This is a genomic window from Rhodobacter maritimus, assembly GCF_058747975.1.
In genome coordinates, this window is sequence record NZ_CM179095.1 from 689,472 (window position 1) to 744,731 (window position 55,260).

Genomic DNA, 55,260 nt, shown 5'->3' on the forward strand with positions numbered 1-55,260 from the left:
ACTGGCAGCGCGCCTGCAAGAGCCCGCAAGAGATTGCCTATATGCGCAATGCCGCGCGGATTGTCGAAAAGATGCACGCGCGCATCCTCGACAAGGTCGCGCCCGGCATGCGCAAATGCGACCTCGTGGCCGAGATCTACGATGCGGGCATCCGGGGCACCGACGGGATGGGCGGGGATTACCCCGCGATCGTGCCGCTTCTGCCGTCGGGGCGGGATGCCTCGGCCCCGCATCTGACATGGGACGACAGGCCCATGCAGAAAGGCATGGGCACCTTCTTCGAGATCGCGGGCTGCTATCACCGCTATCATGTGCCGCTGTCGCGCACGGTCTTTCTGGGCAAGCCCACGCAGGAATTCCTGGATGCCGAAAAGGCCACGCTCGAGGGGATGGAGGCCGGCCTTGCCGCCGCGAAGCCGGGCAATACCTGCGAGGATATCGCGCGCGGCTTCTTCGACGTTCTGGCGAAATACGGGATCATCAAGGACAACCGCACCGGCTATGGCATCGGCGTCAGCTATCCGCCGGACTGGGGCGAGCGCACGATGTCGCTGCGGCCGGGCGACAGGACCGTGCTGCAACCGGGCATGACCTTCCATTTCATGACCGGGCTCTGGCTGGAGGAGATGGGCCTCGAGATCACCGAATCCATCCTGATCACCGAGACCGGCGTCGAATGCCTGGCCGATGTGCCGCGCAAGCTGTTCGTGAAGGACTAGACGATGTTGCAGCAACAACTGGTTCCCTCGCCCGTCTCTGCGACGGTCGATTTCGCGGCCGAAGGCATCAGCCACGGTTTCCTGCGCCTGCCCTACAGCCGCGACGATGCGGCATGGGGGTCGGTCATGATCCCGATCACCGTGGTCAAGAACGGCGAGGGGCCGACCGCCCTCGTGACCGGGGCCAATCACGGCGACGAATACGAAGGCCCGATCGCGCTTTTCGATCTGGCCGCCAGCATTCGCGCTGCCGATGTCACCGGGCGCATCATCATCATTCCGGCGATGAACTACCCCGCCTTTCAGGCCGCGACCCGGACCTCTCCGATCGACAGGGGCAACCTGAACCGCAGCTTTCCGGGCCGCCCCGACGGCACGGTGACGGAAAAGATCGCGGATTATTTCCAGCGCGTCCTGCTGCCCATGGCCGATGTCGTGCTTGATTTCCACTCGGGGGGCAAGACGCTCGATTTCCTGCCTTTCTGCGCGGCGCATGTGCTGGCCGACAAGATGCAGGAGGCGCGCGCATTCGATCTGGTGCGGGCCTTCGGCGCGCCCTACTCGGTCAAGATGCTCGAGATCGACGCGGTGGGCATGTATGACACCGCCGCCGAAGAGATGGGCAAGATCTTCGTGACGACCGAACTGGGCGGCGGCGGCACAGCAAGCGCGCGCACCGCGCAGATCGCCGTGCGCGGCGTGCGCAACGTGCTGATCGCGGCGGGCGTTCTGGCAGGCGCGCCCGAGCCGCAGCCGACGCAATGGCTCGATATGCCCGATGGCGATTGCTTCACCTTCGCCGAGGATGCGGGCCTGATCCAGTTCCTTGCCGATCTGGGCGATCTGGTCGAGAAGGATCAGCCCATCGCGCGGATCTTTTCGGTCGCGCGCACCGGGATCGCGCCCGTCACGCTGCGGGCGCGCCGCGCGGGGCTGTTCACCGCGCGGCATTTTCCAGGGCTGGTGAAGCCCGGCGATTGCGTGGCGGTGATCGCGGTCGAGATCGACGAGTGAACCCCGGCGCGCCCCTTTGCCGGGGCGCCCCGGCCTATCCGGGCGGGAAGGTCGCGTGCCAGCGATCAAGGAAGCGCGCGCGCTTTTCCCGGTCGAGGCCAAGCAGCAGCACCGGCGACAGCGGGATCTGGCGCACCACAAGGTCATCCTCGTCCGCGAGGGTCTCGATGATCAGGTTGCTGTCTTGCAGCGCAACCCGGCCGGGCGCGGACAGCAGGAAATCGACAAGCGCCGCGCCGTCCTGCGGATTGGCCGCGTCCTTCGGGATCATCGCGGCGCGCGACAGCACCAGCGTGTAATCCTGCGGCGCCACCACGGCCAGGTCGGGGTTTTGCGCGGCGCGCGACAGCGCGTAGGAGCCAAGGACGTTATAGGCCATGACGAAGCTGCCGTCGGCCACGCCGTCGATGATCTCGGCCGAGCAGCATGTGGCGATCGCGCCCGAGCGTCCGAAGGCCTCCAGCAGGCTGCCGAAGGTGGTGGCCTGCTGCGAATCCACGAACGCGAACAGATAGCCCAGGCCCGACGCCTCGATGTCATAGGTTGCCACCCGGCCGACATAGCGGCTCTCAGCCGGGCGCAGCAGGTCGATCAGGTCGAACCGGGTCTGCGGGGCCTCGGCTGGCGGCACGAAGGTGCGGTTGTAGACGATGACGGCGGGTTCGCGGGTGATGCCGAAGATCTCGTCGCGCCAGTTCAGACCGGCGGGCAGGGCGGCGGTGGCCTCTGACCGGTGGACCTGCGCGCAGCCGTCGTTCACCAGTTTCACAAGCTGGTCCACGGAAGAACTGATCAGCAGGTCGGCGGCGTCCTTCCGTTTCGCGCAGGCCTGCGCCGCGCGTTCGTAAAGATCGTTCGAGGCCCATTGTTCATAGTCGATCCCGAGGCCCGGCTCGGTCCGGGCGAACAGTTCGAGGACCGGGGCGAAGGCCGCGATGTCGGTCGTGCCGCGGATCAGAAGACGGCGAGCGGGCTCGGGCTCGCCGAAGCTGGCCAAGGCTTCGGGCACGGGCGTGGCCAGGGCGGCCCCGCAGGCCAGCACAAGCGCCAGGGCGGGGATGAAGGGGGGGTTCATGGCGCGCCCTCCTCCGGCGTGCGGATCGAGATTGCCGCCTCGAAGCCGCCCTCGGGGGGGCGGCGGAACGACAATGCGCCGCCATGCGCCTGCGCGACCGAATGCACGATGGCCAGCCCCAGTCCCGCGCTTCCGGCCGACACGCCGCTGCGGCTGGCAAAGCGGCGCCCGGCATCGGCCCATTCGCCCTCGGGCGGGCCCTGGCCTTCGTCGCGCACCGCGATCTCCGCCCCGCCGGGAAAGGGGGTGACGCGCACCGAAACGGGCGGCAGTCCATGGCGCAGGGCATTGCCGATCAGGTTCTTGCAGGCCTCGCTCAGCGACAGCGCGTCCCCGGTGGCGGACACCGGCTCTTCGGGCAGCTCCAGCAGGATGCTTCTGCCCTGCAAGGCGGGGTCCTGGTCCATCTCGCCGACCGCGCGCATCGCCACGCGGCGCAGGTCCAGCTTTTCGGGGGCCGTGGCCTCGGCGCGGTGGATGATCATCGCATGGCTCAGCAGCTGGTCGGTCAGCCGGCTGAGGTTGATCGAGCGGCGGTGGATTCGCTCCACGATCTGGGCCTGCCGTTGGGGATCGGTCTCGTCAGCGGCCAGTTCGGCCTGCGCGCGGATGGCCGCGACCGGCGTGCGCAACTGGTGCGAGGCATCCGCGATCAGCACTTTCATCGTGTCGATCTGCCGGTCCAGCCGCCCCATGAAGCGGTTGATCGCATCGACCAGGCCGCCCACCTCGCGCGGGACGGAAAGGTCGATCGGGGTCAGATCACGCGGGGTGCGGGTCATCAGCCCCTCTTCGATGCGCCGCAGCGGCTTCAGCCCGGCCCGCACCGCAAGGATCGCAAGCGCCGACATCAAAAGCCCCACCGCCCCCACAAGGATGAGCGCGTTTTGCGTGATTTCGCGCGTAAGAGCGGTGCGGGCCTGCGTGGTCTGCCCGACGATCGCGCGCACCGTGCCGCTGAAGGCGCGTTCCGCAAAGCGCCGTTTGGCGACGGCGAAATGGGCGGGTTCGCCGTTGATGGTGCCGCGAAAGAATGTCTGCTCGGTCGCCGGGGGCAGCACGTTGTCATATCCGGTCAGCAGCTCTCCCTCCGGGCCCAGAACGGCGTAGGTGACGCGGTCATCGGGGGCGAGAGCAAGCAGTTCGAAGGCCGACAAGGGAATGTCCACCTCGACCCGACCATCGCGCAGCGTGGTGGCCGCGGCGATCTGGTTGGCCGCCCCGATCAGCAACTGGTCGTAGGATCGGTCCGCCGCCGCCCGGCCATAGGCCAGTGCCGCCACCGCCACCGCGATGCCGCCCCCGGCGAACAGGAGCACGAGGACAAGCGCAAGGCGCAGCGCGATCGAGGGCCGGCGCGCGGGTTCAGGCATCGGCGATCATCTGGTATCCCAGCCCGCGCAGGGTCTTGATCGTCACGCGGCTGCCCTCCAGCTTGCGCCGCAGGCGGGCCATGTAGATCTCGACCGCGTTCATGCCCACCTCGTCCTCGTTGAACGAGAACATGTATTCGTAGATCCGCTCTTTCGAGATGACGCGCCCGCGGCTGGCCAGAAGCGCCTCGAGAAGGCTCAGCTCACGCCGGGTCAGCTGCACGGGAACGCCGTCGATCTGAAGGTCCTGCCCCGCCGGGTCGAAACGCAGTCCGGCGAATTCGATAACCGGGGCGCGGTCTGGCCCCTGCCTGCGGGCAAGCGCGCGCACCCGCGCATGCAGTTCGCGCAGATCGAAGGGCTTGACCATGTAATCGTCGGCGCCCTCGTCCAGAAGCGACACCCGGTCCTCGATCTTGGAGCGGGCCGAAAGCATCAGCACCGGCGTGGGCAGCGCGGCGGCCCGGATCGCGTGCAGAAGATCCTTGCCGCTGCCATCGGGTAGGCCGATGTCAAGGATCACCACGTCATAGCTTTGCACTGCGATGCAATCGGCCGCGCGGGCAAGGGTGCTGACATGATCCACCGCATCTCCGCGCCGGGCGAAGCTTTCGCAGACCGCGCCCGCGACATCCTCGGTATCTTCGACGAGCAGAACCCTCATCGGCTTTCTCCCAGAGCCGGCGGCGACACGCCTGTTTCGCAACATCTTACGACCGCTTCGCGCCCTGCGGAAGCCTTGCCGCGGTAGCGGCTGTCCCGCTGACAGTTTCACGAAAGATTCGGCGGGTAGAAAAGCCCATTCCGGACTGGCCAAGGCCCGCGCCGGACGCAGCTGAGACAATTGGAGGACATCTCGATGCTGATCACCAACACCATCCGTTCGGGCTTTGCCCTGCTTGCGACCACCGCCGTCCTGGCGACGCCGGTCCTTGCGTTCGAGCCCGGCCAGACCGAATGCATCGCCCCGGCGAATCCCGGCGGCGGCTGGGACTTCACCTGCCGCCAGGTCGGCAAGACGCTGCAGGATCTTGGGCTGATCCCCGGGACCATGCAGGTCACGAACCTTGCTGGCGGCGGCGGCGGCGTGGCCTATGCCGAGGTCGTCAACAAGCGCAACGACAGCAACGAACTGATCGTGGCGGCCTCGACCTCGACGGCCACGCGTCTGGCTCAGGGCGCCTTCCCCGGCAACACGCAGGACCAGGTCCGCTGGGTTGGCGCGGTCGGTGCGGATTACGGCATCATCGCGGTGGCCAAGGACAGCCCGGTCAACACCCTGCCCGAGCTGATGGACATGCTCAAATCCGACCCGACCAAGGTGTCGATCGCGGGCGGTTCGGCTGTCGGTGGCTGGGACCACCTCAAGGTTCTGATCGCGGCCGACAAGGCCGGTGTCGATGACCTGCGCACCGTCAAATACGTTGCCTTCGATGGCGGCGGCGAGGCGGTGACGCAGCTTCTGGCCGGTTCGGTCCAGGCTTTCACCGGGGATGCTTCCGAGGCCAAGGGCTTTGTCGATTCCGGCGACATCAAGGTCATCGCGGTTCTGGCGCCCGAGCGGCTCGAGGGCGATTTCGGCCAGTTCCCGACCGCGGTCGAGCAGGGCATCGATGCCGTCGGCGCCAACTGGCGCGGCTTCTACGCCCCCGGCGGCATGTCCGACGAGGCCTATGACTACTGGGTCCAGAGCATCGACACGGTCTATGACTCGGACGAATGGAAGGCCGTCATGGCGCAAAACGGCCTTGCGCCGCTTGATGTCAGCGGTGCCGAGTTCCAGGCCTTCGTCGCGGATTCCATCGCCGGTATCCAGGAAATCTCGCGCGAGATCGGCCTGATCCAGTAACCCCACGCAATAGGGGCGGTCCGCCACGAAACGGGCCGCCCTGATCACGCACCAACCCAGGGAGGAAACCATGGGGGACCGCATTTTCGGCGGGCTCGGGCTCGCGCTCGCCGTCTTCTTCATCTGGCAGGCCACGCAGATCCAGCTCAGCTTCATCTCTGACCCGGTGGGGCCCCGGACCTTTCCCATCATAATCGGCGTTCTGCTGGGCCTTTCGAGCCTTGCGATGATCCTCCGCCCAGACGCAAAGCCGCACTGGCCGCCGCTTGGACGGCTGGCCGAGATCGGCATGGCCGTCGCGGTGCTTCTGATCTACGCCTATGCGCTGCCGCAGGTGGGATTCGTCATCGCCACCGCGCTGACCGCCGCCTTTCTCAGCTGGCGGCTGGGAACGCATCCCCTTCAGGCGATCCTGGCGGGTATCGCCACTTCGCTTGGCATCTATGTCATCTTTCACCTGATCCTCGGCCTGTCGCTTGCCGAAGGTCCGCTCGGGTTCTGAGGAGATCGCAATGGACGCCCTTTCTTCGCTTGTCGACGGCTTCTCCGTCGCGCTCAGCTTCCAGAACCTCGCGCTGGCATTCGTCGGCTGTTTCCTTGGCACGATCATCGGCGCCCTGCCGGGCCTTGGCCCGTCGAACGGCGTGGCTATCCTGATCCCGCTGGCGTTCTCGCTCGGGCTTGATCCCACGGCGGCGCTGATCCTGCTGACCAGCGTCTATTACGGCGCGATGTATGGCGGGCGGATCTCGTCGATCCTGCTGAACATTCCGGGCGACGAGCCCGCGCTGATGACCACGCTCGACGGCTATCCCATGGCGCGGCAGGGCCGCGCGGGCGAGGCGCTTTCGCTCTCGGGGGTGGCGTCGTTCGTGGGCGCCTTCTTCGCCACATGGGGGCTGGTGTTTCTTGCCCCGCAGCTGGTCAAGGTCGCGCTGCTGTTCGGCCCGGCCGAGTATTTCGCGCTGTTCGCGCTGGCCTTCGCCACGCTTGGCGGGATCTCGTCGACCAACCAGGCCAAGGCGGCCTTTGCCGCAGCGCTTGGTCTTGGCATCGCCATGATCGGCGTGGACGGCCAGACCGGCGTGCCGCGCTTCAGCTTCGGCGAAGTGCATCTTTACGACGGGATCGACTTCCTTGTCGCCATCGTGGGCCTCTTCGCACTGTCCGAGGTGTTCATCTTCCTCGAACATCGCGGTGACGGCTCGGGCGAGGGGAAGCATGCGACCGTCACCATGGGGCGCATCACGCCCTCGTGGAAGATGCTGCGCTTCACCACGCCGGCCATGGCGCGATCGACCGTGCTGGGCTTCATCGCGGGGGTTCTGCCCGGCGCTGGGGCATCGCTGGGATCGTTCCTTGCCTATACGGCGGAAAAGCAGATCTCGGACAAGGACGGCACCTTCGGCAAGGGCGATCCGCGCGGCGTGGCCGCCCCCGAGGCGGGCAACAACGCAGCGGCCGGCGGCGCGCTGGTCCCGATGCTTGCGCTTGGGGTTCCCGGTTCGGGCACCACGGCAGTTCTTCTGGCGGTTCTTCTTGCGCTCAACATCACGCCGGGGCCGCTTCTCTTCACCCAGAATCCTGATGTGGTCTGGGGGCTGATTGCGGCGCTGTTCATCGGCAACATCATGCTTCTGGCGATGAATATCCCTATGGTGGGCCTGTTCGCGCGGGTGCTGATGATTCCGCCGAAATTCCTGATGCCGATCGTCGCCATGATTTCCTTTGTCGGGATTTACGGGATCTCGGGCTCGACCTTCGACCTGGTGGTCATGGTGATCTTCGGGGTTCTCGGCTGGGTGCTGCGCAAGCTGGACGTGCCATTGGTTCCGGTGATCCTTGGCACGCTTCTGGGTAACCTGATGGAGGCCAACCTGCGCCGTGCCATGACGATTTCGGATGGCGATTGGGGCGTGCTGTTCGGCTCGCCGCTGGCAATCGGGCTCTGGCTTGTGGCCTTCGTCGGCTTCGTGCTGCCGATCATCGTGGGCAAGCGACTGAAGAAGCGCATCCACATGGCCAAGGAAGAGGCAAGCTCGACCACCGACTGAAAACCGTCCATCGTGCAGACCATGCTGGCCCTTTTCGTTCCCGCGAAAAGGGCCGGTTTCTTGCTATCCGGGCGGTGGCGTGACGGCAAGCTTCCTTTTTTGCGCCGGATCAAGGTGGAAATCGCCGCGGATCCGCTACACTCTGCGGGTGCGAGATCCGCGCGGTTTGTGCCGCGTACCCCCTGTCACGTCCAGCGCCGAAAGCCTGCAAGCCGTATGAAACACCTTCGCCCCCTTCTAGCCGTTGCCGCACTTCTGGTGGCGTTTGTCGCCATTGCCTGGACGGTGTGGGACCGCAATGCCAACCGCCTGCCCGAGGGGTTTGCCGCAGGCAATGGCCGGATCGAGGCCGACCAGATCGACATCGCCACCCGCTCGGCGGGCCGTGTGGCCGAAATCCGCGTGAACGAGGGCGATCTGGTGCAAAAGGGCGATGTGCTGGCCGTCATGGACACGCGCGAGCTTGAGGCCCAGATGGCGCGGGCCGAGGCCGATACCCGCCGCGCCGAAAGCCAGGTCGAAGAGGTGCGCGCCCTGATCGCGCAGCGGCAGGCGCAGCTTGCCCTGGCGCAGGACGAATTCACCCGCGCCTCGGAACTTGCCGGGCGCGGTGTCGGATCGCAGGCGGTCGCGGATCAGAAGAAATCGCAGCTTGCCACCGCCGAAGCCGCGCTGAACGCCGCCGTCGCACAGCTCAATTCGGCCGAACGCGGTGTCGATGCCGCGCAGGCGCTGGTGGTGCAATACAAGACCCAACTGGCCGATGCGACGCTGGTCGCGCCGGTTCTGGGGCGGGTGCTTTACCGTCTTGCCCAGCCCGGAGAGGTTCTGGGTGGGGGCGGCAAGGTGATGACGATCCTCGATCTGAGCCAGGTCTACATGGAGGTCTTCCTGCCCGCCGAGGACAGCATGCGCACCGCGATCGGCGCCGAGGCGCGCATCCGCCTTGACAGCGTGCCCTATGCGATCCCGGCCTATGTCAGCTTCGTCTCGCCCGAGGCGCAGTTCACCCCGAAAACCGTCGAGACCGAGCAGGAGCGGGAAAAGCTGATGTTCCGCGTCAAGGTGCGCGTGCCCGAAGAACTGGTCCGGGCCAATATCGAACAGGTCAAGACGGGCCTGCGCGGGATGGCCTATATCCGGCTGCCATCCGCCGGTGAAACGCCTTGGCCGGCCGAGTTCGTGGGCCAACCGATTCCCGCCGGCGCGCTTGCGGACGAATAGGCGAGCCGGTGTCCGCCCGCCCGCCCATCGCCAGCCTGAAGGCCGTCACTCACCGCTATGGCAAGGTTCTGGCGCTTGACGATGTGACGCTCGATCTGCCGGCGGGGCAGATGCTTGGGCTGATCGGCCCGGACGGGGTGGGCAAGTCGACGCTTCTGGGGCTGGTAGCGGGTGCGCGCCGGCTCCAGGGCGGAGAGGTGCGCACCCTTGACGGCCCGATGTCCGACCGGCGCCACCGCGAGGCGGCCTTCCAGCGCATCGCCTACATGCCGCAGGGGCTTGGCAAGAACCTCTATATGGAACTGAGCGTCACGGAGAACCTCGATTTCTTCGCCCGCCTGTTCGGCCATGGCGCCGAGGAGCGCGCCCGCCGGATCGGGCGGCTGCTGAAGGCCACGGGGCTCGATCCCTTTCCCGACCGCCCGGCGGGGAAGCTGTCGGGCGGGATGAAGCAGAAGCTTGGCCTGTGCTGCGCGCTGATCCACGATCCTGACCTGCTGATCCTCGACGAGCCCACGACCGGCGTCGATCCGCTGTCGCGCCGCCAGTTCTGGGACCTGATCGCGCAGATCCGCACCGAGCGCCCCGAGATGTCGGTGCTGGTCTCGACCGCCTATATGGAAGAGGCCGAGCGCTTCGACTGGCTGGCCGCGATGAATGCGGGCCGCATCCTGGCCACCGGAACCCCGCAGGATCTGCGCACGCGCACCGGCATGGACGATCTGGAGGCCGCCTTCGTGGCGCTTCTGCCCGCGGGCCGCGCGCAGGCGCAAACCCGGCAGGCCCCCTTGCCGGAACGGCCGCAGACCGATGGCCCGGTGATCGTGGCGCGCGGCCTGACGCGGCGTTTCGGCGATTTCACCGCCGTGCGCGATGTCAGCTTCGAGATCGACCGGGGCGAGATCTTCGGCTTTCTCGGCTCGAACGGCTGCGGCAAGACCACGACGATGAAAATGCTGACCGGGCTTCTGCCCCCCTCGGAGGGCGAGGCGCTGATCTTCGGCGCGCCGGTCGAGGCCAATGACGTGGCCGCGCGCGCCAATGTGGGCTTCATGTCGCAGAACTTCTCGCTTTACGGCGAGCTGACGGTGGCCGAGAACTTTCGCCTGCACGCCCGGCTTTACCACCTGCCGCCCGACATCGCGCGGGCGCGCATGCGCGAGCTGTTCGAGGAATTCGGCCTTTCGGCGCATGCCGACGTCCTTGCCCGCAGCCTGCCGCTTGGCCTGCGCCAGCGGCTGTCGCTGGCCTGCGCCGTGATCCATTCCCCCGAGATGCTGATCTTGGACGAGCCGACCTCGGGCGTGGACCCGGTGGCGCGCGACGAATTCTGGGATCTGCTGGAACGGTTGTCGCGGCGCGACGGGGTGACGATCTTCATCTCCACCCATTTCATGAACGAGGCGATGCGCTGCGACCGGATCTCGCTCATGCATGCGGGGCGGGTGCTGGTCTATGACACGCCGGAAAACCTTGCGCGCGAGAACGGCGCTCAATCGCTTGAGGAAACCTTCGTGCGCTATATCGGCGCGGCGCATGACGCACAGGATGCGCGCCCGGCCGCCACGCCGGCGGTCATTCACGACATCGCGGCGCAGCACCGGCCCGCGCGGGCGCCGGGCATGGCCGCGCTTGGGCGGCTTCTGGCGGTCAGTCGGCGCGAATTGCTTGAGGTCACGCGCGATCCGATCCGCCTGGCCTTCGCCTTCCTTGGCTCGATGGTGCTGATGCTTCTGTTCGCCTACGGCATTTCGACCGATACGACAGGGCTTCGCTTTGCCGCCTTCGATCAGGACCGCAGCCCCGAAAGCCGCGCCTATCTGGCGAATTTCGAAGGCTCGAACTATTTCGAGGAGATGCCCGAAGTCGCCAGCCTGCAAGAGCTGGAGGCGCGGATGATCGCGGGCGAGATCATGCTGGCGATCGAGATCCCGGCGGGGTTCGGGCGCGCGGTCACGACAGGCCGGGCCACAAGCGTTGCGGCCTGGATCGACGGCGCCAACACCTTCAGCGCCTCGGTGATCGAGGGCTATGTGCAGGGCGCCCATGCCGAATTCCTGCACGAGCGCGCCCGCGCGGCCGGAATGGGCGATCAGGCGCAGCCCCTTGTGAATATCGAGCCACGCTACCGCTACAACCCCAGCTACGAAAGCCTGATGGCGATGGCCCCGGCGGTGCCCGCGATCCTGCTGATGCTGTTCCCCGCGATCCTGATGGCCGTCAGCCTTTCGCGTGAGCGCGAGATCGGCACGATCACCAATTTCTACGTCACCCCGACCTCGCGGCTGCAATTCCTGCTGGGCAAGCAACTGCCCTATATCGGTATCGGCTTTGCCAACTGGCTGATCCTGACGGGGATGGCGGTCTTCCTGTTCGGCGTGCCGCTGAAGGGCAGCGCGTTCGCGCTTGCGCTTGGGGCGGTGTGCTATGTGGCGGCGGCCACCGGGTTCGGGCTGGTCGTGGCGGCGGTGGTGCGCAGCCAGGTCTCGGCGGTGTTTGCCACGATGATCCTTGCGATGATGCCCACGGTGCAGTTCTCGGGCCTCAACCAGCCGGTCTCGACGCTGGAGGGGGCCGCGCGGATCATGGGGCAGCTCTGGCCGGCGAACTATTTCATGCAGATGAGCGTGGGCGCCTTCAGCAAGGGGCTGAACTTCTGGATGCTGGCGCCCAATATCGTGCTGATCCTTGCCTTCGTGCCGGTGTTCGTCGGGCTGGCCGCGCTGTTGCTGAAGAAGCAGGAGGCGTAGGCGGATGCGGCACCTTTCGAACATCCTGTGGCTGACATGGAAAGAGCTTCTGTCGCTTTGGCGCGAGCTTTTGCTGCTGCTTCTGGTGATCTATTCCTTCGGTCCGGGCATGTATATCGAAAGCTCGGCCAGCGGCGAGATGGTCAGCAAGGCCGCCGTGACCTTCGTCGACGAGGATCGCTCGGCGCTTAGCCGGGCGTTGCAATCGGCGCTCTATCCGCCCTATTTCCTGACGCCCCGCACGGCCGAGGCGACCGAGGTCGACCGCCTGATGGACTGGGGCGAGACGGTTTTCGTGGTGATCGTTCCCGCCGGGTTCGAGGCCGATGTCCGGGCCGGACGGCGCCCCTCGGTGCAGGTGAATATCGACGCGACCAAGACCATGCAGGCCAGCGTCGGTACCGGTTATCTGCTGGCCACGATCAACGCCGAGGTGGCGCGCTTCGCCGCGCGCGAGGATGTGGTGGCGGCCTCTCCGGTCGATCTGGTGCTGCGCCGTTCGTTCAATCCGGCGGGAAACTCGGTCTGGCTTGCCGCGATCTCGGGCCTGCTCGATCATCTTTCGATGCTGACGATCATCCTGACCGGCGCCGCGCTGATCCGCGAGCGTGAACACGGCACGATCGAGCATCTTCTGGTCATGCCCCTGAACGCGGTCGAGATTGCCATGGCCAAGATGATCGCCAATGCGCTTGTCGTGTTCCTGGCCTTCGTCTTTGCGCTTTTCGTGGTGGTCGAGGGGGCGCTGGCCGTTCCTTTCGCGGGGTCCGAGGCGCTGCTTCTGGCGGGCACGGCGATCTATATCTTCGCCGCCGCCGCGATCGGTATCCTGCTGGGAATCCTTGCGCGAACGATGGCGCAGTTCGCGCTGCTGATCATGCTGGTGATCATGCCGATCATGATCCTGTCGGGGGGCATGACGCCGATCGAAAGCCAGCCGCTCTGGCTTCAGCCGATCACATGGCTTCTGCCCTCGCGCCACTACATGGAGTTCGCGGTGGCCATCACCTATCGCGGCGCGGGCCTTTCGGTGGTCTGGATCGAGTTCCTGTGGACCTTTCTTCTTGGGGCGGCGGTGCTGGCTGTCAGCCTGCTGATGTTCCGCAGATCGGTTGCCGGAGGTTAGGCGCGCGCGCGGGTCGGTCAAATTGTCGCAGATGTCCGATCCCCGCCCAATACGGCCATGAAATCGTTGCGCCGCCGGTGCGATTGTCTCAAATGAACCCATGTGGAGGAAGGGCAATCTGACGACGGGTCTGCGCGGTGTTCTTGCACCCGTGCTGGCGCTGCTCCTTGCGCTTCAGGTCTCGCTTGCGTTCTTTCCCACCACGCTCGACCCGACGGGCGCGCGGGTCCAGCTTGTGCTTTGCGGCCCCGACGGGCTGCGCACGGTATCGCTGAACCTGACCGATGGCAGCATCGACGACAGCCCCGCCCCCGAAGTCACCGGGAAATGCCCGTTCTGCATTGTCGGCATCGCGGCCCTGTCCGGCCAGCCCGCGATGGATTTCGCACGGGCCGAGTTCCACGGCCTGCGCTTTGCCCCTGCCGCCGTTCCGGCGCCCGGGCCGGTCCGCCCTGACCGGTCCCGGCCGATCCGCGCGCCGCCCCTGTCTGCCTGAGCTTTCCGATGTGACCCGCCTTGCGGGTCTTGCCCGCAGCCGCGCGCCCTGATGCGCGATCCGGCTGCGCATCCGAACACGTCTACAAGGGACAGACCCATGACACGCAATTCCACGGTGCGCCTGAGCGCGACCGCAGTTCTTCTTTGCTCCATCTCCGGCCAGGCCCTCGCGCAGGAGGGCACCGCCCCCGAGGCGACGGTGCTTGACCCGATCCTTGTCCAGGGGGCCATGAGCACCGCCACGGGCACAAGCTACAGCTTTTCGCCCAGGCACCAGAACCACGCGCCCGCAATGGACGGGGGCGGGGTGCTGGCCACGATCCCCGGCGTCACGGCAAGCCGCATGGGCGGCCACGGGCTCGATATCGTGATCCGCGGCCAGCAGGCCAACCAGCTCAACATCATCGACGCCGGCGCGCTGACCTATGGCGGCTGTCCCAACCGGATGGACCCGCCCACCAGCACCGCAGCCTTTTCCCGCGCCGACCGCGTGATCGTCGAGCGTGGCTATTCCAGCGTGACCAACGGCGCAGGCGGCACCGGCGGCACCGTCCGGCTTGAGCGCGAGGCGCCGGTCTTCGACCCGGCCCGGCGGATCAGCGGCGATTTCTCGATCGGCGGAACCAGCAACAGCGGGGCGTTCGAGGCCGGCAGCAGCATCGCCACGGACCTTGGCAACGGCTTCTACCTGAAAGGCTCGGCCGAATACAAAACCGCCGATAATTATGAGGACGGCGCCGGCAACGAGGTGCGCAGCGCCTATGACCAGCAAAGCGCGGGCCTGACGCTTGGCTACAAGAAGGACGGCCTGGAGCTTGCCTTCGACATCGAGAACGACAAGGCCGAGGACGTGCTTTTCGCCGGGGCGGGCATGGACAGCCCGCTGTCGGATACCTGGGTCTATCGCCTGCGCGGTGGGGTCGATCTTGATCTGGGGGCGCTGAGGCGGATCGAGGGCACGATCTACCGCAGCGAGGTGGATCACGTCATGGACAACTACTCGTTGCGCCCTGCGGCGGGAATGTTGATGCGCTCGCCGACCACCTCGGACACCACCGGCGCCACGCTTGAGGCACAGTTCGCGTTCGGCGCGACGAAGGCAAAACTGGGCTTTGACTATCAGTCGAATGAGCGTCGTGCGATCGGGTATGGCGGTATGGCGGGCATGCTCGGCATGATCGAGGCCTCGGCCCCCGGCATGGCGCGCTCGCTCTCGTGGCCTGACGTGACGATCGCCCAGACCGGCATCTACGGCGAGGCGGAAACCGCGCTGTCGGACAAGACCACGCTGAAGCTGGGCGCGCGTTATGACCATGTGCGCGCCACGGCCGGGGCTGCGGGCGGGATCGCGGGATATGCGGCGCCCGCGCCCAATACCTTCTATACCGCGCAATACGGCACGACCTTCGACGCGCCGCGCAGCGAAGACAATCTTGGCGGCCTGATCCGGCTGGAGCATGAACTTGCCCCCGGCACCAAGGTTTTCGCGGGGTTGTCGCGCTCGGTCCGCACGGCGGATGCGAATGAACGCGCGATGGGGCGCAGCAACTGGGTCGGCAACCCCGACATCGCGCCCGAGAAGCACCACCAGATCGATGTCGGGATCGAAACGCAGCAGGACAACTGGAGCTTCAACGCCACCGCCTATGTCGATCGTGTCGATGACTACATCCTGCGCGATGCCTTCTCGGTTGCCGGGGTGACGACCTATCGCAACGTCTCGGCACAGCTTTCGGGGGTCGAGCTGTCGGGAAGCTGGGCGAAGAACGGCTTCGAGGTTGCGGGCGATCTGACCTATACGCGCGGCCAGAACCGCACCGACGATCGCGCGCTTGCGCAGATCCCGGCGCTTCAGGGCAGGATCACGGCCTCTTACGGGCGCGATGCCTGGCGGGCTGGGGCGCGGCTGAACTGGGCGGCAGAACAGGACCGGATCGACCCGTCCCGCGACGCCGGGGTGACGCCCGGCTACGGCACGCTCGACCTGTTCGGCAGCTACGCGTTCAATGACCGCGTGATGCTGCTGGCGGGGGTCAACAACGTCACCGACAAGGTCTATTCCGATCACCTGAGCCGCGCGAACGTGTTCGATACCACGCTGACGCGGATCAATGAACCGGGCCGGACGGTTTATGTCAAACTCGAAGCCAGGTTCTGAGGACAGGCACCTTGCAGGGCGCGCGCGGCTGTGCGCGCCTTGCGTATCCTGGCCCTGCCGGTCTTCGTGCCGGCCTAGCCGGCGGCATCGTCCAGGCAGGCCTGCATGATGGCGACCCCTTCGGCGATCTTCTTCTCGTCGATCGAGGAATAGCCCATGCGGAAACAGCGGCAGATCTCGGGCGGGGCAGAGTAGAATGGTCGTCCCGGCTCGATCAGCACGCCGTGTTCGGCCAGCTTCAGGGCAAGGGCCGAGCTGTCCACGCCTTCGGGCCCCTCGACCCAAAGGCTTGATCCGCCATGACGGGCCGCGCCCGCGATGGTGAAATCGGTCTCGCCAAGGGCCGCGACAAGCGCCTCGCGCCGCTTGCGGAAGGTTTCGCGCAGCCGCACCACATGCGCGTCATAATGCCCGAGCGCCAGGAAATAGCCGGTGACACGCTGCATGTGGCCCGGCGCATGGCGCAGCATCATCGCGCGCAGCGCGCGGGCCTGGCGGATGAACTCGACCGGGGCGACAAGGTAGCCGATCCGCAGCCCAGGAAAGAGCGATTTGGAAAAGCTGCCGACATAGATCACCCGCCCCGCGCCATCGAGCGACTTCAGCGAAGGGGAGGGCGGTTCGAGAAAGCTCATCTCGTATTCGTAATCGTCCTCGATGACGAGAAAGTCGCGCTGATCGGCAAGCTGCAACAGCGCGCGCCGCCGCGCGAGCGGCAGCGTCGTGCCGGTGGGGATGTTGTGGCTGGGCGTCACGAAGACGAGCCCGGCGTTTTCGGGGATCCGTTCGGGGTTCAGGCCCTGCGCATCGACGGGCAGGTATTCGATGGGCATGCGGGCAAAGCGCAGCGCCTCGGCGAAATCGGGAAAGCCGGGATCTTCCAGCACGGCCACGCGGTTCTGCCGCGCCAGAAGCTGCACCGCGATCCACAGCGCGTTCTGCGCCCCAAGGGTGATCAGCACCTCTTCGGGGCGGGCGCTGATCCCGCGCCGGGGCAGGGTGTTGGCGCGGATGTAATCCACCAGAACCGGGTCGTCCCGCGCCAGGCGGTCATCGGCCAGTTCGGTGAAATCGCGCGTGCCAAGCGCGCGCCGCGCGCAATCGCGCCAGGCCGCATGGTCGAACAGATGCGGATCGACCTGCCCGTAGATGAACGGATAGGGATAGCTGCGCCAGTCGCGCGGCTTGGTGATGTGGCGGCGCGTGTTCAGATCGGTCTGAAGCCAGCCTGACCAGTCGACGGGATGGGCGGGCCGTTCATCCCGTTCCGGCGCGATCCGGCGCAGCGGCGCCTTGTGCGACACCACAAAGCCCGACCGCGGCAGCGGGTCCAGATAGCCCTGTGCGACCAGATCCTGATAGACCAGCGTCACCGTCAGCCGCGAAATCCCCAGATGCGCGGCAAGCGCCCGTGTCGAGGGCATGCGCGTTCCGGGGGGCGCATGGGCATTCAGGATCGTGGCCACGATCGAGGTGGCAAGCTGCATCTGCAACGAGCGTCGGTCGCTGCGGTCGATGAAGAACACCTCGGGCGCCATCCGGCCTTTCACGCCCACGCCGACACCTTCCCCGATCTGGACTTAAATGCGCTTGAAACTGGATATAACCACGCCGCGCCGTTGCTGACAATGATGCGCATGGCCGGGGAGGAGATTCGGCCAAATCAGGGAGAGATACATGTCAATCACCTTCAAGGCGCTCAGGGGCGCCGCTGTTGCCGCACTTCTGCTCACCACGGCGCTGTCGGCTCAGGCAAAGGATTTTCGCGTGGCCGTCGGGGACGGTGCGGGCGGCACGCAAGAGGCGCTTGGCCTTGCCTTCGTCAAGGCGCTGTCAGAGAAGACCGGCGGCGCGCATAGCGCGCAGCTTTTCCTGAACGGCCAGCTTGGCGACGAGCAGGACACCGTGACCGCCGCCGCAACCGGCACGCTCGATTTCTCGATCCTTGCGATCAACAACATCACGCCGTTCTCGCCTTCGGTGGGCACGCTGACGCTTCCCTATGTCATCCTGTCGCTGGAAGATGCCGAGGCAATCACGCAGGGCGAGATCGGCCAGCAGATGGTCGAGCGGACGATCGAGGATGCGGGCGTGCGCATCATCGGCTGGGCCTATTCCGGGTTCCGGGTCCTGACGAACTCGAAGCACCCCGTCACCACGGTGGCCGACCTGCAAGACCTCGTGATCCGCGTTCCCAAGAACGAGATCATGATCGAGACCTACAAGTCCTGGGGCGTGAACCCGACCCCCATGGCCTGGGGCGAAACTTTCGCCGCGCTTCAGCAGAAGGTCGTGGACGGTCAGGACAACCCCTACATGACCGTCTATGCGATGAAGTTCGACGAGGTGCAGAAATATGTCACCAACATCCGCTACATCTTCTCGATCGAGCCGCTGATCGTTTCGGAAAGCCTGTTCCAGTCGCTTTCGGCGGACGAGCAGCAGCAGGTTCTGGATGCCGGCAAAGAGGCCACGCTGGCCTCGGGCGCCTTCCTGCGGGCCGAGGAAACCAAGATCCGGGAAGAGCTGACCGCGCGCGGGATGGAAATCTCGGACCCGGCCGATGGCGAGCAGGAATTCATCGACCTGGCGACCGCGACGGTCTGGCCGAAATTCTATGACTCCATCGGCGGCAAGGAGGTTCTCAACAACGTCCTGGGCGCGCTTGGCCGCGACACGGTCGAGTGACCCGCGCGGGGCCGGCCCGTGCCGGCCCCGACCCGAAACCTTACCCGACAGGTTCCAAAATGTCTTCGTTCTGGCGTCATCTCGACAAGCTGGAAAGCTATGTCTGTCAGATACTTCTGGCCGTTTTCGTCTGCCTTCTCTTTGCGCAGATCGTGTCGCGGCAGGTGTTTGGCACTTCGATCACCTGGATCGAAGAGCTTTCGGTCATCCTGTTCGTCTGGTTTGCCTATTTCGGGGCCAGCTACGCGGCGCGCATGGCGGCACATAACCGCATCTCGTTCCATCTCAATGCGCTGGACCGCCGCCGCGCGCGGCTGATCGAGGCGCTGGGCGATCTGATCTGGATCGGCTTCAACCTCGTGTTCATCTGGCAGTCGATCAGCTTCATCTCGATGCTCAAGCCCTTCGTGAAGGCGCAGACGCTGGGCTGGCAGATGCGCTGGGTCTATCTGGTGCTGCCGGTTGCCTTCACGCTGATGACGATCCGCATCCTCCAGGTGAATTACATGAAGCTCGTGCTCGGGCGTGACCCGCGCGATCCCGACAAGGTCGAGGTCGAAGGCATCGACGACATCCCCGGAGGGCGCGCGTGATGGACAGCTATCTGGTGGAAATCCTGTTCGGAACCTTCGTGTTCCTGATGGTCCTGGGGGCGCCGATCACCGTGGCGCTGGGCGTCTCGGCGCTGGCCTCGATGTGGTATCTGGGCGACAACCCGATCAAGATGGTGCAGATGGCCTGGTCCTCGGTGGGGTCTTTCCCGCTGATGGCGCTGCCCTCGTTCATCCTTGCCGGCGCGCTGATGGAGGCCGCGGGCCTGTCGCGGCGGCTGATCGCGGTGGCCGAAACGCTGGCCGGTCCGTTCACCGGGGGGATCTCGGCGGCGACGGTGATGGCGTGCCTGTTCTTCGGGGCGATCTCGGGCTCGGGCCCGGCGACGACGGCGGCGGTCGGCATGCTGATGATCCCGGCGATGGCGCGGGCGGGCTATGCGCGGGGCTATGCGGCCTCGGTCACGGCGGCCTCCGGCGGGCTTGGCATCATCATTCCGCCGTCGATCCCGATGGTCATCTTCGGCATCTCGGCGATGGGGCTTCAGGCGCCCGTCGAAGCGGTCGAGAAATTCGGCCCGTTCCAGAGCGTGTCGATCTCCAAGCTGTTCCTTGCGGGCTTCTTTCCGGGCTGCCTGATGGCGGGTGTGCTTCTGCTCAACAACTGGGTGCGGTGCCGTGCCGCCGGTTATCGCGGCTCGTCCGAGCGGCTGTCGCTGCGCAAGATCGTGCAGGCCAGCTACAAGGGCTTCTGGGCGATCATGGCGCCGCTGGTCATTCTGGGCGGGATCTATACGGGGATCTTCACCCCGACCGAGGCCGCCATCGTGGCCATCTTCTACACGCTCTTTGTCGGTGTCGTGATCTATCGGGAACTGAACATCCGCCAGATGATCGCCGCGCTGGAAACCACCACCTGGCTTTCGGGCCGCGTGCTTCTGGTGCTGTTCACCGCAACGATCTTCGGGCGCATCCTGGTCGAGAACGGCGTACCCGCCGTGCTGGCGCGCGGCATGCTGTCGATGACCGACAGCCTATATGTGATCTGGGTTCTCGTGATCTTCTTCCTGCTGATCGTGGGCATGTTCATGGAGACGCTGGCCGCGATCATGATCCTTGTGCCGGTCATGCTTCCGGTGGCCTACCAGATGGGGATCGACCCGATCCATTTCGGCATCGTGATGATCTGCACGCTTTCGATCGGGTTCCAGACCCCGCCCCTGGGCGAAAACCTCTTCATCGCCGCGGGTATCTCGAACGTCTCGATGGAAGAGATTTCCATGCGGGCGCTGCCCTTCGCCATCACCGGGGCGATCGCGATCTACATCATCGCCTGTTTCCCGCAGATCTCGCTGTGGCTGCCGCGCGCTCTTGGCTACTGAGGAGGATGGAATGATCAAGGAAATCAAGACGATCCTCTACGCGACGGACCTGTCGAACACCTCGGTTTACGCGTTTCGCTATGCCGTCTGCCTGGCCCGGGCGCTTGATGCGCGGCTGCATATCCTGCACGCGGTCGAGCCGATGAGCCAGGATGCACGGACTACGCTGCAATTCTTCATCAGCGATCCCAAGCTGCGCGAAGAGGCCCTGAACCGGCGGTTCGAGAATGCCCGCGATCTGCTGAACGAGCGGCAAGAGGGGTTCTGGGCACAGATGCCCTCGGATGAAAAGGTGCTGCGCGACCGCGTGGACGAGATCGAGGTGATCGAGGGTTTCGCCGCCGAGGCCATCCTGCGCCGCGCCGAAAGCCTGCCTGCCGACATGATCCTGATGGGCAGCCATGCCCACGGAATTTCCCACACCTTCCTGGGCACCGTTGCCAAGCGGGTGCTGCGCCGCGCGCGCATCCCCACGCTGATCGTGCCTTATGCCGAAGATTGAAACCGAAAGGACGACCCGATGACCAAGACCCTGACCGCCGATGACCTGAAGGCCACCTTCGACGCCTTCAACCGCCATGATATCGACGCCGTGATGACCCATTTCGCCGAGGAGTGCGTGTTCACCACCGTCGCCGGCCCCGAGGTCCACGGAACGCGCATCGAAGGGTGCGAGGCGATCGCCCGGGCCTTTGTCGGCGTCTGGGCGGCGATGCCCGATGCCCAATGGGCCGATCACCGGCATTTCGTTCACGGCGACCGCGGCGTTTCGGAATGGACCTTCCGCGGCACCGATGCCGAAGGCCGCCGGACCGAGGCGCAGGGGGTCGACCTGTTCACCATCCGCGACGGCAAGCTGGTGATGAAGCAGGCCTTCCGCAAGCAGCGCCCGGTTCTCGACGCCGAATAGTTTTCCCCGCACTCCACCGAAGAAAGTCACGGCCATGACAGCCTCGACCGCGCGGCGCCCGGTTGCGCCCTACAACCCGAAATACGACCCGATGACCGATGCAAGGATCGGCCGGGGCAGCGAATACGCACCGACCTACTGGATCGGCACGGCGGGCGCGCCGCCCGAAGACGATGGCCCCGTCCAGGCCGATATGGACGTGGATGTCGTGGTCATCGGCTCGGGCTATACCGGCCTTTCCTGCGCGCTGCACCTTGCCAAGGAATTCGGCATCAAGGCGCATGTGCTGGAGGCCAATGGCGTGGCCTATGGCTGTTCGACCCGCAATGGCGGGCAGGCGCAGATCTCGTCGGGGCGGCTCAAGCGGTCTCAGTGGATCGAGCGTTGGGGCCTGGATGTCGCCAAGGGGCTGCATGCCGAGGTTGTCGAGGCGTTCGAGCTGTTCCGCGGGCTGATCCGGGACCATGCGATCGACTGTGCGCCGCAGGATGGTGGCCACTATTACATCGCGCACAAGGGCTGGATGATGCCCAGGCTTGCGAAGGAAGCCGCGCTGCTGCGCGACACCTTCGGGTATGGCGCGCGCATGCTGAGCCGGGACGAGCTGCACCAGACCGCGGTGCGCGACATGGAAGCCCATGGCGCGATGTGGGAACCCGACGGCACCGCCATCCATGCCGCGAAGCTGGCTTTCGGCTATATGCGGGCGGCGCGCGAACTGGGCGCACGCATCCATGTCGACAGCCCCGTCGAGGCCTGGGAAACGAAGGACGGCGTGCATCATCTGCGCACGCCGGGCGGGACCGTGCGCGCCCGTGCGGTCGCGGTGGCGACGGCGGGTTATGCACCGCGCAGCCTGCATCCGCGCCTGCGTGACAGGATCATGCCGATCATGTCGAACTCGATCACCACGCGGGTGCTGAGCGCGGCCGAGCTGGAGGCCTGCGGCTTCCGGGTGCACTCGCCGCTGACCGATACGCGCACGCTGCGCCACTATTACCGCCTGCTGCCCGACAACCGGGTCCAGATCGGCTCGCGCGCGGCGATCACGGGGCGCGATGCGGACAACCCCGCCCATCTGGCCGGCCTGCGCGAGGGGCTTGCGCGCAAGTTCCCCGCCCTGCGCGGCATCCCGCTGGATTACAGCTGGTGGGGCTGGGTCGATGTCAGCCATGACATGATGCCCCGCATCACCGCCATGCCGGGCCTGCCCAACGCCTATTACGCGCTTGGCTATGGCGGCAACGGGGTGATGTATTCGGCGCAGGCCGGCCGGCGCATGGCGCAGATGGTCGCCGGGCGCGACGGCGATGTGCCGAACCTTCCGATCTTCCGCAACGAGCTTCCCCACGAGGGCTGGAAGACGCCGTTTCGGCGGCTTGGGCAATGGGGCCTCTACAAGCTTTACCACTATCAGGACGAACGCGGCTGACCCCGCGCGAACAGGAGAGAAGACCATGAAAATGACGACTGAAGAAGCCTTCGTGAAGGTGCTCCAGATGCACGGGATCGAACATGCCTTCGGCATTATCGGTTCCGCGATGATGCCGGTTTCGGACCTGTTTCCCAAGGCGGGCATCACTTTCTGGGATTGCGCCCATGAAACCAATGGCGGCCTGATGTGCGACGGCTATATCCGCGCCACCGGCAAGATGGCCATGGCCATCGCCCAGAACGGCCCCGGCGTGACGGGCTTCGTCACCGCGGTGAAGACCGCCTACTGGAACCACACGCCGATGCTTCTGGTCACCCCGCAGGCGGCCAACAAGACGATCGGGCAGGGCGGCTTTCAGGAGATGGAGCAGATGCGCCTGTTCACCGACAGCGTCTGCTATCAGGAAGAGGTGCGCGACGCCTCGCGCATCCCCGAGGTGCTGAACCGCGTGATCCTGAAGGCCCGCCGCGGCTCGGCCCCCGCGCAGATCAACATCCCGCGCGACATGTGGACCCAGGTGATCGACGTGGACCTGCCCCAGATCGTGACCTTCGAGCGCCCCGCGGGCGGCGAAGAGGCCGTGGCCGAGGCCGCGCGGCTTCTGTCCCGGGCGCGCTTCCCGGTGATCCTGTCGGGCGCGGGCGTGGTGCTTTCCGGGGCGATCGCGGATCTTGCGAAGCTGGCCGAACGGCTGGATGCGCCGGTCTGCTCGAACTACCAGCACAATGACAGCTTTCCCGGCTCGCATCCGCTGGCGGTGGGGCCGCTTGGCTACAATGGCTCCAAGGCGGCGATGGAACTGATCGCCAAGGCCGATGTCGTGCTGGCGCTTGGCACGCGGCTCAATCCGTTCTCGACCCTGCCGGGCTATGGCATCGACTACTGGCCCAAGGAGGCGAAGATCATCCAGGTCGATATCAACGCCGACCGCATCGGCCTGACGAAGAAGGTCAGCGTCGGGATCGAGGGCGACGCGGGCAAGGTGGCGCGCGGGATCCTTGCGCAGCTTTCGGGCACCGCGGGCGATGAGGGCCGCAAGGCGCGCCGGGAGATGATCGCGCAGACCAAATCGCGTTGGGCGCAGGAGCTCAGCTCGCTCGATCACGAAGAGGACGATCCCGGCACCGTCTGGAACGAAGAGGCGCGCAGCCGCGACGCGGACCTGATGTCGCCCCGGCAGGCGTGGCGCGCGATTCAGGCCGCGATGCCCGACGATGCGATCATCTCGTCCGATATCGGCAACAACTGCGCGATCGGCAACGCCTATCCGGCCTTCGAGAAGGGCCGCAAATACCTGGCCCCCGGCCTGTTCGGGCCCTGTGGCTACGGCTTCCCCGCGATCCTTGGCGCGAAGATCGGCCAGCCTGACACTCCGGTGATCGGATTTGCCGGCGACGGGGCCTTCGGGATCTCGATGAACGAGATGACGGCCTGCGGCCGCGACGACTGGCCCGCGATCACCATGGTGATCTTCCGGAACTACCAGTGGGGCGCGGAAAAGCGCAACACCACCTTGTGGTATGCGAACAACTTCGTGGGAACCGAACTGGACCGTGACACGAGCTATGCCGGCATCGCGCGGGCCTGCGGCGCGCACGGGGTTCAGGTGCGCTCGGCCCAGGATCTGACCGAAGAGCTGCGCAAGGCGGTGGAGCGGCAGATGAAGAACCGGGAAACCACCTTCATCGAGGTGCTTCTCAACCAGGAACTGGGCGAGCCCTTCCGCCGCGACGCGATGAAGAAACCGGTCGTGGTGGCCGGGATCGACCCGAAGGACATGCGCCCGCAGGCCGGCGCCGTCTGATCCCCGAGCTTGCCGGCGGCCGGGTTTCCGGCCGCCGGCCTTCCCCGGCCCTTCTTGCAGGACTTCGCTCATGTTTGCAGCCCTTCCGTCGTCTTATCTGCGCACGCTGTTTCCCGGCTTCATGGTCTCGGTGCTTGTCGCGGCCACGGCGCAGTTCCTGTCCGAGCATTACGGCGCGCCCGCGATGCTGATGGCGCTGCTTCTGGGGCTCGCGCTCAACTTTCTGGCCGAAGAGGGCAGCCCGACCGGGCCGGGGATCGCGGTGACATCGCGCACGGTGCTGCGCCTGGGGGTGGCGCTTCTGGGCGCGCGGATCTCGGTCGACATGCTGGCCGGGCTGGGGGCCGAGCTGATCGCGCTGGTCATCACCGGCGTTCTGGCGACGATCGCCTTCGGCTTCGTTGCGGCGCGGTTCGTGGGCCGCAGCTGGCGCTTCGCGCTTCTGACCGGCGGTTCGGTGGCGATCTGCGGGGCCTCGGCCGCGATGGCGATCGCCGCGATCCTGCCGCGCCACGACAAATCCGAGCGTGACCTGGTTTTCACCGTGCTGTCGGTCACGGTGCTGTCGACGCTGGCGATGGTGATCTATCCGATGCTGTCCAGCACGCTGGGGTTCGATGCGCGGGGCGGCGGCGTCTTTCTTGGCGGCACGATCCATGACGTGGCGCAGGTCGTCGGCGCGGGCTTCTCGATCGGGCCCGAGACAGGGGAAACCGCAACGCTGGTCAAGCTGATCCGCGTGGCCATGCTGGCGCCTGTCGTGCTGGGTGCATCGCTGGTCATCCGGCTCAGCGGTGCGGGCGGTGTGGCCGAGGGCAGGCGCCCGCCGCTGCTGCCGTCCTTCGTGGTGGGGTTTCTGGTGCTTGCCGCGGCCAATTCCCTGGGCCTGATCCCCGGCTGGGCGGCCGAGATGGCGGGCGCGGTCTCGCGTTGGGCGCTGCTGATCTCGATCGCGGCGGTGGGCATCAAGACATCGCTTGGCAAGATGCTGGATGTGGGCGGCGGGGCGATCTGGCTGATCGTTGCCGAGACCGTCTTCATCGGCGGCTACGTTCTTGCCGGCCTGCATTTTCTGGGATGAGCCATGAAACCGCTAGATCGCATCTTCGAGACCGCGCGCGCCAATCCGCGCACCATCATCCTGCCCGAGGGCGAGGATCCCCGCATTCAGGCCGCGGCCCTGCGCGCCACGCGCGAGGGGCTGGCGCGGGTGGTGGTTCTGGGCGACCGCGCGCGTGTCGGGGCCGGGCTGGCGGGCCTTGGTGCCCGCCCGGACGAGATCGTGCTTGAGGACCCCGCCACGACGCCGGATTTCGACGCGCTCGCCGAGGCCTATCACCGGCTGCGCGCCCATAGGGGCGTGACGCCGGAGGTGGCCCGCGCGGCGGTGGCGAACCCGATGGTGCATGCCGCGCTGCGCGTGCGGCTGGGCCATGCCGACGGCACCGTGGGCGGCGCGGTCGCCACCACGGCGGAAACCGTGCGCGTGGCCTTGCAGGTGATCGGCTGCCAGCCGGGCATCAGGACGGTGTCGAGCTTTTTCCTGATGCTGGCCTGCGCGCCCGAGGCGAAGATCCGGGGCGGCATGATCTTTTCCGATTGCGGCCTTGTGGTCGAGCCCGACGCCGCCGAACTGGCCGCCATCGCGCTTGCCTCGGCCGAGACCTGCCGCCAGCTTCTGGCGGCGGAACCAGGCGTCGCGCTTCTGTCCTTTTCGACCGCCGGATCTGCCGAACACGAAAGCCTGTCGAAAATCCGCGAGGCGCTTGCCATCGTGCGTGCGGCCGATCCCGGCTTGCAGATCGAGGGCGAGATCCAGTTCGACGCCGCGCTCGACGAGACGATCCGGGCCCGCAAATCCCCCGCAAGCCGGCTGAAAACCACGCCCAACGTGTTTGTCTTCCCCAATCTTGCGGCGGGCAATATCGGCTACAAGATCGCCGAACGTCTGGGCGGGCTGACGGCCATCGGGCCGATCCTTCAGGGCCTGGCCCTGCCCGCGAACGACCTGTCGCGCGGCTGTTCGGTCGACGACGTGATCGCCACCATCGCCGTGACGGCGGCGCAGGCCGCGCGCAACCCCGCCGTGCCCGAGCGCTTTGGCCTTGGCCCCGCGCGCCATTACTGACGGGCGCGCGGGGTGGCCCTGTTCATCCGTGCAATCCTGCGCTAACTAACGCCAAAGCCGGGCGCGGCCCGGAGGATCAGCCACAGACGGATGACAGCCATGCCCCATTACCGTTCCCGCAAATCGACCCACGGCCGCAACATGGCGGGCGCGCGCGGCCTTTGGCGCGCGACCGGCATGACGGACGGGGATTTCGGCAAGCCGATCATCGCGGTCGTCAACTCGTTCACGCAATTCGTGCCGGGCCATGTCCACCTCAAGGATCTGGGCCAGATGGTCGCGCGCGAGATCGAGGCCGCCGGGGGCGTCGCCAAGGAGTTCAACACCATCGCGGTGGATGACGGCATCGCCATGGGCCATGACGGCATGCTCTATTCGCTGCCCTCGCGTGAACTGATCGCGGATTCGGTGGAATACATGGTCAACGCCCATTGCGCCGACGCGATGGTCTGCATCTCGAACTGCGACAAGATCACGCCCGGCATGATGATGGCGGCGATGCGGCTGAACATTCCGGTCATCTTCGTTTCGGGCGGCCCGATGGAGGCCGGCAAGGTCACGATCGACGATCTGGAACATGCGCTCGATCTGGTCGATGCGATGGTGGTGGCGGCCGATGACAACTATACCGACGCGCAGGTCGAGGCGATCGAGAAGGCCGCCTGTCCGACCTGCGGGTCGTGCTCGGGCATGTTCACGGCGAACTCGATGAACTGCCTGGCCGAGGCGCTTGGCCTTGCGCTGCCGGGCAACGGTTCCATGCTGGCGACGCATGCCGACCGCAAGGAGCTGTTCCTTGAGGCCGGGCGCAAGATCGTCGAGATCACCAAGCGCCATTACGAGGGCAACGAGCCGGGCCTTCTGCCGCGCGACATCGCCACCTTCGAGGCCTTCGAGAACGCCATGAGCCTCGATATCGCCATGGGCGGGTCCACCAACACCGTTCTGCACCTGCTGGCCATCGCCTATGAGGGCGAGGTGAAGTTCACCATGGACGACATGGACCGCCTCAGCCGCAAGGTGCCATGCCTGTCCAAGGTCGCGCCCGCCAAGCAGGACGTGCACATGGAAGACGTGCACCGCGCGGGCGGCATCATGGCCATTCTGGGCGAGCTGATGCGCGGCGGGCTGCTGCATGGCGACGTGCGGACCGTGCATTCCGACACCCTCGCCGAGGCTATTGCGAAATGGGATGTGATGACGGCGAACGATCCCGCCGTGGAGCAGTTCTACCGCGCCGCGCCGGGCGGCGTGCGCACCACGCAGGCCTTCTCGACGCAGAACCGTTACAAAGAGCTGGACCGCGACCGCGAGGCCGGCGTGATCCGCTCGGTCGAACATGCGTTCACCAGGGATGGCGGGCTTGCGGTGCTGTTTGGCAATATCGCCGAGCATGGCTGCATCGTGAAAACCGCGGGTGTGGATGAATCGATCCTGAAATTCACCGGCACGGCCAAGGTCTTTGAAAGCCAGGACGATGCCGTTTCGGGCATCCTGACCGGCAAGGTCTCGGAGGGTGAGGTCGTGGTGATCCGCTACGAGGGGCCGCAGGGCGGGCCGGGCATGCAGGAAATGCTTTACCCCACCAGCTATCTGAAATCGAAGGGGCTGGGCAAGAAATGCGCGCTGCTGACCGACGGGCGGTTCTCGGGCGGCACCTCGGGGCTGTCGATCGGGCATGTCTCGCCCGAGGCGGCCGAGGGCGGGCTGATCGGCCTTGTGGAAACCGGCGACCGGATCGAGATCGACATCCCCGAGCGCACCATCAATCTTGCCGTGGATGAAGCGACGCTGGCGGCGCGGCGCGCGGCCAAGGGGCCGCTGCCCTGGGGGCCGGCCGCGCCGCGCCCGCGCGCGGTTTCCACCGCGCTTCGGGCCTATGCGCTTCTGGCCTCGTCCGCCGCGATGGGCGGGGTGCGCGTGCTGCCCGGCAAGTAGGATCGGATCGCCCGGCCTAGAACCACTGGCCGGGCTCCATCAGCCCCAGATCCATGAGCTGCTGCGACTGCCAGCGGAACGGCACCGAATTGTGCCAGTGGAAGGTCGGGATGTCATAGGTCGACCCGGGATTGAGCTTCAGCGCCTTGGCCACCCGGAACGAGACGATGCTGGCCGTCAGGTTGTGATGCCACGGGCAGGCATAGGTGTTGTATTCCTCGCTGTTGAAGGTGTGGTCGGGGCGCAGTTTCAGCCCCTTGGCCGCGCGGAACAGCGCGATCCGGTCGATCTTGCGCCGGTCGGCGGGCACATGTTCCTCGAACCGCCACCGCAAGCCCCCGAAGAAATCCAGTTGCCGTTCCTTCGGGTGGCCGGAATTGGCCGGATCGGGGCGGGCAAGCGCGTAATAGCCCGAGCGATCCAGCTGCGCCTCGGACAGGCTGACGGCATCGGGGTGGCGCGACAGGTCGGGTGCGTAAAGATCGACCACATAGCACAGCATCGCATCGCGCCGTTCCTCGGTATGAAAGGCCAGCAACTCGCGCACCGAGCGGGTCTCGCTGAAAGGAAAGAAGAGGTATTCGGCATTATAGCAGTAATAAAGCCAGGTGCCGGGCGGACAGGCGGCGATGACGCGGTTGACTGTATCGCCTAGCCCGTTCGGGGCATGCATGTCGCAGCCTATAAGGTGGATGCGTCCTTCCAGATCGGGCGGCAGGTCCAGCGCCGCGGAGGCCATCGCCAGAACCGTGCGGAACCCCAGTGCCAGGTGGTGGCGGATCGTGCTTTCGACCTCGATCAGATCCTCGACCAGGATCAACGCCACCGGCCCGCGCGCAAGCACCGCCGCGCTGTCGGTAAGGAAAGCCTGCAATGACGCGTGCCGCATGTCCCGCCTTTCGTTTGCGCCAAGATCGGCCAAGCCCCCGGCGATTGCAAGCGTGGGCGATTGCGGGCGCGGGCGGGTTGCGGGGGCAGGGGGTTTCGCGGTATCACGCGCCCTGCCGTTCAGCGCGGGGGCACCAGCATGGCCGATCAGATCCGACCGAAGAAGCTGCACATCAAGACCTATGGCTGTCAGATGAACGTCTATGACAGCGAGCGCATGGCCGAGGCCATGGGCGCCGAGGGCTATGTGCTGACCGAGGACGCGGCCGAGGCCGACATGGTCTTGCTGAACACCTGCCACATCCGTGAGAAGGCCGCCGAGAAGGTCTATTCCGATCTGGGCCGGCTCAAGCCGCTCAAGGCGGCGCGGCCGGATCTGAAGATCGGCGTGGCGGGCTGCGTGGCGCAGGCCGAGGGCGAAGAGATCCGCCGCCGCATGCCGCTTGTGGATCTGGTCGTCGGCTCGCAGAACTATCACCGGCTGCCGGCCATGGTGCGCGCGGTCGAGGCCGGGGCGCATCCGGTGGATACCGAGTTTCCCGCCGAGGACAAGTTCGACCACCTGCCCGAGCGCCCCGCGACCGCGCGTCCGACGGCGTTCCTGACCGTGCAGGAGGGTTGCGACAAGTTTTGCGCCTTCTGCGTGGTGCCCTATACCCGCGGCGCCGAGGTCAGCCGCCCCGTGGCGCGCATCCTGTCCGAGGCGCAGAAGCTTGTGGACAGGGGCGTGAAGGAAATCACCCTTCTGGGCCAGAACGTGAACGGCTATCACGGTCAGGGCGAGGGTGGCGACTGGGGCCTGGGCCGCCTGGTCCGCGCGCTTGCGCGCATCGACGGGCTGGAGCGGATCCGCTACACCACCTCGCATCCCAACGACATGACCGAGGACCTGATCGCCGCGCATGGCGAGGAGCCCAAGCTGATGCCCTATCTGCACCTGCCGGTGCAGTCGGGCAGCGACCGCATCCTGAAGGCGATGAACCGCAAGCACACCGCCGAGGATTACCTGCGCCTGATCGAGCGGATCCGCGCCGCGCGCCCCGACATGATGCTGTCGGGCGATTTCATCGTGGGCTTCCCCGGCGAGACCGACGCCGATTTCGAGGACAGCCTGAGCCTGATCCGCGCGGTCAATTACGGCATGGCCTACAGCTTCAAATACTCGGCCCGTCCCGGCACGCCCGCGGCGGATCGTGCGCCGGTTGCGGCCGAACTGGCCGATGCGCGGCTGCAACGCCTTCAGGCGTTGATCACCGAGCAGCAGCGCGCGGCGCAACACGCCATGGTCGGCCGCGAGGTCGGCGTGCTGTTCGAAAAGCCCGGACGGCTGCCGGGGCAATGGGTCGGCAAGTCCGATTACCTGCATGCCGTGCATGTCCACGCCGAGGGGCTGGCGCCCGGCCATCTGGCCCGTGTGCGCATCGTCTCGAGCGCGCCGAACTCGCTTGCCGGGGAAATCGTCGCGCGCTGAGCGGCGGGCGGTCCGGGGGCGGCGCCTTTTGCGGCGATTCTTTTCGGGCGCTGCCCGCAGGCGGGCGGCGCGGCGGGCCTTAATGTGATGCTTTGATGAAATTTTGGGCGCTGTGCACGCGCATGTGAACCAAGGCTTGCGTATGAACCCAAGCGCAGGCACCATATCTGTATCGAACTTTGCCAGGGAGATGCTTTTTGGGCTTTAGCGCGATAACCCCCCCGCCCCGTTCCCAGGATGCGCATGAAACGCTGCTGGAATTTCCGGACAACCGGCTGCTGATCGATCTGTGCGGAGAGTTTGACCGTAATCTGGCCCAGATCGAGCACAAGCTTTCGGTGCATATCCTGCGCCGCGGCAACCAGCTTGCCGTGGTCGGCACGCCCGAGGCGCAGGCGCAGGCAAGCGCGGTCCTGACCCAGCTTTATGCGCGCCTTGAGCAGGGCCGCCCGGTCGACGCGGCCGAGATCGACGCGGTGATCCGCATGGGCGATCTGGGTGGCGATGTCGTGCCGCTGGACGAACAGCTCGAGATGTTCGCCGCGGGGCGCTACGAAATTCGCACCCGCAAGAAGCAGATCGAGCCGCGGACCGAGGCGCAGAAGCACTACGTCAAGCACCTGTTCGAGCATGAGCTGGCCTTCGGGATCGGCCCGGCGGGCACCGGCAAGACCTATCTGGCCGTGGCCGTGGGCGTGACCATGCTGATCGGCGGGCATGTCGACAAGATCATCCTTTCGCGCCCGGCCGTAGAGGCGGGCGAGCGTCTGGGCTTTCTGCCCGGCGACATGAAGGACAAGGTCGATCCTTACATGCAGCCGCTTTACGACGCGCTGAACGATTTCCTGCCCGCCAAGCAGCTGGCCAAGCTGATGGAGGAAAAGCGCATCGAGATCGCGCCCTTGGCCTTCATGCGCGGGCGCACGCTGTCCAACGCCTTCGTGGTGCTGGACGAGGCGCAAAACGCCACGACCATGCAGATGAAGATGTTCCTGACCCGGCTGGGGCAGGGCTCGCGCATGGTGGTGACGGGCGATCGCAGCCAGGTCGACCTGCCGCGCGGCACCGCCTCGGGGCTGGCGGATGCCGAGCGGATCCTTGAGGGGGTGAAGGGCGTCAGCTTCAACTATTTCACCGCGAAGGACGTGGTGCGCCATCCCCTTGTCGCGCGCATCATCGAGGCCTATGACCGCGCGGATGGAGATGCTGGTTGATACGCTGATCGAGGATGCGCGGTGGGACGGGCTTGATCTGCCCGCCCTTGCCGAAACGGCCGCGCATGCCGTCCTGTCCGATCTCGGCCTTGCCGCCGAGGGGTTCGAGATCAGCCTGCTGGGCTGTGCCGATGACCGGATCGCGGTGCTGAACGCGGATTTCCGCGGCAAGCCCGCGCCGACTAACGTGCTCTCATGGCCCGCGCAGGAACGCGGAGCCGCCGAGGACGGCGGCGCGCCCGACCGCCCCGCGCCCGGCATGGCGCAAATGCCCGAGAGCCTTGGCGATATCGCCATCGCCTACGAGACCTGCCTGCGCGAGGCCTTTGATCAGGGCAAGCCCGCGCGGGATCATGTGATCCATCTTCTGGTGCATGGCGTGCTGCATCTTTTGGGATACGATCACATGCGCAATCGGGATGCCGCCTTGATGGAACAGGCTGAAATCCGCATTCTTGCGCAGTTGGGTATTGCCAACCCATATGAGTGACGCCATCTGCTGATGGCAGGTGAATTTGGAAAGGACAGATGGGACAAGCCGCAGACGGTGCTACCACCGCAGCCGCTTCTGCCGCGCCTTCGGGCGGGGAAGAGGCAGAGAGTCCGCAAGAGGCCGGGGCCTCGCGCGGTTTTTTCGGACGCATCATCGGGGCGCTGACCCCATCCGATCCCGAATTCCCGATGCAGCCGGCCGTCGCGCCGCCCGTGCCGGCGCTTCCGGGGCTTGGCAACCTGCGGCGCATGCGGGTGGGCGATGTCGCCATCCCCAAGGTCGAGATCGTCGCCGTGCCGGTCACCATCAACCGTGACGAGCTGGTCGAGGTGTTTCGGGAACAGGGCTTTTCCCGCCTTCCGGTCTTCAAGGATACGCTCGACACGCCGCTTGGCCTTGTCCACCTGAAGGATCTGGCGCTGGAATACGGCTTCGGCAATGCCGGGACGGGGCGGTTCTCGGTGCGCAAGATGCTGCGCCCGATGCTGTATGTCCCGCCCTCGATGCCGATCGGGGTGCTGCTGCAAAAGATGCAGGCGCAGCGCATCCACATGGCGCTGGTGATCGACGAATATGGCGGGGTGGACGGGCTGGTCACGCTGGAAGACCTGATCGAGCAGGTCATCGGCGAGATCGAGGACGAACATGACGAGGCCGAGGGCGGCTTCTGGTCGCAGGAGAAGCCGGGCCAGTATCTGGTGCAGGCCCGCGCGCCCCTGGCCGAGTTCGAGGCCGAGATCGGCATGGGCCTGGCCGATGCCGAGGAGAATCAGGATATCGACTCGCTTGGCGGGCTCGTCTTCATGCAGATCGGGCGCGTGCCCGCGCGCGGCGAGGTGATCGTGATGGAGAACGGGGTGGAGTTCGAGGTGATCGACGCCGACCCGCGCCGCATCAAGCGCCTGCGCGTGCGCCTGCCGGGTGTGGCCCCGGCGGAATGAGGCCGCGCCTGCCCGCCTTCCTGCATGCACCGGCCCGGCCCGGATGGCGGCTGCTTGCGGCCTGTGCGCTGCTGGGGGCGGTGACGGGGCTGGGGCAGGTGCCGGTGGGCTGGTGGCTGGCGGCCCTTGCGGGGCTGGCCGGGGTGATCTGGGCGGGTGCGCGCGCGCCGGGTGCGGCCCGGGCGGGGTGGCAGGGCTTTGCGGCAGGCTTCGGGTTTGCCTGCGTCACGCTTTACTGGATCGTGGAGCCGTTCTTCGTCGAGCCCGAGGTCTATGGCTGGATGGCACCTTTCGCGCTGGTTCTGATGGCGGCGGGGATGGGGCTGTTCTGGGCCGTGCCCCTGTGGCTTGGCCATCGCATCGGCTGGGGCCTGCGCAGCCGGGCCTTCGCCATGGCCCTGGCGCTTGCCGGGGCGGATGCCGTGCGCTCCTACGTCTTTACCGGATTTCCCTGGGTGCTTCAGGGCCATATCTGGATCGACACGCCGCTGTCGCAGGCCGGCGCGCTTTTCGGGCCGATCGGCCTTGGCCTGCTGAGCACGCTGCTGGCGCTTTTCCCGGTGGTTCTGGTGGCGCGCGGCACGGGACGCGGGCCCGCGGCGCTGGTTGCGGCGGTGCCGCTGGCGGTGGCGGGCGGGCTGTGGCTGGCGGGGCAGCGCGCGCTTTCGGAGGCGGTGGCCTATCCCGAGGCCCCGATCCGGCTGCGCCTTGTGCAGCCCAATGCGCCGCAGCACCTCAAATGGCTGCCCGAATACCGGCTGGATTTCTTTTACCGCCATCTCGACCTGACGGCGGAACCGGCCGAGCGGCGCCCCGACCTTGTGATCTGGCCCGAAACCGCGGTGCCCTTCCTTCTGGACCGGCCCGGCGACGGGCTGGAGATGATCGCCGAGGCGGCGGGCGGGGTTCCCGTGGCGCTTGGCGTGCAACGCTCCGAGGGGCTGCGCTATTTCAACAGCCTTGCGGTGATCGGCCCCGATGCCGTGCCGCGCGCGGTCTATGACAAGTTCCACCTCGTGCCCTTCGGCGAATATGTCCCCTTCGGCGATCTGGCCGCGCGGTTCGGGCTGAGCGCCTTTGCCGCGCAGGCGGGCAATGGCTATACCGCCGGGCCGGGGGCCGCGCTTCTGGATCTGGGCGATCTGGGTCGGGTGCAGCCGCTGATCTGCTACGAGGCCGTCTTTCCGCAGGATCTGCGCGCCGTGCCTGCGCGGCCGGACTGGCTTTTGCAGGCCACGAACGATGCGTGGTTCGGCCAGTTGTCGGGACCCTGGCAGCATCTGGCGCAGGCGCGCATGCGCGCGATCGAGACGGGCCTTCCGCTGGCGCGTGCCGCCAATACCGGCATCTCGGCGATGATCGACGCAAGGGGGCGGGTGGTGGCCGCGCTCGGGCTGGACCGGGCGGGCGTGGTGGATGCCGACCTGCCCGCCGCGCTTCCGGTCACACTCTATGCGCGGCTTGGCGATCTGCCGGTGCTTCTGGTGCTGACTGGCGCGATGGGCGCTCTTGCCGCAGTGCGCCGCAAAGCCATTGACCCGGCCCGCCGCACCGTCTAGGCAGGCCGAACAACCGTCACAACGGCTTCCTGGCGTGACGGGGATTTCATGAATGGAGCACTTCCCAATGGCACGACAGAACTACATCTTCACTTCCGAGTCCGTCTCGGAGGGGCACCCAGACAAGGTTTGCGACCGGGTTTCCGACGCGATCCTCGACGCGCTTCTGACGCGGGAGCGGAATGCGCGGGTGGCCTGCGAAACCTTTGCCACGACCAATCGTGTCATCGTGGGCGGCGAGGTGGGGCTGTCGGATGGCGCGAAGCTTGACGATTTCATGAATGAGGTCGACGGCATCGTGCGCGACTGCGTGCGCGATATCGGCTATGAGCAGGACGAATTCCACTGGAACACGCTTTCGGTGCAGAACTTCCTGCATCGCCAGTCGGCCCATATCGCGCAAGGGGTCGACAAGGACGGCGCGGGCGATCAGGGCATCATGTTCGGCTATGCCACCGATGAGACGGCCGAGCTGATGCCCGCGCCGATCCTCTATTCGCATGCGATCCTGCGCCGCCTGGCCGAGGTGCGCAAGGCGGGGATCGAGCCGACGCTGCGCCCCGACGCCAAGTCCCAGCTTTCGGTGCGCTATGAGGGTGGCCGGCCCGTGGGCGTAAGCTCGATTGTGCTGTCGACGCAGCACGCGGATGCCGCGCAGACGAGTGACGACATCCGCGCCATCGTGGAGCCCTATATCACCGAGGTTCTGCCCGAGGGCTGGATTACGCCCGAGACGGAATGGTGGGTCAATCCCACCGGGACCTTCGTCATCGGTGGGCCGGACGGGGATGCGGGCCTGACCGGGCGCAAGATCATCGTGGATACCTATGGCGGAGCGGCCCCGCATGGCGGCGGCGCGTTTTCCGGCAAGGATCCGACCAAGGTCGACCGCTCGGCCGCCTATGCGGCGCGCTATCTGGCCAAGAACGTCGTGGCCGCGGGGCTTGCGCGCAAATGCGTGATCCAGCTGTCCTATGCGATCGGCGTGGCCAAGCCGCTGTCGATCTATGCCGATACCTATGGCACCGGTGCGGTGCCCGACGCCGAGATCGAGCGCGCCGTGGCGCAATGCATGGATCTGACGCCGCGCGGGATCCGCGATCATCTGGATCTGTGCCGCCCGATCTATGCGCGCACGGCCGCCTATGGCCATTTCGGCCGCGCACCCGAGGCCGATGGCGGCTTCAGCTGGGAGTGCACGGACCTGACCGAGGCGCTGAAGGCCGCGCTTTGATGCCCGAACGCGCGGGGGTGCCCCCCGCGCGTTTCGCCGTTGCGCCCCGAAGTGATGTGGCGCCCCCGGGCCGGCTGCGGGAGCCTCCGGCGGGGATATTTTCGCTCTGAAGATGCGGGGGTTGCGCGCGGGCTTTCCTTGCTTAGTCTGCGCGTGACGATGAGCCGTGGAGGGGCTGGACTGGGATGGGATCGGAAGCGGTGCGCCATGCGGCGGTGATGCTGGCGGCGGGGATCGGGATTCCGGTTCTTGCGGCGTTGAACGCGCAGCTTGGATCGCGGATCGGGTCGCCGGTTGCGGCCGGGGTGGTGCTGTTTTGCGTGGCGCTTCTGGGGGCGGTGACGGTGATGGTGCTGAGCGGCAGCGCCGCGGCCCTTGCGCGCCTGCCGGGCCAGCCGGGGCATTTGTTCCTGGCGGGGTTGCTGGTGGCGTTCTATGTGCTGTCGATCACTTTCGTTGCGCCGCGTTTCGGGGTTGGAAACGCGATTTTCTTCGTGCTGCTGGGGCAGGTGATCTCGGCCGCGGCGATTGATCAGTTCGGCCTGTTCGGGGCCATGGCGCGCCCGCTGACGGCGCTGCGCCTTGGCGGGATCGGGTTGATGGTGACGGGGTTGTTCCTGATTCAGCGCGGCTGAACGCTTGACCTTGGCGGCACAGCGGCGTTAGAGCCCGCGCCATGAGCGAAGACGATCTTTCAGGTGATGCCGGGGCATCCGACCGGCCGGAGTGGCGCAATTTCTATGGCCGCCGCGTGGGCAAGACCATGCGTAAGAGCCAGAAATCCTACCTGTCCGAGGATCTGGAGGCCTTGCGCCCGCGCGGCGTGACGCATGAGGAAAACCCCGCGCGGGTGCCCATCGACCCGGCCGCGATCTTCGGCAATGACGCGCCGATCTGGCTTGAGGTCGGGTTCGGCGGGGGCGAGCATCTGGTGCATATGGCCGCGCGCTACCCCGCGATCAACATCATCGGGTGTGAGCCGTTCATCAACGGCGTGGCGATGCTTCTGGGCAAGATCCGCGCGGCGGGGGTGCATAATCTTGCCGTGCATCCGGGCGATGCGCGCGATCTGATGGATGTGCTGCCCGACGGTTCCGTGGCGCGGGCCTTTCTCAACTATCCCGATCCGTGGCCGAAGCGGCGCCATCACCGCCGGCGCTTTGTCACTCAGGATCATCTGCGCCCGCTGGCGCGGGTTCTGGCGCGCGGGGCCGAGTTCCGGGTGGCGACCGACATTCCCGATTACATGCGCCAGACCCTTGAGGAAGTGCCGCAGGCGGGGTTCGCGCTGGTGCGGCACGGGGGCGAGCCCTGGGGTGACTGGATCTCGACCCGATATGAGCAGAAGGCGCTGCGCGAGGGGCGGGTGCCGGACTACGCGACCTTCGCGCGGCGCTGACCCCGCGCGCGCGTTATTTTCGGCGCGGCGCGGAGAGGGGCTTTGCCCTTGCCATCGCCTTGCGCTAACAGGGGCCGAACATTCAGCGGAGGCCCGATATGTCCAGCCATGGCGACCCGATTTCGATGACCGCGCGCCGCGGAGGCCCGCTGCGCGGTGTGGCCGAGGTGCCGGGCGACAAGTCGATCTCGCACCGGGCGCTGATCCTGGGCGCGCTGTCGGTGGGGGAGACGCGGATCACCGGGCTTCTGGAAGGGCAGGACGTTCTGGATACCGCGCGGGCGATGCGCGCCTTCGGGGCGGAGGTGGTGCAGGACGGGCCCGGCGAGTGGCGCGTGCAGGGCGTGGGCGTGGGCGGCTTTGCCGAACCCGCCGACGTGATCGACTGCGGCAATTCGGGCACCGGGGTGCGGCTGATCATGGGCTGCATGGCAAGTTCACCGATCACGGCGACCTTCACGGGCGACGCCAGCCTGCGCAAGCGTCCGATGGGGCGGGTGACCGACCCGCTGGCCCTGTTTGGGGCGCGGGCCGTTGGCCGGCAGGGTGGGCGGCTTCCGATGACGATCGTGGGGGCGGCCGATCCGATGCCGGTGCGCTATACGGTTCCGGTGCCCTCGGCGCAGGTGAAATCGGCGGTGCTGCTGGCAGGGCTCAACGCGCCGGGGCAGACCGTGGTCATCGAGAAGGAGGCGACGCGGGATCATACCGAACGGATGCTGCGCGGCTTCGGGGCCGAGCTCAGCGTCGAGGACACCCCCGAGGGCCGGGTCATCACCCTTCAGGGCCAGCCCGAACTTGTGGCGCAGCGCGTGGCGGTGCCGCGCGATCCCAGCTCGGCGGCGTTTCCGGTCTGTGCGGCGCTGATCGTGCCGGGGTCCGAGATCCTTGTGCCGGGCGTCAGCCAGAACCCCACGCGCAACGGGCTGTTCACCACGCTGGTCGAGATGGGGGCCGACATCACCTTCGAAAACCCGCGCGAGGAAGGCGGAGAGCCGGTGGCAGATCTGCGTGTGCGCCATTCCGAACTGCACGGCATTTCGGTGCCGCCCGAACGCGCCGCCAGCATGATCGACGAATACCCTGTGCTTTCGGTCGTCGCGGCCTGCGCGACCGGGGCCACAATCATGCGGGGCGTCAAGGAGTTGCGGGTGAAGGAAAGCGACCGGATCGACGCGATGGCGCGCGGGCTGGAAGCCTGCGGCGTGCGCATCGAGGAAGACGAGGACATGCTGACGGTGCATGGCATGGGGCCGGGGAACGTGCCGGGCGGGGCGGTCTGCCGGACGCATCTGGATCACCGGATCGCGATGTCCTTCCTTGTGCTCGGCCTTGCTGCGCGGAACCCGGTTTCGGTGGATGACGGCGGTCCGATCGCCACCTCGTTCCCGGTGTTCGAGGGGCTGATGGCCGCGCTTGGCGCGGATATCCTGCGCGGGTAGGCAAGGGGGGCGGGATGCTGCACGGAAGCTGCCTTTGCGGCAAGATCAGCTACCGGGTGCGCGAGGTTCTCGGCGCCGTGTCGGCATGCCACTGCACGCAATGCCGCAAGATCAGCGGGCATTTCACCGCCGCCGTTCCGGCCCGCTGGAGCGATGTCACGCTGAGCGGTGCGCCGCGCTGGTATCTTTCGTCGGCGCAGGCGCGGCGCGGGTTCTGCCCGGATTGCGGCTCTTACCTGTTCTGGGAAGAATATGACGGGCTGGTCTATCTTTTGGCCGGTGCGCTGGACGGGGCGACGGGGCTGCGGCTGGAGGATCACATCTTCACCGCCGACAAGGGCGATTATTACCAGATTGCCGACGGGCTGCCCTGCCACGCGCAGGGGCGGGAAACGTAAGGGGGCAGGCGCATGGGGTTCACGGTTGCAATCGACGGGCCTGCGGCGGCGGGCAAGGGCACGATCAGCCGCGCCGTGGCCGCGCGTTTCGGCTTTGCGCATCTTGATACCGGCGCGCTTTATCGCGCGGTCGGCGTGAAGGGGGGCGATCCCGTGGCCGCCGCCCGTTGCCTGGTGCCCGAGGATCTGGCGCGCGACGATCTGCGCACGCTGGAGGCGGGGCAGGCGGCAAGCCGTGTCGCCGTGATCCCCGAGGTGCGCCAGGCCTTGCTGGAGTTTCAGCGCAGCTTTGCCCGGCGCGCGGGCGGCGCGGTTCTGGACGGGCGCGACATCGGCACGGTGATCTGCCCCGAGGCAGAGGTGAAGCTGTTCGTGACCGCCTCGGCCGAGGTGCGCGCCCATCGCCGCTGGCTGGAGGTCGGGGGCGATCAGGCGCGCGTTCTGGCCGAGGTGCGCGAACGCGATGCGCGCGACATGGGTCGCGCGGATGCCCCGCTGCGCCCCGCCGAGGATGCCGTGGTGCTGGACACCTCGGAGATGAGCGTGGACGAGGCCGTCGCGCGGGCCGTGACCGTGATCGCGCAAAAGATGCGCGAAACGGCCTGAAACAAGGGTTTTTCCTGGATTCCCGTCTTGCCGGGCCGAAGATTCGTCCCTATACGGAGCCCCTGTCCAAAGGGTCCGGCGCAGCCGTGGCCCTGTCGGGCATTTCAACGAAAGACCGGCGGAGACAACCGCATGGCCGGAAAACCCTATGCAAAGGAAACTCTGACGCATGTGCGCTAAAGCAACCATGGAAGAATTCGAGGCCCTCCTGAACGAGAGCCTCGAGATCGATACCCCCGAAGAGGGTTCGGTCGTCAAGGGCAAGGTCATCGCCATCGAGGCGGGCCAGGCCATCATCGATGTCGGCTACAAGATGGAAGGCCGCGTCGAGCTGAAGGAATTCGCAAACCCGGGCGAGGCCCCCTCGATCGCCGTTGGCGACGAAGTGGAAGTGTATCTCGACCGCGTTGAAAACGCGCGTGGCGAGGCTGTGATCAGCCGCGAGAAAGCCCGCCGCGAAGAGGCCTGGGACCGCCTGGAGAAAGCCTATGCCGCGGAAGAGCGCGTCGAAGGCGCCATCTTCGGCCGCGTCAAGGGCGGCTTCACGGTCGACCTTGGCGGCGCCGTGGCCTTCCTGCCCGGTTCGCAAGTCGACGTCCGTCCGGTCCGCGACGCGGGCCCGCTCATGGGCCTCAAGCAGCCGTTCCAGATCCTCAAGATGGACCGCCGCCGTGGCAACATCGTTGTCTCGCGCCGCGCGATCCTCGAAGAGAGCCGCGCCGAACAGCGCGCCGAGGTCATCGGCAACCTGTCCGAAGGCCAGGTGGTCGACGGCGTGGTCAAGAACATCACCGAATACGGTGCCTTCGTTGATCTGGGCGGTGTCGACGGCCTGCTGCACGTCACCGACATGGCCTGGCGCCGCGTGAACCACCCCTCGGAGATCCTATCGATCGGCGAAACCGTCAAGGTTCAGGTCGTCAAGATCAACAAGGAAACCCACCGCATCAGCCTGGGCATGAAACAGCTTCAGAACGATCCGTGGGATTCGGTGGAATCGAAGTTCCCGATCGGCTCGGTCCACAAGGGCCGCGTCACCAACATCACCGATTACGGTGCGTTCGTCGAACTGGAAGCCGGTGTCGAGGGCCTCGTCCACGTCTCGGAAATGTCCTGGACCAAGAAGAACGTGCATCCCGGCAAGATCGTCTCGACCAGCCAGGAAGTCGATGTCATGGTGCTGGAGATCGACACCGCGAAGCGCCGCGTCTCGCTTGGCCTCAAGCAGACCATGCGCAACCCGTGGGAAGTCTTCGCCGAGACCCACCCGGTCAACACCGTTATCGAAGGCGAAGTCAAGAACATCACCGAATTCGGTCTGTTCGTCGGCCTCGACAACGATATCGACGGCATGGTCCACCTTTCGGACCTCAGCTGGGAACAGCGCGGCGAGGATGCGATCCAGAACTACCGCAAGGGCGACGTGGTGAAAGCCGCCGTCACCGAGGTGGATGTCGAGAAAGAGCGTATCTCGCTCTCGATCAAAGCGCTGGATGCGGACAACTTCTCGGATGCGGTTGACGGCGTGAAGCGCGGTTCGGTGATCACGGTCGAAGTGACCGCGATCGAGGATGGCGGTGTCGAGGTCGACTACAACGGCATGAAATCCTTCATCCGCCGTTCGGACCTGTCGCGCGACCGTGCCGACCAGCGCCCCGAGCGCTTCCAGGTCGGTGACAAGGTCGATGTTCGCGTGACGAACGTCGACAGCAAGACCCGCCGCCTGGGCGTGTCGATCAAGGCGCGCGAGATCGCGGAAGAGAAAGAGGCCGTCGAGCAGTATGGCTCGTCCGATTCGGGCGCGTCGCTGGGCGATATCCTTGGTGCCGCGCTCAAGGGCAACAAGTAAGCCTTTCGACAGATTTTGGAACGGCCCCGCCCTCGTGGCGGGGCCGTTTCTTTTCTGCCTACCCCCTCTGCGGCGGGTTGCCGCAGTCAGAGCGTTCGGCAACAATCGATTCGCCTGGGCCATGCGTGGCGGGGTCTCCGGGGGCAATGCGGCAATGCAGCAAGCCGGGTCATGCTCTTTTTGGTCGGTTCGAACGGCGGAAATCTGCTTTATTCCAAGCCTTTGCTGTTTGTGAACGCGGCAAACCTGCCTATAGTCATGGAAGAAAAAAACGCCGGGTTCTGCTGCCCGGAAACTCCTTGGGGGGATACGTGACATGATCCGGTCAGAATTGATCGCGAAAATTGCAGAAGAAAATCCGCACCTCTTCCAGCGCGACGTGGAGAAGATCGTGAACACGATCTTCGAGGAAATCGTTGAGGCGATGGCCCGCGGTGACCGGGTCGAGCTGCGCGGATTTGGGGCTTTTTCGGTCAAGCAGCGCGATGCACGGGTCGGGCGCAACCCGCGCACCGGGGCCGCGGTCGAAGTCGATGAAAAGCATGTGCCCTTTTTCAAGACCGGCAAGCTTCTGCGTGACCGGCTGAACGGAGACGAAAGCTGATATGATGCGCTACCTGCGCTACCTGTTTCTTCTTGCGCTCGGGCTTGGGCTGATCGCGGTTGCGCTTGCCAATCGCGGATTGGTGGAGCTGCGTGCGCTGCCGCCCGAAGCAGGAGAGTTTCTTGGCCTTGGCTGGGCGATCCAGTTGCCGCTGTTTCTTGTGATCTTCGCCAGCATCCTTGTGGGGCTGTTCATCGGGTTCTTCTGGGAATGGATGCGCGAATACCGGATCCGTGCCGATGCCGCGCGGACCCGGCGCGAGGCTGACCGGCTTTCGCGCGAGGTCAGCAAGCTGCGTGAAACCACGCATGGGCCGAAGGACGATGTTCTGGCGCTGCTGGATAAACCGGGCGGCGCGCGCTAGGTCTGCGCCATGAGTGTTCGCGTAAAGATCTGCGGGCTGACAGAGCCCCGGACCGTTGCCGCCGCAGTTGCGGCCGGCGCGGCCTATGTCGGACTGGTGTTTTTCCCGAAATCGCCGCGCCATCTGGAACCTGACGCCGCGCGCGCCCTTGCGATCGGCGTGCCGCCGGGGGTGGCCAAGGTTGCCCTTGTGGTCGACCCGGATGACGATGTGCTGGAAGGCATCTTGCGCGCGGTGCCCATCGACATGGTGCAGCTTCATGGCGCGGAAAGCCCCGCGCGCGTGCGCGAGATCCGCGCGCGCTTCGGCCTTCCGGTGATGAAGGCCGTGGGGGTGGCCGAGGCGGCCGACCTGGAGGCGATCGCCACCTATGAGGCGGTGGCCGATCAGATCCTTGTCGATGCGCGTGCGCCAAAGGGCGCGGCACTTCCGGGCGGAAACGGGCTGTCCTTCGACTGGCGTCTGATCGCCGGACGGCAATGGCAAAAGCCCTGGATGCTGGCAGGTGGCCTGACACCCGCCAATGTCGCCGAGGCGATCCGGCTGACGGGCGCGCGGCAGGTCGATGTCAGTTCGGGCGTGGAAAGCGCGCCGGGGGTCAAGGATCCTGCGCGCATTGCGGCGTTCATTGCGGCGGCACGGTCATGATCCGGTGGCGCGAGGCACAGGCTGGGGACGTTGCCGCGATCGTGGCGCTGCTGTCGGATGACGTTCTTGGCGCGGCCAGAGAGACGACCGATCTGACGACCTACGAGGCGGCCTTCGCCCGCATGCAGAAGGAAGGTGCGAACCGGCTGATCGTGGGCGAAGACACCGCGGGCCGTATCGTCGCCACCTATCAGATCGTTATGATTTCGGGCCTGTCGCTGCGCGCCGCGCGCCGCGCCCAGATCGAATCGGTGCGTGTCGAGGCCGGGCTGCGCGGCCAGGGGATCGGGGCGGAACTGATGGCCGATGCCGAGGCCCGCGCCCGAGCCGGAGGCTGCAGGCTGATGCAGCTGACGACCCACGCGAGCCGCAAGGATGCCCACCGTTTCTATGACAGGCTTGGCTTTACCCCAAGCCATATTGGCTATAAACGCCAGATCGACTGATCTGGGAGGTGAACGATGGCGCTCGTTGTATCTTTAGAAAGAGATTTGGGTCGCGATATTCGCGCCGCTCATCCGACCAGAATTCCATGCAAATACATTGTTACAGAATTCGCAGGAAAGCGGCTGCTACAGCTCAACACATATGGCTCTTCCAATCGAGAGATCCCTAATAAGCTGAGTCAGACTTTGCAGTTTGATGAAAATGCCGCTCTACAACTTTATCAGATGCTCAAATCCGAGTTTGGATTTAAGGAATGACCATGGCCGAAGACCTCATCAACAGTTTCCTGACCGGCCCCGACGAGCGCGGGCGCTTTGGCATCCATGGCGGGCGGTTCGTGTCCGAGACGCTGATGCCGCTGATCCTGGAGCTGGAGCGGCAATACGAGTTCGCCAAGACCGACCCGGAGTTCTGGGCCGAGATGGAAGACCTGTGGAAGAACTATGTGGGGCGGCCTTCGCCGCTTTATCTTGCCTCGCGGCTGACCGAGGAGCTGGGGGGCGCGAAGGTCTATCTCAAGCGGGAAGAGCTCAACCATACCGGCGCGCACAAGATCAACAACGTGCTGGGGCAGATCCTTCTGGCGCGGCGCATGGGCAAGACCCGGATCATCGCCGAAACCGGCGCGGGCCAGCATGGTGTGGCCACGGCGACGGTTTGCGCCAAGTTCGGGCTGCAATGCGTGGTCTATATGGGTGCGACCGATGTCGAGCGGCAGGCGCCCAACGTCTTTCGCATGAAGCTTCTGGGGGCCGAGGTGGTGCCGGTCACATCAGGGCGCGGCACGCTGAAGGACGCGATGAACGACGCGCTGCGCGACTGGGTGACCAATGTGCGCGATACCTTCTATTGCATCGGCACGGTGGCGGGGCCGCATCCGTACCCTGCGATGGTGCGCGATTTCCAGGCGATCATCGGCAAGGAAACCCGCTGGCAGCTTGAAGAGCAGGAGGGCGCGGGCCGCCTGCCCGACACGATCATCGCCGCGGTTGGTGGCGGCTCGAACGCGATGGGGCTGTTCTATCCCTTCCTTGACGACAAGTCGGTGCGGATCATCGGGGTCGAGGCGGGCGGCCTTGGCGTCGACGACCGGATGATGCATTGCGCCTCGCTGACGGGGGGGCGGCCGGGCGTGCTGCATGGCAACCGCACCTATCTGTTGCAGGATGCCGATGGCCAGATCCTCGAGGGGCATTCGATTTCCGCCGGGCTCGACTATCCCGGCATCGGCCCCGAGCACAGCTGGCTGCACGATGTCGGTCGCGCCGAATATGTCAGTATCACCGATGCCGAGGCGCTGGAGGCGTTCCAGCTTCTGTGCCGGACCGAGGGGATCATCCCCGCGCTCGAATCAAGTCACGCGCTTGCCCATGTGACGAAGCTCGCGCCGACCCTGCCGAAAGATCACATCATCGTGGTCAACCTGTCGGGCCGGGGTGACAAGGACATCTTCACCGTGGCCAAGCATCTGGGCGTGGAAATGGCGGTCTGACTTCTGCTACGGACGGTTGCGCAAGGGCCCCGGGGCAGCCGCCTTCGGGGCCCTTTGCTGTCATAAACCCAGGTTTATGCCGCTATGCAGGACGTTTATCCGCCCCCGGATAGGCCTTCCGGTGAATGGGAAACCGGCGCGTTCGATGCTTTTTTGCCCGTGGTCGCAGCGCTGGTGCCGCGGCGAGAAACAGCAGAATCGGAGACCGAGATGAAATCAGGATATGTACTTATTGTCGCCTCGGCGCTTTTGGGCGCACCGGCGATTGCCGAAGTGTCGACCCAGTCGATCATCGACGATCTGAATGCCAAGGGCTTCAACCGGATCGAGATCGAGCGTGGCCTTTCGCAGGTCAAGGTTGAGGCGTCGAACGGCTCGCAGGAGCTTGAGGTGATCTATGACCGGGCGACGGGTGAGATCCTCAAGCAGGAAACCGAGCGGCTGCGCGCGGGTGAAGACAACAAGCGCGCCGGGGTTGTGTTGCGGGATCGGGCCCGCGATTTCCTTGACGATGACGACATGCGCCATCGTGATCGCAATCGTGACCGCAACCGCAGCGGCAATGGCTGGGACGACGATGACGACGATGACCGCTATGACGACGACGACGATGATCGCCGTTCGGGCCGCGGTTCGGACGATAGCGGCTCGCGCAGCGGTTCGGACGATGACGACGATGACCGCTCGGGTCGCGATTCGGATGATCGTGATGACGATTCAGACGATGACCGCGACGACGATTGATCCGGTTTCGGCCCGGCGCATGATGCCGGGCCGACAGGCCCTTGCGGCCAGCCTGCGGGCTTTCCATACTGAACACCGCTTGCCCATGTGGGCATTCCCGAGGGGGCCGGAATGAATCGGCGCAACCTATTGATGCAGTTTTGTGCGGGTGCCACCGTCGCGTTTCTCGGCGCGGGGCCGGCCTTCGCGCGCGATGTCACCGGCGAGGTCGTGGATCAACTTCTTCACCTTGGCTATGGCAAGGTCTCGGTCTCGCGCACCATCCTGGGGCGCGTCCGCATCACTGCCGTGCGCGGCAACATCCAGCGGGAGATCGTCCTGGACCCCCGCAGCGGAGAAATCCTGCGTGACCTGTCCCTGCGCAACGGGCGCGTGAGCCCGCTGATCCGCGAGGAAGGGGAGGGCGGTATCGGGCGCGACAGCCGAGGTTCCGGCCGCAACGATGACGATGACGATCGTGACGATGATGACGACGACGATGATCGCGGCCGTGATGACGATGATGGCGACGATGACGGGGGCGGGGATGACGGCGATGACGATTGATCCCCTCCGATCCCGCGGCGTGGCTTTGGCAACATGAGCCGCAAGCTGACCTTTCTGACCCTGTTTCTTGTGCAGGCGGTCTGCGCGCTTTTCTTTGTGGGCGATATCCTGCTGTCGGTCTTCGGCATCTATGTGCAGCCAATCAGCTGGAGCAGCCGCGAGATGCTCGAGATCGGGGCCGCGATCGGCCTGATGCTGGGGCTGGTTCTGGGTGCGGTGGTCCTGCGCCAGTCGATGCACGCGGCCGAGCAGGCGCGCGAAAAGCTGCGCCTTGCCTCAGGTGCCTTCGGCGAACTGTTGGAGGAACGCTTTGCGCAATGGGGGCTGACCCCGGCCGAGCGTGACGTGGCGCTTTTCGCGCTCAAGGGGCTGAACACCGCAGAGATCGCGGCGCTGCGCGCGACCTCGGAAGGCACGGTGAAGGCCCAGACGGCCGCGATCTATCGCAAGGCCGGTGTTTCGGGCCGGGGGCAGCTTCTGAGCCTGTTCATCGACGATCTGATGGGCGGCCTGCCCGCGGCGCTTCCCTCGACCGAGGGCTTGCAGTTGCCGGAGCCGGGGGCGTCAGGGGCCGATCCGGTGAATGCCGATCAGGCGCCGCGCTGAGACAACGCCGAAAGCCCCGCGATCAGCGCGGCGTCACCATCGCCCGCAACCACCGGTACGCCCTGCATCCCGAGCGCATGGGCGTAAAGCGCGGGCCAGCCATTCTGCCCCAGCACCCGCACCCGCTGCCCCAGCCACCAGGGTTTTGCGGCGGCCAGCTCGGCCCCGATGACCGCCCCGGCCTGCGCGGCGGTGTCATGGCCGGGTGATCCGAGAAACCGCAAAAGGCGCTCGGGCCGCGACAGGCAATCCGACAGCGCCGTGTCGAACCCCGCATCGGGCGCCGCGGACGGAAGGGGGCCGTTCAGCGCGGCATGGGCCGCGATGCTGGCCACGCGCAGTACGCTGACGACCTCGCCCGCGCTCAGATGCGCCCAAAGGCCCTGCGGGCCGGTCAGGCAGGCCACGCCGTCGAATTCGGGATCGGCGGCCAGAAGCCCGCCGAGGCGCAGCGCCATCGCGGGCGACACGTCCTCGATCGGGGTCTTCTGGCGCAACCCCGGCAGCAGGATGGCGCCGCCGGGGCCCGGCTCGGGCAGGGCTTCGGGCAAGGGCGGGCAGGGAATGGCGCGCGGTGAAACGCGATCCGGCATCGCCCCGACCGTCCGGAGGGCGCCCTTGTCGCGCAGCGCATCGCACCAACCGCATATCTCGGATGCGGGGCCTTCGCGCAGGGTGGCAAGGCTACCGTCGCTGTGCAGGGCGAGGGCGCGCAATCCGGCCTGTGCCTCTTCCAGGATGACGGTGCTGATCGGGGTATCTTCCATGCCCCGAGGATAGCAGCCCCGCTTAGCCCTGCGCCAGACAGGCGTGCAGGTTTTCGCCAAGCGTGCGCATCAGCGCCTCGTAATGCCCGGTGCCGGGATCAAGGCTGCTGCCCGAGGGGTCGAGCGGCGCGCCCACGCGCAGGTCGGTCCCCTCGGTCAGGACGGTGATCAGCTTGGGATCGTGTCCTGTCTCGGGAAAGATGCAGACCGCGCCCGATTGCGCGATCGTGTCGCGCAACTCCGACAGGTGTTGCGCGTCGGGCGCGGCATCATCGCCAAGCGCAACTGCTCCGGCCACCGTCAGCCCGTAATGGTCGGCGAAATAGCCGTAGGCATCGTGGGCCACCACGAAGGGCTGGTCCGAAACGGGGGCCAGAAGGGCCGCAAGCTCGGCATCGAGGGCGGCGATGCGCTGCTCGGCGGCCGCGGCATGAGTGGCGTAGGTTTCGGCATTTTCGGGATCGGCCTCCGACAGGACCCCGGAGATCACGGCAAGCCAAGTCCGGGCATTGGCGGGGTCAAGCCAGGCATGCGGATCGATATCGCCATGATCGTGACCATCGTGGTCGTGGTCGTGGTCGTGGTCGTGGTCATGCCCTTCTTCACCCTCTTCGGCACCATGGCGCTCGACGGTCCCGTCCGCGGCCAGCAGGGCAATCGCGGGGGTGTCGGGGGCGATGCCCTGCAAGGCGCGCTCAAGCCAGGGGGTCATGCCCGGCCCGATCCAGAACACCAGCCCGGCCTCTTGCAGGGTCTGCGCATCGGCCGGGCGCATCTGATAGTGATGCGCGTTGGCCCCGCGTTCCAAGAGCAGCGCCGGGCTTCTCAGATCGCCCATCACCATCGCGACAAGTGCGTGGACCGGGGGAATGTCGGTCACCACCGAGGGCGGCGCGGCCAGAACCGGCTGCGCGACGCCGCCAAGCACGAGGGTCAGGGCGGGCAAGACACGAAACTGCATGGGGAAGCCTCCGATTTCACTTGTTGCTGCGGAGGGTGTTATTTATGTTATAGCATAACTCGTCAAGGGAATTGTGATAAGGTAACATGAAACCTGCCACCCCGGCCGATCCGCATGCGACGGACCCTGCCTTCCGCACCCATGATCACAGCCATTGCCAGGGCGACGCGCTTGCCCGGGCCGAGGACGTGGCCGAACAGCGCGGCGTGCGCCTGACCCCGGTCCGCCGCCGCGCGCTGGAAATCCTTCTTGAGGCGCATCGCGCCATGGGCGCCTATGAGGTGCTGGAGCGTCTGGCGGCGGACGGGTTCGGCCACCAGCCTCCGGTTGCCTATCGCGCGCTGGATTTTCTGGTCGAGAACGGTCTGGTGCACCGCATTCGCCGGCTGAACGCCTTCGCCGCCTGCATGCATCCCGGCGTCGCCCATGCGCCCGTCTTCCTGATCTGCCGTTCATGCGACGCGGTGGCCGAGACCGGCGGCGACGCGGTGCGCGCGGCGCTGGAGCAGGTGGCGACCGCCCAGGGATTCGTGATCGAGCGGGCGAATGTCGAGGCGCTTGGCCTTTGCCCCGCCTGTGCGGGAAAGGACGCCGGATGCTGATTTCGGCTACGGATCTGGGCGTGCGGCATGGCACGGGGTTCGTGCTGTCGAACGTGGATTTCCAGATCGAGCGCGGAGAGATCGTGACGATCGTCGGGCCGAACGGGTCCGGCAAATCCACGCTGGTGCGCGCGCTGATCGGGCTGGAGCGGGCCAGCACCGGGCGGGTCACGCGCGCGCCGGGCCTGTCGATCGGCTATGTGCCGCAGCGGCTTCATATCGACGCAAGCCTGCCGATCACGGTGCGGCGCTTCCTGTCGTTGCCGCGCCGGGTGCCGGATGCCGATGCCGCCGCCGCGCTGGAGCGCACGGGCGTCGCCGGGCTTGAGCGGCGGCAGATGGCGGGCCTGTCGGGCGGGCAGTTCCAGCGCGTCCTGCTGGCGCGTGCGCTGCTGGCGCGGCCCGACATCCTGATCCTCGACGAGGCGACGCAAGGCCTCGATCAACCCGGAACGGCGGCCTTCTACCGGCTGATCGAGGAGGTCCGGGCCGAGACGGGGGCGGCGGTCCTGATGGTCAGCCACGATCTGCATGTGGTGATGTCGGCCTCGGACCGGGTGATCTGCCTCAACGGCCATGTCTGCTGCGAGGGCACGCCGCGCGTGGTCTCTGCCGCGCCGGAATATCGCGCGCTGTTCGGCCTTGGAACCGGCGGGGCCTTCGCGCTTTACCGCCACGCCCACGATCACGACCACGATCATGATGCGGGCCACGGGCATGATCACGCCCATCCGCACCATGCTCATCCCCATTCCCATGAAGGCCATGATCATGCTTGACGATTTCCTGACGCGCGCGGGGCTGGCGGGGGTCGGGCTGACGCTGGCGACGGGGCCGCTTGGCTCTTTCGTCGTCTGGCGCCGGATGGCCTATTTCGGGGATGCCACGGCGCATGCGGCGATCCTGGGGGTCGCGCTGTCGTTCGGCTTCGGGATTTCGGTCTATCTTGGCACGCTGGTGGTGGCGCTTGGCATGGCCGTTGCGGTGGCAAGCCTGGCCGGACGGGGCCATGCGATGGACACCACGCTGGGGGTTCTGGCGCATTCTGCCCTGGCGCTCGGGCTGGTCGCGGCCTCGTTTCAAAGCGGGTTGCGGGTCGATCTGTCGGCCTGGCTGTTTGGCGACATCCTTGCGGTCAGCCGGGCCGATCTGGTGGTGGTCTGGCTTGGCTCGGTGGCGGTTCTGGGGCTTTTGGCCTGGCGGTGGCAGGGCTTGCTGACCTCGACCCTGAACGAGGAACTGGCGCAGGCCGCGGGGCTTGATCCGCGGCACGAGCGGCTGATCCTGACGCTTGCGCTTGCGCTGGTGGTGGCGGTATCGATCAAGATCGTGGGCGCGCTTCTCATCTCGGCCATGCTGATCATCCCGGCGGCGGCGACGCGCGGGCTTGCGCGCACGCCCGAACAGATGGCGGCGGGGGCCACCCTTGTCGGCGCGGCCTCGGTGATCGCGGGGCTGGCGGCCTCGATGCGCCTGGGCACGCCCGCGGGGCCCTCGATCGTGGCCGCCGCGGCCGGGTTATTCGTTCTGTCGCTGCCGCTGCGGGGGCGAGTGGGTACCTAGCGCCCGACGCTGGTATAGGCCGTGAACCCGGCCTTGAGGGCATCGCCCTCGGCGTAGATATTGCGCAGGTCGGCCAGTCTGGGCACCGTCATCCTGCGCGCAAGCCGCGCGAGGTCGAGGCCCCGGAACTCGTTCCATTCGGTCAGGATCACCACGCAATCGGCCTTGTTCGCGGCCTTGTAGGCATCGTCGACCCACTGCACCCCGGGCAAGAGCGCGACGCCCTCGTTGCGCCCCTGCGGGTCCACCACGCGAAGTTTCGCCCCCGCCCCCACAAGGGCCGGAACGATGGTCAGCGAAGGGGCGTCGCGCATGTCGTCGGTATTGGGCTTGAACGTCACGCCCAGGATCGCGATGGTCTTGCCGTTCACCGAGCCGCCACAAAGATCGACGATCTTGTCGATCATGCGCCGCTTCACCTCGTCATTCACCTGAATAACGGTCTCGACGATGTTCATGGGCACCGAATGATCCTGCCCCATCCGGGCAAGGGCCTTGGTATCCTTGGGAAAACACGATCCGCCATAGCCCGGGCCGGCATGCAGGAACTTGTTGCCGATGCGCCCGTCAAGCCCCATCCCGCGCGAGACTTCCTTGATGTTCGCACCGACCCTTTCGCACAGAAGCGCGATTTCGTTGATGAAGGTGATCTTGGTCGCAAGGAAGGCGTTGGCGGCGTATTTGATCAGCTCGGCCGTTTCCAGATCGGTATAGAGGATGGGGAATTCGCGCAGGAACAGCGGGCGGTAGATCTCGCCCATCACGTTGCGGGCGCGCTCGGACCGGGTGCCGACGACGACGCGGTCGGGGCGCATGAAATCGTCGATCGCGGCGCCCTCGCGCAGGAATTCGGGGTTCGAGGCCACATCGAATTCGGCATCGGGGCGCACCTTGCGGATGACCTCTTCCACGGCGGCATTGGTGCCCACGGGCACGGTGGATTTGGTGACGATGACGGTATAGTGGCTGAGCGCGGCCGCGATCTCCTCGGCGGCCTGCATCACATAGGTCAGGTCGGCGTGGCCATCGCCGCGCCGGGTGGGGGTGCCGACCGCGATGAAAACTGCATCCGCCCCGGTCACCGCAGCATGAAGATCCTGCGTGAAACTCAGCCGGCCGGCCGCGACGTTCTTGGCCAGCAGCTGGTCGAGACCCGGTTCGTAGATCGGGATTTCGCCCTGTGCCAGAAGCTCGATCTTGTGCGGGTTCTTGTCGACGCAGACCACCTCGTGGCCAAAGTCGGAAAAGCAGACACCGGATACGAGTCCGACATATCCGGTGCCGATCATCGCGATTTTCATGATGTGTTCCCTGGTAAATCTGCGCGACTTTCCGACGAGTTCACGGCCGTGTCAACGCGGCCGTTTATTCCCTGCGCAGGGTTGCAACAGCGCCGTTGCGGGGCGAAATGCCCTGTTCCGGCCGGGTTAGGCGAAGATGCGCCGACAACTCTGGCGAAACTGCAACACTCGCTGTCGCTGCGCTGCGGCGTAAACTGATTCCCCCTTTGCAATTGTTTTCGATTGTGTAAGTGTCGCTTCGATGCTGTCGGCGTCGGCGGCTCTCTACAGTAATGACGGAGAATACCATGAAAAAAATTGCTACCATCGCCCTGGCCCTTGGCCTGACGGCTTCGACCGCTTTCGCTGGCGGTTACTCGGCTCCCGTCGTGGAAGCTGAACCGGTTGTCGTCGAGGGTTCGTCCTCGTCGAACGCTGGCCTGCTGATCCCGGCCCTGCTGGTTGTCGGCCTGATCGCCGCTGCCGCTTCGGACTCGGACGACGCGACCGCTGGCACCGCCGAATAATCCATTCGGACTGCTTCCCGCCCTCGTGGCGGGCGAAAGCCGGAAAGCACAGCTTTCCGGCTTTTTCTTATTGCACCGCTGAAACCGACAGGCGCGCGGCACGAAAAAACCGGCGCAATGCAAAGATCGCGCCGGTCGGGTCAAGTTATACGGTGGGAATCAGGGGCGCAGCGTTTGCAGGCTGACATTGCCGATCTCGGGGCCGACCCACTGACGGGACATCAGGATCCGCCCATCGGCTGAGACCAAATAGACGTTGTCGACCGAGACCCCGCCGCCGGTGCAATGTTCGGCAACCTGCGTGCCCGAATAGCCGACGCCCGCGAAGCTGAAGGATTTGCCTTCGCCCGGCTGCACGGTGCAGGTCAGGATCAGCGGGCGTTCCACCCATTCGCCATCCAGATACCGCTGAATGCGCTGTGCCTGCCCCGCGCGGCGGCCACGGATCAGCGCGCCGACACCTTCGGTTTCGGCCGACATCAGGTCATTGGCATAGCCGCGCGTAGCCTCAAGCAGCCCGTGGCGCAGGGTCACCGTCTGGTCCTTCGAAAGCGCGAAGGTGCGCTTGGCGCCATTCTCTCCGTAAAGGCCCACGACCGACGCGCCGCCCAGCTTCTCGAACGACACCAGCAAGAGCGGCCCCGGCGTGGTGGCAAGGGCCTTCGCCGACAGCGCCTCGGGATCGACCTTGGGGCCGGCCTCGCCCTTGTTGCTTTTCAGCGCGCCGAAGATCTCGTTGAAGGCAAGGCCCGCAAGACGCGCGTTCTCGGTCTTTCCGGTATCGTTGCCACATCCTGCAAGAAGGCCAAGGCAGACGGCTGCCATCCCGGCAAACCGCGCCGCCGCGCGCCGCGTCCCGCCGGTCATCGCCAGAACCTCCCCCAGCCGTCATAAAGCTCGCCCGTGTGGCTGCCGCGCACGGTGTCGTAAAGCCGGTCATCGACATTCACGCGCGCGCCGCCGTCGCGGGTCAGCGGGCGGATGGTCGAGTTGATCTTGTTCGCGCTCGGCCGTCCGGTAATCCAGGCCAGCGGCACCGTGATGCGGATCCCCTTGTCGAAGGAGCCTTCGCCGAATTCCTCTTCGGACATGTCCGTCAGGGTGGCAAAGGCGCCCACGCGCCAGCCATTGGCGAATTCGCGGTCCAGCGAGAAGGTGGCACCCCAGTCCTCGGCCAGATAGCGGCCCACATCGATCTGCCCGACATAGCCCTTGCCGAAATCGTAATAGGCCGAGGCATGGCCGCTGACCGTTTCATAATCGCGGAAGTCGAAACGCTGGTCGAAATCGCGCTGACGCACCCAGTTCACTTCGGCACCAAGCGCAAGGCGGCTGTCGATCGGCTTCCACAAAACCTCGCCGGAAATGCCGCCATACATGCGTTCGAGCAGGCCGACGGTGACACGCGAATACAGGTTCTCGGCCGGGCGCTCATACCAGCCAAGGGTCAGCTTCTGAATCGCCAGATCGCCATGGGCCTGATAGTTCCCGACATCCGAGCGCACATGCGGCGCGATCGAATTCGAGGTCCGGTCATTGTCGCCAATATTGCCCAGAACCCGCTGCCGGACCGAGCCCGACGCGATCAGCCCGGGCATGAACTCGTAAGTGGCCGAAAGCTGCGCGCCCAGCCCGTAGCGCAGCGGATCGTTCGGGTCGAAGGCGCTGAACTCGAACGAAGGCGTAAGGGCCCAGCTGAAGCGGGGGAACAGACCGTCGGTCGGGCGCAGCGGTTCGCCCGGCGCGCTTAGCGCGTCGGTGATGGTCGCCCGGCGCAGGATTTCCGAGGCGTTCTCGTTCTCGAGCGCCTCGATATCCGACCGGCGCAGGCTGACCGACGAAACCGGCATGCCGTTGGCCACGCTGGTGATGACGATGGTCTCGACCGAAGGCGGAAGGGCGCGGGTCAGAATCCGCGCGGTGCGCCCGATCGCCTGGG

Annotated in this window: 55 protein-coding genes and 1 riboswitch (2 of these 56 running past the window's edge); of the genes, 45 read left to right on the forward strand and 10 right to left on the reverse strand. The window is 66.2% G+C overall.

The genetic code is table 11. From position 1 onward, the window contains the following. Both doeA and doeB read left to right on the forward strand, forming a co-directional pair. Positions 1–719: the 3' portion of an ectoine hydrolase DoeA gene (doeA, locus tag AC4PTO_RS03465; RefSeq protein ID WP_492731908.1), read on the forward strand. The gene continues 463 nt to the left of window position 1, outside the view; only the last 719 of its 1,182 coding nucleotides appear in the window; its start codon lies off the left edge, out of view; its stop codon occupies positions 717–719. Between the two features lie 3 nt (positions 720–722). Further along, entirely contained in the window at positions 723–1,733 is a 1,011-nt protein-coding gene (gene doeB, locus AC4PTO_RS03470; protein ID WP_492731910.1) for a N(2)-acetyl-L-2,4-diaminobutanoate deacetylase DoeB, read from the forward strand. Between the two features lie 34 nt (positions 1,734–1,767). Here doeB and AC4PTO_RS03475 read toward each other — a convergent pair whose 3' ends face one another. The 3 genes from AC4PTO_RS03475 to AC4PTO_RS03485 are packed head-to-tail and all read right to left on the reverse strand — an operon-like array spanning position 1,768 to position 4,845. Further along, entirely contained in the window at positions 1,768–2,808 is a 1,041-nt protein-coding gene (locus AC4PTO_RS03475; RefSeq protein WP_492731912.1) for an ABC transporter substrate-binding protein, read from the reverse strand. Further along, entirely contained in the window at positions 2,805–4,181 is a 1,377-nt protein-coding gene (locus AC4PTO_RS03480) for a sensor histidine kinase (protein ID WP_492731915.1), read from the reverse strand. Before AC4PTO_RS03480 ends, AC4PTO_RS03475 begins: the two co-directional genes overlap by 4 nt. Further along, positions 4,174–4,845: a response regulator transcription factor gene (locus tag AC4PTO_RS03485; protein WP_492731918.1), complete on the reverse strand. Its 672-nt coding sequence runs from the start codon at positions 4,843–4,845 to the stop codon at positions 4,174–4,176. The genes AC4PTO_RS03480 and AC4PTO_RS03485 overlap by 8 nt, the downstream gene beginning before the upstream one ends. A gap of 195 nt (positions 4,846–5,040) precedes the next feature. Between AC4PTO_RS03485 and AC4PTO_RS03490 the strand changes: the two genes are divergently transcribed. The 8 genes from AC4PTO_RS03490 to AC4PTO_RS03525 all read left to right on the forward strand — a co-directional run bounded on the left by AC4PTO_RS03490 (position 5,041) and on the right by AC4PTO_RS03525 (position 15,840). Beyond that, entirely contained in the window at positions 5,041–6,030 is a 990-nt protein-coding gene (locus tag AC4PTO_RS03490; RefSeq protein WP_492731920.1) for a Bug family tripartite tricarboxylate transporter substrate binding protein, read from the forward strand. A gap of 70 nt (positions 6,031–6,100) precedes the next feature. After that, positions 6,101–6,532: a tripartite tricarboxylate transporter TctB family protein gene (locus AC4PTO_RS03495; protein WP_492731923.1), complete on the forward strand. Its 432-nt coding sequence runs from the start codon at positions 6,101–6,103 to the stop codon at positions 6,530–6,532. Between the two features lie 10 nt (positions 6,533–6,542). Then, entirely contained in the window at positions 6,543–8,084 is a 1,542-nt protein-coding gene (locus tag AC4PTO_RS03500) for a tripartite tricarboxylate transporter permease (protein ID WP_492731925.1), read from the forward strand. A gap of 216 nt (positions 8,085–8,300) precedes the next feature. Beyond that, positions 8,301–9,308 (forward strand): HlyD family secretion protein, encoded by a 1,008-nt coding sequence (locus AC4PTO_RS03505; protein ID WP_492731927.1) that lies wholly within the window; start codon positions 8,301–8,303, stop codon positions 9,306–9,308. 8 nt (positions 9,309–9,316) lie between these two features. Further along, positions 9,317–12,058 (forward strand): ribosome-associated ATPase/putative transporter RbbA, encoded by a 2,742-nt coding sequence (gene rbbA / locus AC4PTO_RS03510; RefSeq protein WP_492731929.1) that lies wholly within the window; start codon positions 9,317–9,319, stop codon positions 12,056–12,058. Positions 12,059–12,062: 4 nt separating this feature from the next. Further along, the gene (locus AC4PTO_RS03515; RefSeq protein WP_492731931.1) at positions 12,063–13,184 is read left to right on the forward strand and encodes an ABC transporter permease; all 1,122 of its coding nucleotides are present in this window, start codon (positions 12,063–12,065) and stop codon (positions 13,182–13,184) included. A gap of 100 nt (positions 13,185–13,284) precedes the next feature. Further along, positions 13,285–13,680: a hypothetical protein gene (locus tag AC4PTO_RS03520; protein ID WP_492731933.1), complete on the forward strand. Its 396-nt coding sequence runs from the start codon at positions 13,285–13,287 to the stop codon at positions 13,678–13,680. Between the two features lie 99 nt (positions 13,681–13,779). After that, entirely contained in the window at positions 13,780–15,840 is a 2,061-nt protein-coding gene (locus AC4PTO_RS03525; protein WP_492731935.1) for a TonB-dependent receptor domain-containing protein, read from the forward strand. A gap of 74 nt (positions 15,841–15,914) precedes the next feature. Here AC4PTO_RS03525 and pdxR read toward each other — a convergent pair whose 3' ends face one another. Further along, positions 15,915–17,396: a MocR-like pyridoxine biosynthesis transcription factor PdxR gene (pdxR, locus tag AC4PTO_RS03530; RefSeq protein WP_492731937.1), complete on the reverse strand. Its 1,482-nt coding sequence runs from the start codon at positions 17,394–17,396 to the stop codon at positions 15,915–15,917. Positions 17,397–17,517: 121 nt separating this feature from the next. Between pdxR and AC4PTO_RS03535 the strand changes: the two genes are divergently transcribed. From AC4PTO_RS03535 to ilvD, 10 genes are all read left to right on the forward strand, one after another. Next, positions 17,518–18,528 (forward strand): TRAP transporter substrate-binding protein, encoded by a 1,011-nt coding sequence (locus tag AC4PTO_RS03535; RefSeq protein ID WP_492731939.1) that lies wholly within the window; start codon positions 17,518–17,520, stop codon positions 18,526–18,528. A 59-nt stretch (positions 18,529–18,587) separates the two neighbouring features. Next, complete coding sequence (locus AC4PTO_RS03540) at positions 18,588–19,121, forward strand: TRAP transporter small permease (RefSeq protein ID WP_492731941.1); 534 nt, start codon at positions 18,588–18,590, stop codon at positions 19,119–19,121. Then, positions 19,121–20,461, forward strand: a complete 1,341-nt coding sequence (locus AC4PTO_RS03545) for a TRAP transporter large permease (RefSeq protein WP_492731943.1) — start codon at positions 19,121–19,123, stop codon at positions 20,459–20,461. Before AC4PTO_RS03540 ends, AC4PTO_RS03545 begins: the two co-directional genes overlap by 1 nt. Before the next feature lie 10 nt (positions 20,462–20,471). Next, complete coding sequence (locus AC4PTO_RS03550) at positions 20,472–20,963, forward strand: universal stress protein (protein WP_492731945.1); 492 nt, start codon at positions 20,472–20,474, stop codon at positions 20,961–20,963. 18 nt (positions 20,964–20,981) lie between these two features. Continuing rightward, on the forward strand, positions 20,982–21,371 hold the full coding sequence (locus AC4PTO_RS03555) for a nuclear transport factor 2 family protein (RefSeq protein WP_492731947.1): 390 nt from the start codon (positions 20,982–20,984) through the stop codon (positions 21,369–21,371). 34 nt (positions 21,372–21,405) lie between these two features. Next, positions 21,406–22,803: an NAD(P)/FAD-dependent oxidoreductase gene (locus tag AC4PTO_RS03560; RefSeq protein ID WP_492731950.1), complete on the forward strand. Its 1,398-nt coding sequence runs from the start codon at positions 21,406–21,408 to the stop codon at positions 22,801–22,803. A 25-nt stretch (positions 22,804–22,828) separates the two neighbouring features. Then, positions 22,829–24,610 (forward strand): sulfoacetaldehyde acetyltransferase, encoded by a 1,782-nt coding sequence (xsc, locus tag AC4PTO_RS03565; RefSeq protein WP_492731953.1) that lies wholly within the window; start codon positions 22,829–22,831, stop codon positions 24,608–24,610. Between the two features lie 70 nt (positions 24,611–24,680). Then, positions 24,681–25,691 carry a YeiH family protein gene (locus AC4PTO_RS03570; RefSeq protein ID WP_492731955.1) on the forward strand — a complete coding sequence of 337 codons (1,011 nt, stop codon included), beginning with the start codon at positions 24,681–24,683 and terminating at the stop codon, positions 25,689–25,691. Positions 25,692–25,694: 3 nt separating this feature from the next. Continuing rightward, positions 25,695–26,738, forward strand: a complete 1,044-nt coding sequence (gene pta, locus AC4PTO_RS03575; RefSeq protein ID WP_492731957.1) for a phosphate acetyltransferase — start codon at positions 25,695–25,697, stop codon at positions 26,736–26,738. Between the two features lie 99 nt (positions 26,739–26,837). Then, a complete protein-coding gene (gene ilvD, locus AC4PTO_RS03580; protein WP_492731959.1) occupies positions 26,838–28,676 on the forward strand; it encodes a dihydroxy-acid dehydratase in 1,839 nt (612 codons plus the stop codon). A gap of 16 nt (positions 28,677–28,692) precedes the next feature. Here ilvD and AC4PTO_RS03585 read toward each other — a convergent pair whose 3' ends face one another. Beyond that, positions 28,693–29,565 carry a glycosyltransferase family protein gene (locus AC4PTO_RS03585; RefSeq protein ID WP_492731961.1) on the reverse strand — a complete coding sequence of 291 codons (873 nt, stop codon included), beginning with the start codon at positions 29,563–29,565 and terminating at the stop codon, positions 28,693–28,695. 138 nt (positions 29,566–29,703) lie between these two features. Between AC4PTO_RS03585 and miaB the strand changes: the two genes are divergently transcribed. The 21 genes from miaB (at position 29,704) to AC4PTO_RS03690 (ending at position 47,621) form a co-directional block, all read left to right on the forward strand. Further along, positions 29,704–31,035: a tRNA (N6-isopentenyl adenosine(37)-C2)-methylthiotransferase MiaB gene (miaB, locus tag AC4PTO_RS03590; RefSeq protein WP_492731963.1), complete on the forward strand. Its 1,332-nt coding sequence runs from the start codon at positions 29,704–29,706 to the stop codon at positions 31,033–31,035. Between the two features lie 197 nt (positions 31,036–31,232). Then, positions 31,233–32,249, forward strand: coding sequence for a PhoH family protein (locus AC4PTO_RS03595; RefSeq protein WP_492731965.1), 1,017 nt, complete (start codon positions 31,233–31,235; stop codon positions 32,247–32,249). Further along, the gene (gene ybeY / locus AC4PTO_RS03600; protein ID WP_492731967.1) at positions 32,233–32,739 is read left to right on the forward strand and encodes an rRNA maturation RNase YbeY; all 507 of its coding nucleotides are present in this window, start codon (positions 32,233–32,235) and stop codon (positions 32,737–32,739) included. The genes AC4PTO_RS03595 and ybeY overlap by 17 nt, the downstream gene beginning before the upstream one ends. Positions 32,740–32,777: 38 nt before the next feature. Next, entirely contained in the window at positions 32,778–33,683 is a 906-nt protein-coding gene (locus tag AC4PTO_RS03605; RefSeq protein WP_492731969.1) for a hemolysin family protein, read from the forward strand. After that, on the forward strand, positions 33,680–35,242 hold the full coding sequence (gene lnt / locus AC4PTO_RS03610) for an apolipoprotein N-acyltransferase (RefSeq protein ID WP_492731971.1): 1,563 nt from the start codon (positions 33,680–33,682) through the stop codon (positions 35,240–35,242). The genes AC4PTO_RS03605 and lnt overlap by 4 nt, the downstream gene beginning before the upstream one ends. Positions 35,243–35,252: 10 nt before the next feature. Next, positions 35,253–35,302, forward strand: a riboswitch (SAM-SAH riboswitch). A 7-nt stretch (positions 35,303–35,309) separates the two neighbouring features. Beyond that, a complete protein-coding gene (gene metK, locus AC4PTO_RS03615; protein ID WP_492731973.1) occupies positions 35,310–36,476 on the forward strand; it encodes a methionine adenosyltransferase in 1,167 nt (388 codons plus the stop codon). Between the two features lie 185 nt (positions 36,477–36,661). Next, on the forward strand, positions 36,662–37,111 hold the full coding sequence (locus AC4PTO_RS03620; RefSeq protein ID WP_492731975.1) for a DMT family transporter: 450 nt from the start codon (positions 36,662–36,664) through the stop codon (positions 37,109–37,111). 41 nt (positions 37,112–37,152) lie between these two features. Continuing rightward, positions 37,153–37,875: a tRNA (guanine(46)-N(7))-methyltransferase TrmB gene (gene trmB / locus AC4PTO_RS03625; RefSeq protein WP_492731977.1), complete on the forward strand. Its 723-nt coding sequence runs from the start codon at positions 37,153–37,155 to the stop codon at positions 37,873–37,875. A gap of 98 nt (positions 37,876–37,973) precedes the next feature. Continuing rightward, positions 37,974–39,317 carry a 3-phosphoshikimate 1-carboxyvinyltransferase gene (aroA, locus tag AC4PTO_RS03630; protein ID WP_492731978.1) on the forward strand — a complete coding sequence of 448 codons (1,344 nt, stop codon included), beginning with the start codon at positions 37,974–37,976 and terminating at the stop codon, positions 39,315–39,317. A 14-nt stretch (positions 39,318–39,331) separates the two neighbouring features. After that, the gene (locus tag AC4PTO_RS03635; RefSeq protein ID WP_492731981.1) at positions 39,332–39,715 is read left to right on the forward strand and encodes a GFA family protein; all 384 of its coding nucleotides are present in this window, start codon (positions 39,332–39,334) and stop codon (positions 39,713–39,715) included. Positions 39,716–39,727: 12 nt separating this feature from the next. Beyond that, on the forward strand, positions 39,728–40,321 hold the full coding sequence (locus tag AC4PTO_RS03640; RefSeq protein WP_492731983.1) for a (d)CMP kinase: 594 nt from the start codon (positions 39,728–39,730) through the stop codon (positions 40,319–40,321). A gap of 169 nt (positions 40,322–40,490) precedes the next feature. Further along, positions 40,491–42,170, forward strand: a complete 1,680-nt coding sequence (rpsA, locus tag AC4PTO_RS03645) for a 30S ribosomal protein S1 (RefSeq protein WP_492731984.1) — start codon at positions 40,491–40,493, stop codon at positions 42,168–42,170. A gap of 316 nt (positions 42,171–42,486) precedes the next feature. Continuing rightward, on the forward strand, positions 42,487–42,774 hold the full coding sequence (gene ihfB / locus AC4PTO_RS03650) for an integration host factor subunit beta (RefSeq protein ID WP_492731986.1): 288 nt from the start codon (positions 42,487–42,489) through the stop codon (positions 42,772–42,774). Between the two features lies 1 nt (position 42,775). Continuing rightward, positions 42,776–43,138, forward strand: coding sequence for a lipopolysaccharide assembly protein LapA domain-containing protein (locus AC4PTO_RS03655; protein WP_492731988.1), 363 nt, complete (start codon positions 42,776–42,778; stop codon positions 43,136–43,138). A gap of 9 nt (positions 43,139–43,147) precedes the next feature. Further along, positions 43,148–43,786 (forward strand): phosphoribosylanthranilate isomerase, encoded by a 639-nt coding sequence (locus AC4PTO_RS03660; protein ID WP_492731990.1) that lies wholly within the window; start codon positions 43,148–43,150, stop codon positions 43,784–43,786. Further along, positions 43,783–44,232, forward strand: a complete 450-nt coding sequence (locus tag AC4PTO_RS03665) for a GNAT family N-acetyltransferase (protein WP_492731991.1) — start codon at positions 43,783–43,785, stop codon at positions 44,230–44,232. The genes AC4PTO_RS03660 and AC4PTO_RS03665 overlap by 4 nt, the downstream gene beginning before the upstream one ends. Positions 44,233–44,247: 15 nt before the next feature. Next, positions 44,248–44,490, forward strand: coding sequence for a hypothetical protein (locus tag AC4PTO_RS03670; RefSeq protein WP_492731993.1), 243 nt, complete (start codon positions 44,248–44,250; stop codon positions 44,488–44,490). A gap of 2 nt (positions 44,491–44,492) precedes the next feature. Further along, positions 44,493–45,725 carry a tryptophan synthase subunit beta gene (gene trpB / locus AC4PTO_RS03675; RefSeq protein ID WP_492731995.1) on the forward strand — a complete coding sequence of 411 codons (1,233 nt, stop codon included), beginning with the start codon at positions 44,493–44,495 and terminating at the stop codon, positions 45,723–45,725. Positions 45,726–45,935: 210 nt separating this feature from the next. Continuing rightward, complete coding sequence (locus AC4PTO_RS03680) at positions 45,936–46,469, forward strand: PepSY domain-containing protein (protein WP_492731997.1); 534 nt, start codon at positions 45,936–45,938, stop codon at positions 46,467–46,469. Positions 46,470–46,580: 111 nt separating this feature from the next. Beyond that, positions 46,581–47,015 (forward strand): hypothetical protein, encoded by a 435-nt coding sequence (locus AC4PTO_RS03685; protein WP_492731999.1) that lies wholly within the window; start codon positions 46,581–46,583, stop codon positions 47,013–47,015. Positions 47,016–47,048: 33 nt separating this feature from the next. Further along, positions 47,049–47,621, forward strand: a complete 573-nt coding sequence (locus AC4PTO_RS03690; protein ID WP_492732001.1) for a helix-turn-helix transcriptional regulator — start codon at positions 47,049–47,051, stop codon at positions 47,619–47,621. On the opposite strand, the gene AC4PTO_RS03695 is transcribed toward AC4PTO_RS03690, so the two are convergent. Then, complete coding sequence (locus AC4PTO_RS03695; RefSeq protein WP_492732003.1) at positions 47,606–48,388, reverse strand: 2-dehydro-3-deoxygalactonokinase; 783 nt, start codon at positions 48,386–48,388, stop codon at positions 47,606–47,608. The two genes, AC4PTO_RS03690 and AC4PTO_RS03695, sit on opposite strands and share 16 nt — an antisense overlap. Before the next feature lie 22 nt (positions 48,389–48,410). Next, on the reverse strand, positions 48,411–49,349 hold the full coding sequence (locus AC4PTO_RS03700; RefSeq protein ID WP_492732005.1) for a zinc ABC transporter substrate-binding protein: 939 nt from the start codon (positions 49,347–49,349) through the stop codon (positions 48,411–48,413). 86 nt (positions 49,350–49,435) lie between these two features. On the opposite strand from AC4PTO_RS03700, the gene AC4PTO_RS03705 reads away from it, so the two are divergent. The 3 genes from AC4PTO_RS03705 to AC4PTO_RS03715 are packed head-to-tail and all read left to right on the forward strand — an operon-like array spanning position 49,436 to position 51,514. Then, a complete protein-coding gene (locus tag AC4PTO_RS03705; protein ID WP_492732007.1) occupies positions 49,436–49,951 on the forward strand; it encodes a Fur family transcriptional regulator in 516 nt (171 codons plus the stop codon). Further along, positions 49,945–50,730 (forward strand): metal ABC transporter ATP-binding protein, encoded by a 786-nt coding sequence (locus AC4PTO_RS03710; protein ID WP_492732009.1) that lies wholly within the window; start codon positions 49,945–49,947, stop codon positions 50,728–50,730. The genes AC4PTO_RS03705 and AC4PTO_RS03710 overlap by 7 nt, the downstream gene beginning before the upstream one ends. Continuing rightward, positions 50,723–51,514: a metal ABC transporter permease gene (locus AC4PTO_RS03715; protein ID WP_492733520.1), complete on the forward strand. Its 792-nt coding sequence runs from the start codon at positions 50,723–50,725 to the stop codon at positions 51,512–51,514. Before AC4PTO_RS03710 ends, AC4PTO_RS03715 begins: the two co-directional genes overlap by 8 nt. On the opposite strand, the gene AC4PTO_RS03720 is transcribed toward AC4PTO_RS03715, so the two are convergent. After that, the gene (locus AC4PTO_RS03720) at positions 51,511–52,815 is read right to left on the reverse strand and encodes a UDP-glucose dehydrogenase family protein (protein ID WP_492732011.1); all 1,305 of its coding nucleotides are present in this window, start codon (positions 52,813–52,815) and stop codon (positions 51,511–51,513) included. The genes AC4PTO_RS03715 and AC4PTO_RS03720 overlap by 4 nt on opposite strands. A 287-nt stretch (positions 52,816–53,102) precedes the next feature. Here AC4PTO_RS03720 and AC4PTO_RS03725 point away from each other — a divergent pair, with 287 nt between their 5' ends. Then, positions 53,103–53,321 (forward strand): hypothetical protein, encoded by a 219-nt coding sequence (locus AC4PTO_RS03725; protein WP_492732012.1) that lies wholly within the window; start codon positions 53,103–53,105, stop codon positions 53,319–53,321. Positions 53,322–53,480: 159 nt separating this feature from the next. On the opposite strand, the gene AC4PTO_RS03730 is transcribed toward AC4PTO_RS03725, so the two are convergent. Both AC4PTO_RS03730 and AC4PTO_RS03735 read right to left on the reverse strand, forming a co-directional pair. Continuing rightward, positions 53,481–54,188, reverse strand: a complete 708-nt coding sequence (locus tag AC4PTO_RS03730) for a YjbF family lipoprotein (protein ID WP_492732014.1) — start codon at positions 54,186–54,188, stop codon at positions 53,481–53,483. Then, positions 54,185–55,260, reverse strand: the 3' portion of a protein-coding gene (locus AC4PTO_RS03735) for a YjbH domain-containing protein (RefSeq protein ID WP_492732016.1). 1,018 nt of this gene lie beyond the right edge of the window; only the last 1,076 of its 2,094 coding nucleotides appear in the window; its start codon lies off the right edge, out of view; the stop codon is at positions 54,185–54,187. The genes AC4PTO_RS03730 and AC4PTO_RS03735 overlap by 4 nt, the downstream gene beginning before the upstream one ends.

What these genes read in the sequence shown, in the direction of transcription:
- doeB (WP_492731910.1), top strand. Translation starts at nt 723, where the DNA reads ATGTTGCAGCAACAACTGGTTCCCTCGCCCGTCTCTGCGACGGTCGAT.
- AC4PTO_RS03475 (WP_492731912.1), bottom strand. Translation starts at nt 2,808, where the DNA reads ATGAACCCCCCCTTCATCCCCGCCCTGGCGCTTGTGCTGGCCTGCGGG.
- AC4PTO_RS03480 (WP_492731915.1), bottom strand. Translation starts at nt 4,181, where the DNA reads ATGCCTGAACCCGCGCGCCGGCCCTCGATCGCGCTGCGCCTTGCGCTT.
- AC4PTO_RS03485 (WP_492731918.1), bottom strand. Translation starts at nt 4,845, where the DNA reads ATGAGGGTTCTGCTCGTCGAAGATACCGAGGATGTCGCGGGCGCGGTC.
- AC4PTO_RS03490 (WP_492731920.1), top strand. Translation starts at nt 5,041, where the DNA reads ATGCTGATCACCAACACCATCCGTTCGGGCTTTGCCCTGCTTGCGACC.
- AC4PTO_RS03495 (WP_492731923.1), top strand. Translation starts at nt 6,101, where the DNA reads ATGGGGGACCGCATTTTCGGCGGGCTCGGGCTCGCGCTCGCCGTCTTC.
- AC4PTO_RS03500 (WP_492731925.1), top strand. Translation starts at nt 6,543, where the DNA reads ATGGACGCCCTTTCTTCGCTTGTCGACGGCTTCTCCGTCGCGCTCAGC.
- AC4PTO_RS03505 (WP_492731927.1), top strand. Translation starts at nt 8,301, where the DNA reads ATGAAACACCTTCGCCCCCTTCTAGCCGTTGCCGCACTTCTGGTGGCG.
- AC4PTO_RS03515 (WP_492731931.1), top strand. Translation starts at nt 12,063, where the DNA reads ATGCGGCACCTTTCGAACATCCTGTGGCTGACATGGAAAGAGCTTCTG.
- AC4PTO_RS03520 (WP_492731933.1), top strand. Translation starts at nt 13,285, where the DNA reads ATGTGGAGGAAGGGCAATCTGACGACGGGTCTGCGCGGTGTTCTTGCA.
- AC4PTO_RS03525 (WP_492731935.1), top strand. Translation starts at nt 13,780, where the DNA reads ATGACACGCAATTCCACGGTGCGCCTGAGCGCGACCGCAGTTCTTCTT.
- AC4PTO_RS03535 (WP_492731939.1), top strand. Translation starts at nt 17,518, where the DNA reads ATGTCAATCACCTTCAAGGCGCTCAGGGGCGCCGCTGTTGCCGCACTT.
- AC4PTO_RS03540 (WP_492731941.1), top strand. Translation starts at nt 18,588, where the DNA reads ATGTCTTCGTTCTGGCGTCATCTCGACAAGCTGGAAAGCTATGTCTGT.
- AC4PTO_RS03545 (WP_492731943.1), top strand. Translation starts at nt 19,121, where the DNA reads ATGGACAGCTATCTGGTGGAAATCCTGTTCGGAACCTTCGTGTTCCTG.
- AC4PTO_RS03550 (WP_492731945.1), top strand. Translation starts at nt 20,472, where the DNA reads ATGATCAAGGAAATCAAGACGATCCTCTACGCGACGGACCTGTCGAAC.
- AC4PTO_RS03555 (WP_492731947.1), top strand. Translation starts at nt 20,982, where the DNA reads ATGACCAAGACCCTGACCGCCGATGACCTGAAGGCCACCTTCGACGCC.
- AC4PTO_RS03560 (WP_492731950.1), top strand. Translation starts at nt 21,406, where the DNA reads ATGACAGCCTCGACCGCGCGGCGCCCGGTTGCGCCCTACAACCCGAAA.
- xsc (WP_492731953.1), top strand. Translation starts at nt 22,829, where the DNA reads ATGAAAATGACGACTGAAGAAGCCTTCGTGAAGGTGCTCCAGATGCAC.
- AC4PTO_RS03570 (WP_492731955.1), top strand. Translation starts at nt 24,681, where the DNA reads ATGTTTGCAGCCCTTCCGTCGTCTTATCTGCGCACGCTGTTTCCCGGC.
- pta (WP_492731957.1), top strand. Translation starts at nt 25,695, where the DNA reads ATGAAACCGCTAGATCGCATCTTCGAGACCGCGCGCGCCAATCCGCGC.
- ilvD (WP_492731959.1), top strand. Translation starts at nt 26,838, where the DNA reads ATGCCCCATTACCGTTCCCGCAAATCGACCCACGGCCGCAACATGGCG.
- AC4PTO_RS03585 (WP_492731961.1), bottom strand. Translation starts at nt 29,565, where the DNA reads ATGCGGCACGCGTCATTGCAGGCTTTCCTTACCGACAGCGCGGCGGTG.
- miaB (WP_492731963.1), top strand. Translation starts at nt 29,704, where the DNA reads ATGGCCGATCAGATCCGACCGAAGAAGCTGCACATCAAGACCTATGGC.
- ybeY (WP_492731967.1), top strand. Translation starts at nt 32,233, where the DNA reads ATGGAGATGCTGGTTGATACGCTGATCGAGGATGCGCGGTGGGACGGG.
- AC4PTO_RS03605 (WP_492731969.1), top strand. Translation starts at nt 32,778, where the DNA reads ATGGGACAAGCCGCAGACGGTGCTACCACCGCAGCCGCTTCTGCCGCG.
- lnt (WP_492731971.1), top strand. Translation starts at nt 33,680, where the DNA reads ATGAGGCCGCGCCTGCCCGCCTTCCTGCATGCACCGGCCCGGCCCGGA.
- metK (WP_492731973.1), top strand. Translation starts at nt 35,310, where the DNA reads ATGGCACGACAGAACTACATCTTCACTTCCGAGTCCGTCTCGGAGGGG.
- AC4PTO_RS03620 (WP_492731975.1), top strand. Translation starts at nt 36,662, where the DNA reads ATGGGATCGGAAGCGGTGCGCCATGCGGCGGTGATGCTGGCGGCGGGG.
- trmB (WP_492731977.1), top strand. Translation starts at nt 37,153, where the DNA reads ATGAGCGAAGACGATCTTTCAGGTGATGCCGGGGCATCCGACCGGCCG.
- aroA (WP_492731978.1), top strand. Translation starts at nt 37,974, where the DNA reads ATGTCCAGCCATGGCGACCCGATTTCGATGACCGCGCGCCGCGGAGGC.
- AC4PTO_RS03635 (WP_492731981.1), top strand. Translation starts at nt 39,332, where the DNA reads ATGCTGCACGGAAGCTGCCTTTGCGGCAAGATCAGCTACCGGGTGCGC.
- AC4PTO_RS03640 (WP_492731983.1), top strand. Translation starts at nt 39,728, where the DNA reads ATGGGGTTCACGGTTGCAATCGACGGGCCTGCGGCGGCGGGCAAGGGC.
- rpsA (WP_492731984.1), top strand. Translation starts at nt 40,491, where the DNA reads ATGTGCGCTAAAGCAACCATGGAAGAATTCGAGGCCCTCCTGAACGAG.
- ihfB (WP_492731986.1), top strand. Translation starts at nt 42,487, where the DNA reads ATGATCCGGTCAGAATTGATCGCGAAAATTGCAGAAGAAAATCCGCAC.
- AC4PTO_RS03655 (WP_492731988.1), top strand. Translation starts at nt 42,776, where the DNA reads ATGATGCGCTACCTGCGCTACCTGTTTCTTCTTGCGCTCGGGCTTGGG.
- AC4PTO_RS03660 (WP_492731990.1), top strand. Translation starts at nt 43,148, where the DNA reads ATGAGTGTTCGCGTAAAGATCTGCGGGCTGACAGAGCCCCGGACCGTT.
- AC4PTO_RS03665 (WP_492731991.1), top strand. Translation starts at nt 43,783, where the DNA reads ATGATCCGGTGGCGCGAGGCACAGGCTGGGGACGTTGCCGCGATCGTG.
- AC4PTO_RS03670 (WP_492731993.1), top strand. Translation starts at nt 44,248, where the DNA reads ATGGCGCTCGTTGTATCTTTAGAAAGAGATTTGGGTCGCGATATTCGC.
- trpB (WP_492731995.1), top strand. Translation starts at nt 44,493, where the DNA reads ATGGCCGAAGACCTCATCAACAGTTTCCTGACCGGCCCCGACGAGCGC.
- AC4PTO_RS03680 (WP_492731997.1), top strand. Translation starts at nt 45,936, where the DNA reads ATGAAATCAGGATATGTACTTATTGTCGCCTCGGCGCTTTTGGGCGCA.
- AC4PTO_RS03685 (WP_492731999.1), top strand. Translation starts at nt 46,581, where the DNA reads ATGAATCGGCGCAACCTATTGATGCAGTTTTGTGCGGGTGCCACCGTC.
- AC4PTO_RS03690 (WP_492732001.1), top strand. Translation starts at nt 47,049, where the DNA reads ATGAGCCGCAAGCTGACCTTTCTGACCCTGTTTCTTGTGCAGGCGGTC.
- AC4PTO_RS03695 (WP_492732003.1), bottom strand. Translation starts at nt 48,388, where the DNA reads ATGGAAGATACCCCGATCAGCACCGTCATCCTGGAAGAGGCACAGGCC.
- AC4PTO_RS03700 (WP_492732005.1), bottom strand. Translation starts at nt 49,349, where the DNA reads ATGCAGTTTCGTGTCTTGCCCGCCCTGACCCTCGTGCTTGGCGGCGTC.
- AC4PTO_RS03705 (WP_492732007.1), top strand. Translation starts at nt 49,436, where the DNA reads ATGAAACCTGCCACCCCGGCCGATCCGCATGCGACGGACCCTGCCTTC.
- AC4PTO_RS03710 (WP_492732009.1), top strand. Translation starts at nt 49,945, where the DNA reads ATGCTGATTTCGGCTACGGATCTGGGCGTGCGGCATGGCACGGGGTTC.
- AC4PTO_RS03715 (WP_492733520.1), top strand. Translation starts at nt 50,723, where the DNA reads ATGCTTGACGATTTCCTGACGCGCGCGGGGCTGGCGGGGGTCGGGCTG.
- AC4PTO_RS03720 (WP_492732011.1), bottom strand. Translation starts at nt 52,815, where the DNA reads ATGAAAATCGCGATGATCGGCACCGGATATGTCGGACTCGTATCCGGT.
- AC4PTO_RS03725 (WP_492732012.1), top strand. Translation starts at nt 53,103, where the DNA reads ATGAAAAAAATTGCTACCATCGCCCTGGCCCTTGGCCTGACGGCTTCG.
- AC4PTO_RS03730 (WP_492732014.1), bottom strand. Translation starts at nt 54,188, where the DNA reads ATGACCGGCGGGACGCGGCGCGCGGCGGCGCGGTTTGCCGGGATGGCA.